The 55081-nt window shown below is 72.8% G+C and carries 53 protein-coding genes and 1 pseudogene (2 of these 54 running past the window's edge); 29 read left to right on the top strand and 25 right to left on the bottom strand.

Annotated elements, in window-relative coordinates; all coding sequences use genetic code 11:
- From ACFZAM_RS27835 to ACFZAM_RS27845, 3 genes are all read left to right on the top strand, one after another.
- A protein-coding gene (locus ACFZAM_RS27835) for an MFS transporter (protein WP_391050187.1) crosses the window boundary here: on the top strand, positions 1-389 show its end. Its footprint begins 958 nt before the window's first position; 389 of the gene's 1347 nt are visible here — the last part of the coding sequence; the start codon falls outside the window, past its left edge; it ends in the stop codon at positions 387-389.
- Between the two features lie 157 nt (positions 390-546).
- Entirely contained in the window at positions 547-960 is a 414-nt protein-coding gene (locus ACFZAM_RS27840; RefSeq protein WP_391050189.1) for an SCO4225 family membrane protein, read from the top strand.
- Positions 961-1022: 62 nt separating this feature from the next.
- Entirely contained in the window at positions 1023-1808 is a 786-nt protein-coding gene (locus ACFZAM_RS27845) for a maleylpyruvate isomerase family mycothiol-dependent enzyme (protein WP_391050191.1), read from the top strand.
- Positions 1809-1843: 35 nt separating this feature from the next.
- Here the strand turns inward: ACFZAM_RS27845 and ACFZAM_RS27850 are convergent, their stop codons facing one another.
- Complete coding sequence (locus ACFZAM_RS27850) at positions 1844-2239, bottom strand: MarR family transcriptional regulator (protein WP_355343865.1); 396 nt, start codon at positions 2237-2239, stop codon at positions 1844-1846.
- Positions 2240-2326: 87 nt separating this feature from the next.
- Here ACFZAM_RS27850 and ACFZAM_RS27855 point away from each other — a divergent pair, with 87 nt between their 5' ends.
- Together ACFZAM_RS27855 and ACFZAM_RS27860 are read left to right on the top strand one after the other, a co-directional pair.
- Positions 2327-3904: an MFS transporter gene (locus ACFZAM_RS27855; protein ID WP_391050193.1), complete on the top strand. Its 1578-nt coding sequence runs from the start codon at positions 2327-2329 to the stop codon at positions 3902-3904.
- A 184-nt stretch (positions 3905-4088) separates the two neighbouring features.
- Positions 4089-4535, top strand: coding sequence for a DUF6332 family protein (locus ACFZAM_RS27860; protein ID WP_391050195.1), 447 nt, complete (start codon positions 4089-4091; stop codon positions 4533-4535).
- On the opposite strand, the gene ACFZAM_RS27865 is transcribed toward ACFZAM_RS27860, so the two are convergent.
- Genes ACFZAM_RS27865 through ACFZAM_RS27875 form a run of 3 tightly spaced genes read right to left on the bottom strand, consistent with a single transcriptional unit; the run spans position 4496 to position 7411 of the window.
- Positions 4496-5161, bottom strand: a complete 666-nt coding sequence (locus tag ACFZAM_RS27865) for a response regulator (RefSeq protein WP_391050197.1) — start codon at positions 5159-5161, stop codon at positions 4496-4498. The genes ACFZAM_RS27860 and ACFZAM_RS27865 overlap by 40 nt on opposite strands.
- Positions 5158-6570, bottom strand: a complete 1413-nt coding sequence (locus tag ACFZAM_RS27870) for a histidine kinase (protein WP_391050199.1) — start codon at positions 6568-6570, stop codon at positions 5158-5160. Before ACFZAM_RS27870 ends, ACFZAM_RS27865 begins: the two co-directional genes overlap by 4 nt.
- A gap of 58 nt (positions 6571-6628) precedes the next feature.
- Positions 6629-7411, bottom strand: a complete 783-nt coding sequence (locus ACFZAM_RS27875; RefSeq protein WP_391050200.1) for a WHG domain-containing protein — start codon at positions 7409-7411, stop codon at positions 6629-6631.
- A gap of 150 nt (positions 7412-7561) precedes the next feature.
- Between ACFZAM_RS27875 and ACFZAM_RS27880 the strand changes: the two genes are divergently transcribed.
- On the top strand, positions 7562-8026 hold the full coding sequence (locus tag ACFZAM_RS27880; protein WP_391050202.1) for a nitroreductase family deazaflavin-dependent oxidoreductase: 465 nt from the start codon (positions 7562-7564) through the stop codon (positions 8024-8026).
- A gap of 46 nt (positions 8027-8072) precedes the next feature.
- Here ACFZAM_RS27880 and ACFZAM_RS27885 read toward each other — a convergent pair whose 3' ends face one another.
- Positions 8073-9326: a geranylgeranyl reductase family protein gene (locus ACFZAM_RS27885; protein WP_355343843.1), complete on the bottom strand. Its 1254-nt coding sequence runs from the start codon at positions 9324-9326 to the stop codon at positions 8073-8075.
- Positions 9327-9485: 159 nt separating this feature from the next.
- Here ACFZAM_RS27885 and ACFZAM_RS27890 point away from each other — a divergent pair, with 159 nt between their 5' ends.
- Complete coding sequence (locus ACFZAM_RS27890; RefSeq protein ID WP_391050204.1) at positions 9486-10859, top strand: M20/M25/M40 family metallo-hydrolase; 1374 nt, start codon at positions 9486-9488, stop codon at positions 10857-10859.
- 84 nt (positions 10860-10943) lie between these two features.
- On the opposite strand, the gene ACFZAM_RS27895 is transcribed toward ACFZAM_RS27890, so the two are convergent.
- The 4 genes from ACFZAM_RS27895 to ACFZAM_RS27910 all read right to left on the bottom strand — a co-directional run bounded on the left by ACFZAM_RS27895 (position 10944) and on the right by ACFZAM_RS27910 (position 14568).
- Positions 10944-11978, bottom strand: coding sequence for an NUDIX domain-containing protein (locus tag ACFZAM_RS27895; protein WP_355343837.1), 1035 nt, complete (start codon positions 11976-11978; stop codon positions 10944-10946).
- A gap of 305 nt (positions 11979-12283) precedes the next feature.
- A complete protein-coding gene (locus ACFZAM_RS27900; RefSeq protein WP_391050205.1) occupies positions 12284-12568 on the bottom strand; it encodes a hypothetical protein in 285 nt (94 codons plus the stop codon).
- 69 nt (positions 12569-12637) lie between these two features.
- The gene (locus tag ACFZAM_RS27905; protein ID WP_391050207.1) at positions 12638-12955 is read right to left on the bottom strand and encodes a hypothetical protein; all 318 of its coding nucleotides are present in this window, start codon (positions 12953-12955) and stop codon (positions 12638-12640) included.
- A gap of 641 nt (positions 12956-13596) precedes the next feature.
- Positions 13597-14568: an ROK family protein gene (locus ACFZAM_RS27910; RefSeq protein WP_391050209.1), complete on the bottom strand. Its 972-nt coding sequence runs from the start codon at positions 14566-14568 to the stop codon at positions 13597-13599.
- Between the two features lie 177 nt (positions 14569-14745).
- On the opposite strand from ACFZAM_RS27910, the gene ACFZAM_RS27915 reads away from it, so the two are divergent.
- Complete coding sequence (locus ACFZAM_RS27915; protein WP_355343831.1) at positions 14746-15735, top strand: LacI family DNA-binding transcriptional regulator; 990 nt, start codon at positions 14746-14748, stop codon at positions 15733-15735.
- A 91-nt stretch (positions 15736-15826) separates the two neighbouring features.
- Here the strand turns inward: ACFZAM_RS27915 and ACFZAM_RS27920 are convergent, their stop codons facing one another.
- From ACFZAM_RS27920 to ACFZAM_RS27940, 5 genes are all read right to left on the bottom strand, one after another.
- Positions 15827-17119 (bottom strand): DUF6986 family protein, encoded by a 1293-nt coding sequence (locus tag ACFZAM_RS27920; protein WP_391050211.1) that lies wholly within the window; start codon positions 17117-17119, stop codon positions 15827-15829.
- A gap of 145 nt (positions 17120-17264) precedes the next feature.
- Entirely contained in the window at positions 17265-18227 is a 963-nt protein-coding gene (locus ACFZAM_RS27925) for an electron transfer flavoprotein subunit alpha/FixB family protein (RefSeq protein WP_355343825.1), read from the bottom strand.
- A gap of 99 nt (positions 18228-18326) precedes the next feature.
- Positions 18327-19112, bottom strand: a complete 786-nt coding sequence (locus tag ACFZAM_RS27930) for an electron transfer flavoprotein subunit beta/FixA family protein (RefSeq protein WP_355343822.1) — start codon at positions 19110-19112, stop codon at positions 18327-18329.
- 206 nt (positions 19113-19318) lie between these two features.
- Positions 19319-19849: a flavin reductase gene (locus tag ACFZAM_RS27935; protein WP_391050279.1), complete on the bottom strand. Its 531-nt coding sequence runs from the start codon at positions 19847-19849 to the stop codon at positions 19319-19321.
- Between the two features lie 273 nt (positions 19850-20122).
- Entirely contained in the window at positions 20123-20536 is a 414-nt protein-coding gene (locus ACFZAM_RS27940) for a thioredoxin domain-containing protein (protein WP_391050214.1), read from the bottom strand.
- 183 nt (positions 20537-20719) lie between these two features.
- Here ACFZAM_RS27940 and ACFZAM_RS27945 point away from each other — a divergent pair, with 183 nt between their 5' ends.
- A complete protein-coding gene (locus tag ACFZAM_RS27945; protein WP_391050216.1) occupies positions 20720-21184 on the top strand; it encodes a DUF4395 family protein in 465 nt (154 codons plus the stop codon).
- A gap of 102 nt (positions 21185-21286) precedes the next feature.
- Entirely contained in the window at positions 21287-22033 is a 747-nt protein-coding gene (locus ACFZAM_RS27950; RefSeq protein WP_355343810.1) for a lysophospholipid acyltransferase family protein, read from the top strand.
- A 61-nt stretch (positions 22034-22094) separates the two neighbouring features.
- On the opposite strand, the gene ACFZAM_RS27955 is transcribed toward ACFZAM_RS27950, so the two are convergent.
- The 4 genes from ACFZAM_RS27955 to ACFZAM_RS27970 form a co-directional block, all read right to left on the bottom strand.
- Positions 22095-22697 carry a transglutaminase domain-containing protein gene (locus ACFZAM_RS27955; protein WP_391050219.1) on the bottom strand — a complete coding sequence of 201 codons (603 nt, stop codon included), beginning with the start codon at positions 22695-22697 and terminating at the stop codon, positions 22095-22097.
- 93 nt (positions 22698-22790) lie between these two features.
- A complete protein-coding gene (locus ACFZAM_RS27960; protein WP_391050222.1) occupies positions 22791-23882 on the bottom strand; it encodes a beta-eliminating lyase-related protein in 1092 nt (363 codons plus the stop codon).
- On the bottom strand, positions 23861-24619 hold the full coding sequence (locus ACFZAM_RS27965) for an SDR family oxidoreductase (RefSeq protein WP_355343801.1): 759 nt from the start codon (positions 24617-24619) through the stop codon (positions 23861-23863). The genes ACFZAM_RS27960 and ACFZAM_RS27965 overlap by 22 nt, the downstream gene beginning before the upstream one ends.
- Before the next feature lie 23 nt (positions 24620-24642).
- On the bottom strand, positions 24643-26040 hold the full coding sequence (locus ACFZAM_RS27970) for a DUF6421 family protein (protein ID WP_355343798.1): 1398 nt from the start codon (positions 26038-26040) through the stop codon (positions 24643-24645).
- A 234-nt stretch (positions 26041-26274) separates the two neighbouring features.
- On the opposite strand from ACFZAM_RS27970, the gene ACFZAM_RS27975 reads away from it, so the two are divergent.
- The 4 genes from ACFZAM_RS27975 (at position 26275) to ACFZAM_RS27990 (ending at position 29707) form a co-directional block, all read left to right on the top strand.
- Positions 26275-26946: a glycerophosphodiester phosphodiesterase family protein gene (locus ACFZAM_RS27975; RefSeq protein WP_391050225.1), complete on the top strand. Its 672-nt coding sequence runs from the start codon at positions 26275-26277 to the stop codon at positions 26944-26946.
- 141 nt (positions 26947-27087) lie between these two features.
- Positions 27088-28008, top strand: a complete 921-nt coding sequence (locus tag ACFZAM_RS27980) for a transporter substrate-binding domain-containing protein (protein WP_391050227.1) — start codon at positions 27088-27090, stop codon at positions 28006-28008.
- On the top strand, positions 28005-28883 hold the full coding sequence (locus tag ACFZAM_RS27985; protein WP_355343789.1) for an amino acid ABC transporter permease: 879 nt from the start codon (positions 28005-28007) through the stop codon (positions 28881-28883). Before ACFZAM_RS27980 ends, ACFZAM_RS27985 begins: the two co-directional genes overlap by 4 nt.
- Complete coding sequence (locus tag ACFZAM_RS27990; RefSeq protein ID WP_391050230.1) at positions 28880-29707, top strand: ATP-binding cassette domain-containing protein; 828 nt, start codon at positions 28880-28882, stop codon at positions 29705-29707. The genes ACFZAM_RS27985 and ACFZAM_RS27990 overlap by 4 nt, the downstream gene beginning before the upstream one ends.
- Before the next feature lie 69 nt (positions 29708-29776).
- On the opposite strand, the gene ACFZAM_RS27995 is transcribed toward ACFZAM_RS27990, so the two are convergent.
- Together ACFZAM_RS27995 and ACFZAM_RS28000 are read right to left on the bottom strand one after the other, a co-directional pair.
- Positions 29777-30310 carry a GNAT family N-acetyltransferase gene (locus ACFZAM_RS27995; RefSeq protein ID WP_355343786.1) on the bottom strand — a complete coding sequence of 178 codons (534 nt, stop codon included), beginning with the start codon at positions 30308-30310 and terminating at the stop codon, positions 29777-29779.
- Positions 30311-30531: 221 nt separating this feature from the next.
- Complete coding sequence (locus tag ACFZAM_RS28000) at positions 30532-31959, bottom strand: aminotransferase class I/II-fold pyridoxal phosphate-dependent enzyme (RefSeq protein ID WP_391050232.1); 1428 nt, start codon at positions 31957-31959, stop codon at positions 30532-30534.
- Here ACFZAM_RS28000 and ACFZAM_RS28005 point away from each other — a divergent pair.
- The 6 genes and pseudogenes from ACFZAM_RS28005 to ACFZAM_RS28030 all read left to right on the top strand — a co-directional run.
- Positions 31958-32842 (top strand): annotated as a pseudogene (locus ACFZAM_RS28005) (DMT family transporter); the annotation flags it as partial. The gene ACFZAM_RS28000 and the pseudogene ACFZAM_RS28005 sit on opposite strands and share 2 nt — an antisense overlap.
- A gap of 370 nt (positions 32843-33212) precedes the next feature.
- A complete protein-coding gene (locus tag ACFZAM_RS28010; protein ID WP_391050234.1) occupies positions 33213-33824 on the top strand; it encodes a DUF5134 domain-containing protein in 612 nt (203 codons plus the stop codon).
- Positions 33825-33905: 81 nt separating this feature from the next.
- The gene (locus tag ACFZAM_RS28015) at positions 33906-34844 is read left to right on the top strand and encodes a M56 family metallopeptidase (protein WP_355343774.1); all 939 of its coding nucleotides are present in this window, start codon (positions 33906-33908) and stop codon (positions 34842-34844) included.
- A gap of 23 nt (positions 34845-34867) precedes the next feature.
- Positions 34868-35572, top strand: coding sequence for an HAD family hydrolase (locus ACFZAM_RS28020; RefSeq protein ID WP_391050235.1), 705 nt, complete (start codon positions 34868-34870; stop codon positions 35570-35572).
- 227 nt (positions 35573-35799) lie between these two features.
- Complete coding sequence (locus tag ACFZAM_RS28025; RefSeq protein WP_391050237.1) at positions 35800-36486, top strand: TetR family transcriptional regulator; 687 nt, start codon at positions 35800-35802, stop codon at positions 36484-36486.
- Positions 36487-36582: 96 nt separating this feature from the next.
- Entirely contained in the window at positions 36583-37956 is a 1374-nt protein-coding gene (locus ACFZAM_RS28030; RefSeq protein WP_391050238.1) for an FAD-dependent oxidoreductase, read from the top strand.
- Between the two features lie 144 nt (positions 37957-38100).
- On the opposite strand, the gene ACFZAM_RS28035 is transcribed toward ACFZAM_RS28030, so the two are convergent.
- Positions 38101-38514, bottom strand: a complete 414-nt coding sequence (locus ACFZAM_RS28035) for an ArsR/SmtB family transcription factor (RefSeq protein ID WP_391050240.1) — start codon at positions 38512-38514, stop codon at positions 38101-38103.
- Positions 38515-38652: 138 nt separating this feature from the next.
- Here ACFZAM_RS28035 and ACFZAM_RS28040 point away from each other — a divergent pair, with 138 nt between their 5' ends.
- The 5 genes from ACFZAM_RS28040 (at position 38653) to ACFZAM_RS28060 (ending at position 43443) form a co-directional block, all read left to right on the top strand.
- A complete protein-coding gene (locus ACFZAM_RS28040) occupies positions 38653-39747 on the top strand; it encodes a tRNA-dihydrouridine synthase (protein ID WP_391050242.1) in 1095 nt (364 codons plus the stop codon).
- A 98-nt stretch (positions 39748-39845) separates the two neighbouring features.
- On the top strand, positions 39846-40523 hold the full coding sequence (locus ACFZAM_RS28045) for a uracil-DNA glycosylase (RefSeq protein WP_188280927.1): 678 nt from the start codon (positions 39846-39848) through the stop codon (positions 40521-40523).
- Between the two features lie 25 nt (positions 40524-40548).
- Positions 40549-41388: a phospholipid scramblase-related protein gene (locus ACFZAM_RS28050; RefSeq protein WP_355343755.1), complete on the top strand. Its 840-nt coding sequence runs from the start codon at positions 40549-40551 to the stop codon at positions 41386-41388.
- A gap of 3 nt (positions 41389-41391) precedes the next feature.
- Entirely contained in the window at positions 41392-42474 is a 1083-nt protein-coding gene (locus ACFZAM_RS28055) for a BadF/BadG/BcrA/BcrD ATPase family protein (protein WP_391050245.1), read from the top strand.
- A gap of 81 nt (positions 42475-42555) precedes the next feature.
- Positions 42556-43443 carry a hypothetical protein gene (locus ACFZAM_RS28060; protein WP_355343749.1) on the top strand — a complete coding sequence of 296 codons (888 nt, stop codon included), beginning with the start codon at positions 42556-42558 and terminating at the stop codon, positions 43441-43443.
- 116 nt (positions 43444-43559) lie between these two features.
- Here the strand turns inward: ACFZAM_RS28060 and ACFZAM_RS28065 are convergent, their stop codons facing one another.
- Entirely contained in the window at positions 43560-44606 is a 1047-nt protein-coding gene (locus ACFZAM_RS28065) for a beta-propeller fold lactonase family protein (protein WP_391050247.1), read from the bottom strand.
- 83 nt (positions 44607-44689) lie between these two features.
- Positions 44690-46255 carry an FUSC family protein gene (locus ACFZAM_RS28070; RefSeq protein ID WP_391050249.1) on the bottom strand — a complete coding sequence of 522 codons (1566 nt, stop codon included), beginning with the start codon at positions 46253-46255 and terminating at the stop codon, positions 44690-44692.
- A 145-nt stretch (positions 46256-46400) separates the two neighbouring features.
- Here ACFZAM_RS28070 and ACFZAM_RS28075 point away from each other — a divergent pair, with 145 nt between their 5' ends.
- The 4 genes from ACFZAM_RS28075 to ACFZAM_RS28090 all read left to right on the top strand — a co-directional run bounded on the left by ACFZAM_RS28075 (position 46401) and on the right by ACFZAM_RS28090 (position 49699).
- Positions 46401-46979 (top strand): Lrp/AsnC ligand binding domain-containing protein, encoded by a 579-nt coding sequence (locus ACFZAM_RS28075; RefSeq protein WP_391050250.1) that lies wholly within the window; start codon positions 46401-46403, stop codon positions 46977-46979.
- 745 nt (positions 46980-47724) lie between these two features.
- Positions 47725-48147, top strand: a complete 423-nt coding sequence (locus ACFZAM_RS28080; RefSeq protein ID WP_391050252.1) for a hypothetical protein — start codon at positions 47725-47727, stop codon at positions 48145-48147.
- Between the two features lie 11 nt (positions 48148-48158).
- Positions 48159-48788 carry a cell wall protein gene (locus tag ACFZAM_RS28085; RefSeq protein WP_355343736.1) on the top strand — a complete coding sequence of 210 codons (630 nt, stop codon included), beginning with the start codon at positions 48159-48161 and terminating at the stop codon, positions 48786-48788.
- An 11-nt stretch (positions 48789-48799) separates the two neighbouring features.
- On the top strand, positions 48800-49699 hold the full coding sequence (locus tag ACFZAM_RS28090; protein WP_391050254.1) for a MauE/DoxX family redox-associated membrane protein: 900 nt from the start codon (positions 48800-48802) through the stop codon (positions 49697-49699).
- 78 nt (positions 49700-49777) lie between these two features.
- Here the strand turns inward: ACFZAM_RS28090 and ACFZAM_RS28095 are convergent, their stop codons facing one another.
- Together ACFZAM_RS28095 and ACFZAM_RS28100 are read right to left on the bottom strand one after the other, a co-directional pair.
- Complete coding sequence (locus tag ACFZAM_RS28095) at positions 49778-54370, bottom strand: endo-alpha-N-acetylgalactosaminidase family protein (protein WP_391050256.1); 4593 nt, start codon at positions 54368-54370, stop codon at positions 49778-49780.
- Positions 54371-54613: 243 nt separating this feature from the next.
- Positions 54614-55081, bottom strand: partial view of a substrate-binding domain-containing protein gene (locus tag ACFZAM_RS28100; RefSeq protein WP_391050258.1) — the final stretch only. The gene runs 561 nt beyond the window's last position; only the last 468 of its 1029 coding nucleotides appear in the window; its start codon lies off the right edge, out of view; its stop codon occupies positions 54614-54616.

Raw genomic sequence — 55081 nt, forward strand, 5'->3', positions numbered from 1 at the left:
GCCGCCTTTCCGGTACCGCGCTGATCGAACGCCTCGGACAGACACGGGCGTTGGTGCTGGGCGGCCTCACCGCCTCCGCGGGGATGCTGATCGGCGCGCTGGCACCGTCCACCCCGGTCGTGGTGGCCGGTTTCGCCGTCACCGGGCTCGGCCTGGCCAACCTCTTCCCCACCGCCATGGCCAGGGCGGGCGAACTGACCGGCCCCGGCGGCGTCGCGGCGGCCTCCACCCTCGGCTACGGCGGCATGCTGCTCGGCCCGCCCTCGATCGGTTTCCTCACCGACGCCGTCGGCCTGCCCACCGCGCTGACCACCGTCTCCGCCCTGGCCGCGGTCGCGGCGGCCATCGCCTACGGCGTACGGAACAGCGCCGCGCGCGCCGAGAAGTGACCGACGGAACAGGCGCTCACCGCCACGTATCACGGCATGCTGGTCCCCGGCCGCGAGATCCACTGCCGGAAGCGTAGGGCCCGGAGACCGGGCGGGGCGAAGGCGTCGGAGCCTCACGGGCCGGAACCGTACGGGTTCGGAACCGCAAGGAGGAGCGATGCGCATACCGTCCTGGCTGACCACCGCCACCGGCCCGCTGCACCGGGAACGGATCTCCCGCGGCTATCTGTACGTCGTCGGCGCCGCGCTGGCGCTGATGCTGCTGGACACGGCGGCCTTCTCGCACCGCAACGCCTCGCTCACCGCCGTCCTGCTGGTGCTGCTGACCCTGCCGTGGACGCCGCTGATCTGGGCGCTCTTCGCCGCGGTCGGCGGCATGGACACCCGTGGCACCGCCTTCGGCTGGTCCGGCTGGACGCTGACCGTCGTGGCCGCGCTGGTCTCCGCGGCGCTCAACGCCGTACTGCTCGGCTTCGCGGCCCGGTACGCCCGCCGCCGCGCCGACACCAGGGGCGAGCGCTCCGCCGACGGCTCGACGGCCGCGGAGACGGGCGCCCGGCCCACCCGCTGAGCGGGCCGCCGGCCCCGTTTACTCCCTCGCCCGCACGGTGACCGTCCTGCGAGAATCCGCGCATGGAGAGCGATCAGCGGACGGGGAAGCGGACGGGGAGCATGGAGACAGCCGAGTTCATCGACACGCTGCGCGACGAGGGCACGCTGCTCGCCGACGCGGCGGGCGGCGCCGGTCTCGACGCGCCCGTGCCGCCGTGTCCCGGCTGGCGGGTGCGCGACCTGCTGGCGCACACCGGCGCGGTGCACCGCTGGGCCACCGGGTACGTCGCCGAAGGCCGCATGGAGCGCGAGCCGTTGGACCCGGCGGTGCCCGACGACCCGGAGCTGGTGGACTGGTACCGGGGTACGCATCGGCGGCTCACGGAAGCGCTGGTCGCCGCCCCGGCCGATCTGACGTGCTGGTTCTTCCTGGCGGCGCCCTCGCCGCTGGCCTTCTGGGCGCGGCGCCAGGCCCATGAGACGACGATCCACCGGATCGACGCGGAGGCGGCGCTCGGCCGCGACCCGTCCCCGGTGGCCACCGGCTTCGCGGCGGACGGCGTGGACGAACTGTTGACCGGCTTCCAGGCCAGGCGGCGGGCCAGGCTCCGCACCGACCGGCCGCGCACGCTGCGGGTCCGGGCGACCGATGTGCCGGGCGGCGCCCGCGAGTGGCTGCTGCGGCTCTCGTCCGAGGCCCCGACCGCGGAGCGCGACGCGCCCGGTGAGGCGGACTGCACCGTCACCGGCTCGGCGGCCGACCTCTATCTGGCGCTGTGGAACCGCGGGCCGTACGAGCGGCTGTCGGCGGTGACGGGTGACGACGCGCTGGTGGAGCTGTGGCGTCGGACAGCGAAGATCACCTGACGAACGGACCGGGGCCCGCGGATTGACGAACGGGGTCAGCTCTGGACGAGCATCCGTTCCAGCACGGCGCGGTGGCAGGGGCGGGCCTGTTCGTAACGGGCGCGGCCGGTCTCGGTGAGGCCGACGCGTACGCCCCGGCGGTCCTCACTACAGATGCCGCGGTCGACGAGACCGTCCTTCTCCAGCCGGGCGACGAGCCGGGACAGCGCGCTCTGGCTGAGGTGGACGCGGTCGGCCAGCTCCTGGACGCGGAAGGTGCAGCCGCCGTCCTGGGGGTCGCCGGAGGCGAGCAGGTCCAGCACCTCGAAGTCGCTGGCGCCGAGCCCGTACTGGTGCAGCGCACGGTCGAGTTCACATGCCGTGCGCGCGTGAACGGCAAGGATCTGCCGCCACTCGTCCACGAGCGCCCGCTCACCCTTGTCGCCGGTCATGTCTGCACGGTAGCAGAAAGCGAACCCTTCATGCACGGACATTAAATGCGCTTGCATTGAATGCGTGCGCATGTAAGTCTCGCCTCCATGACCTCTCCGTCTCCTACCGTCCCCCGCACCGAGGAGCGATGGAGTGCCCTGCAGTGGGGCACGCTCCTGGTGCTCTGCGCGGCGCTCTTCCTCGACGCACTCGATGTGTCGATGGTCGGCGTGGCGCTGCCTTCGATCGCCCACGACCTCGACCTCTCCACGTCCTCGCTCCAGTGGGTCGTCAGCGGTTACATCCTCGGCTACGGCGGCCTGCTGCTGCTCGGCGGCCGCGCGGCCGACCTGCTCGGCAGGCGCCGCGTCTTTCTCATCGCGCTCGGCGTCTTCGCCGTCGCCTCACTGCTCGGCGGCCTGGTCGACTCGGGTGAACTGCTGATCGCGACCCGCTTCATCAAGGGCCTCAGCGCCGCGTTCACCGCGCCCGCCGGACTGTCGATCATCACCACGACCTTCGCCGAGGGCCCGGTCCGCAACCGCGCCCTCACCATTTACTCGAGCTGCGGCGCCACCGGCTTCTCCATGGGCCTGGTGCTCTCCGGCTTCCTCACCGAGGCGGGCTGGCGCTGGACGATGCTGCTGCCCGCGCCGGTCGCGCTGATCGCCCTCGCCGCCGGTCTGAAGCTCATCCCGAAGAGCCCGCGCGAGAGCGGCAAGGGCCGCGGATACGACCTGCCGGGCGCCGTCACCGGCACGGCCTCGATGCTGTTGCTGGTGTTCACCGTGGTCTCGGCGTCCGAGGCGGGCTGGGCCTCGGCCCGCACGCTGGTCTCCTTCGCCGCCGTCGCCGTCCTGCTCGCGTCCTTCGTCGCCATCGAACACCGCTCCTCGTCCCCGCTGATCCGGCTCGGCGTCCTGCGCTCGTCCAGCCAGATCAGGGCCAACCTCGGCGGCGCCACCTTCTTCGGCTCGTACGTCGCCTTCCAGTTCCTCGTCACGCAGTACATGCAGAACGTGCTGGGCTGGAGCGCCCTGCACACCGCGCTCGCCTTCCTGCCCGCGGGCTCACTGGTGGCCGTCCTGTCCACCCGGATGGGCCCGATCGTGGACCGGTTCGGCACGCCACGGGTGATCGCCGTCGGCTTCACCTCGCTGGTCATCGGCTACATCCTCTTCCTCCGGATCAATCTGGACCCGAACTACGCGGCGGCCATCCTGCCGTCGATGCTGCTGCTCGGCGCCGCCTTCGCGCTGGCCTTCCCCTCCCTCAACATCCAGGCCACCAACGGCGTCAAGGACCATGAGCAGGGCATGGTCTCCGGGCTGCTCAACACCTCCTTTCAGGTCGGCGGCGCCATCTTCCTGGCCGTGGTCACCGCGGTGGTCACCGCAGCCGGCGGCGATCACCCGGCGAACAAGCAGGCCATTCTCGACAGTTACCGGCCCGGCCTGTGGGTCGTCACCGGCATCGGTCTGGTGGGCCTGCTGCTGACCCTGTCCGGGCTGTTCACCCGCAGGAAGGCGTCCTACGGCATCCTGGTCGCGTCCTCGGCCGACTTCGAGAACGGGGGCGCGGGACGGTCCGGCGCCGCCGGTTCCGCGGCTGCCACGGGGTCTGTCGGTTCCGCGGGCTCCGCCGAGGCGGCCGACGAATCGGAACAGGTCGCCGTGCGCGACTGATCACCCGGTCGGCCGGCCGCTCGGCCGACTGTGCGATTCCCATCCCGCGTCCCTTCCGGCGTCCTCCGACTCCCTTGGTGATCCGGGCACTTGACGACCGGCCCCGCGCGAAAAGGCATCGCGCGGGGCCGGTCGTGCCATGGCAGACTTGGCCGCATCGCGATTGCGACGGGAGGGGCGGGGGATGCGCGGAAGCCGTACGCAAGCGGAACGCGACGCCATCACAGTCGAAATGGTCTTCGCCATGGTGTCGGGCGCCGTGCTGGCGGCGGTCGGATTTCTGGCGGTGGTGAGCCCGGTCATGGCGGACGAGGCCCACGGCACGGCCCGCGAAGGGTGGTTCACCGCCGCGGTGATCGTCGCCGCGGCCGCCTTCTGCGGGCGCGTCGCCCTGACGCTCCGCCGCTTCGAGCAGCGGGGGCACGCGCTGCACGAGCGGATTCCGTTACCCGGGGCACCGGTCGGCGCGGACGCGGGCGCCGAGAGGGGCGCGGGCGCCGAGTCGGGCGCCGGAACCGGTCCTGATACGGGGGCGCAGTGGGGTACGGCGGCGGGCCGTTCGCCTTCGGGCGGTGGGTCGGTGACGTCGGGTCAGCCCAGCCAGCCGGGCCGGACGAGCCCGGACTCGTAGGCCATCACGACCAGTTGGGCCCGGTCGCGCGCCCCGAGTTTCACCATCGCGCGGCTTACGTGCGTCTTGGCGGTGAGCGGGCTCACGACGAGGCGGCGTGCGATCTCGTCGTTGGACAGCCCGATGCCGACCAGCGCCATCACTTCCCTTTCCCGCTCGGTGAGTTGGTCCAGGCCGACCGCCTGCGCGGGCTCCTTGGAACGAGCGGCGAATTCGGCGATCAGCCGTCGGGTCACACCGGGCGACAGCAGCGCGTCGCCCTCCACCACCGCCCTTACCGCGCGCAGCAGTTCCTCCGGCTCGGTGTCCTTCACCAGGAAGCCGGAGGCTCCGGCGCGGATCGCCTCGAAGACGTATTCGTCGAGTTCGAAGGTGGTGAGGATGACCACCTTGACCTCGGACAACGCCGGGTCGTCGGTGATCCGGCGGGTGGCGGCGAGACCGTCCGTCAGCGGCATGCGGATGTCCATCAGCACGGCGTCGGGGGTCATGTCGCGGACCAGCCGCAGCGCCTCCTCGCCGTCGGCCGCCTCCCCCACCACCTCGATGTCGCTCTGCGCGTCCAGCAGCGCGCGGAATCCGGCGCGTACCAGCACCTGGTCGTCGGCCAGCAGCACGCGGATCACGAACGCTCCTCGGTGGCCTCGGCGGCCTTGGTGAACTCGGTCGCCTCAGCGGCTCCGTCGGCGGGGGTGGGCCGGTCGGCGCGGTGGTCCCCCTCTAGCGGCTCGGCCGTGCCCGATCGTACGGCGCGTGGCGCCGGCGGGGCGGCCGGTGGGATCGGGCCCTCGGGGCGGTCGGCCGGGGCGGAGGGTCCGGGCGTCGGGCCGATTGGGGCCTCGGTGCCGCCGGCCGGTACGCCCGGCGCGACGATCGGCAGCAGCGCGCGGATCCGGAAGCCGCCGTCGGGGCGCGGGCCCGCCTCCAGCGTGCCGCCCAGCGCGACGCTCCGCTCGCGCATGCCGACCAGGCCGTTGCCCCCGCCGCTCTCGCCGCCCGCGACGGCGGGTCCGTCGTCGTCGACCGTCACTTCCACGCTGCCGGACCGGTAGCCGAGGCGGATACGGGCGGCGCGGGAGCCGGAGTGCCGCACGATGTTCGTCAGCGCCTCCTGCACGATACGGAAGGCGGCGAGGTCGACGCCGGGCGGCAGCGGGGCCGGTGCGCCGTCGACGGTGACCTCGGCCTTCAGGCCCGCGGAGCCCGCCTGTTCGACCAGTTCGGGGAGCCGGTCGAGGCCCGGTGCGGGCGAGCGCGGTGCCTCGCCGGGGGCGCGGAGCGTACTGAGCACCTGCCGTACCTCGCCCAGCGCTTCCTTGCTGGCGGCCTTGATGGTGACCAGCGCCGTCCGCGCCTGCTCCGGCCGCTCGTCCATCAACGCGAGGGCCACGCCCGCCTGCACATTGATCACCGAGATGCTGTGCGCGAGCACGTCGTGCAGTTCGCGGGCGATCCGCATGCGCTCCTCGTCGGCCCTGCGGTGCTCGGCCTCGGCCCGCTCACGGCGGTCCCTGGCGATCTGCTCGCGCCGTACCCGGTACAGCTCGGCGGCGGCCAGCACCGCGAGCAGCCAGGCACCGGCCGCGGAGGTCGCCGCCCAGGACGCGCGGCCGTCGCCGGAGGGCGGCAGGTAGCGGTAGAGCCACTGGCCGATCAGCGTGTGTCCGGCGAGGAACACCAGGGCGATGGCCGGCACGGCCCTTCTGTGGCCCGCGGCGACGGCGCTGAAGAAGGCGACGACGAGGCTGGCGAAGACCGGGCCGTAGGGATAGCCGAGCGTGATGTAGAGCAGCGTCGCGCCGCAGGTCGCGGCGGCCACGACGACCGGCGCGCGGCGGCGGAGGAGCAGGAGTGCCGGGCCCGCGAGCAGCAGCAGGTAGCCGAGCCAGTCCAGGCCGACCCGGCCGGTCTGGTGGCCCGATGCCACGCGGGTGCCGACGACCTGGACGAAGGCCAGCGCGAGTGCGGGGATCCAGACGGGCCGCGCGAACGGAATTCCGTGGCGCGGCGGCCCTGTCGGCTCCTCGTGGCTCATGCGTTCCACGCTAGACCGCGGTCCGGGAGGCGGCGTCCGCTGTACGGGGGCACCGCGACTACTTCGCGGGGAGTACGCCGTCCGTCGCCGACGCGTCCGCGGGTATGTCGTCAGGGGTGTCCGCCGAGGCGCTCGCGGGGGCGCCGAGGCCGACTTGGCGAGCCAGTCCCGCGGCTGCCAGTTCGAGGAATTCGCGGCGGGCCTCGACCACCCGGTTGAACTGGCCGAAGACCTCGAAGCTGATCAGCCCGAAGAGCTGCGCCCAGGCGGCGACGAGCGCGGCGACCGTCCGCACCGGCAGATCGGGGGCCAGTTCCGCGGCGAGCCGGGCGGCGTCGGCGCGGACGGGGGCGGCGAGCGGATTGCCGGGCGGCTGCGTGAGCAGGCCGTCGCGGTGGGCGTCGCGGACGACGGAGAACAGGGCCAGGGCGGCGCGGGAGGCGGGGCCGATGGTGTCGAGCGGCGCGGTGTAGCCGGGTACGGGTGAGCCGTAGATCAGCGCGTACTCGTGCGGATGGGCGACGGCCCACTCGCCGGCGGCGCGGCAGATCGCGACCCATCGGTCGGCCGGTGCCGCGCCCTGCTCCACCGCGCTCGCCAGGGCGTCCTCCGCCGCCGCGCCGATCGCGTCGTAGGCGTCGATGATGAGAGCGGTGAGCAGATCGTCCCTGCTCGGGAAGTAGCGGTAGAGGGCGGATGAGACCATGCCCAGTTCGCGTGCGACCGCGCGCAGCGAGAGCCGCGCCGCTCCTTCGGCGGCGAGCTGGCGTCTGGCCTCTTCCTTGATGGCCGCGGTGACTTCGATCCTCGCCCGTTCCCTGGCTCCTCTGATCACGCTCATGGCAGCCAGTGTGCCATCTTCAAGAGCATCAGCCAAGAAAGAGAGCAGTGCTCTTGCTTTTTCTCACGAGGCGCTGGCACACTGTTCTCAAGTGAGAGCACCGCTCACAACAGCGGTCACGACAGCAGTCGAGAAATCGGAGAGATCGCCATGTCTGAGCAGGTCGCACACGTCAAGAAGCCCGGCTGGTTCACCGTCAACGTCCTCAATCGCACGGTCGGCTGGCTGACCCGGCGCGGCTTGAGCGTCTGGGGTTCGCGGGTGCTGGCCGTCCGGGGCCGCAAGAGCGGTGAGTGGCGGCAGACCCCGGTGAATCTGCTGACCTTCGAGGACCGGCGGTATCTGGTGGCCCCGCGCGGCCACGTCCAGTGGACTTACAACATGCGGGTGGCCGGCGGCGGCGAACTGCACCTCGGCAAGACGGTCGAGGAGTTCACCGCCACCGAGGTGGCCGACGACGACAAGCCCGCCATCCTGCGCGCCTACCTCAAGCGCTGGAAGGCCGAGGTCGGAGCCTTCTTCGATGGCGTGGGCCCGGATTCGACCGACGAGGAGCTGCGCGCGATAGCGCCCAACCACCCGATCTTCCAGGTCCACGCCACCGACGGGAAGTGAGGCGCGGGAGTACGGCGCAGGGCCCGGAGCCGGGCCGGGGCCGACGTCAGGCCCGGTCGACGGCCTCCAGCGCCTTGCGGGCGAGCGGGTGGGTGCGGACGAGTTCGGCGAGCGAGCTCTTTCCGCGGGTGATGCCCGCGAAGGCGCGCCAGGCGGGCGGGAATGTGGTGAGCACGGCGTGCAGCATTCCGGGGCGCCGTTCGAAGAGAGTCAGCATGCGGCGGCCGACCCCCATCTCGACGCCGAGCCCGGCCTTTACCGCGAAGGTGTAGTTGAGGGCCTGACGCCTGGCGTCCACCGCGTCGTGGGACTCGGCGATGCGCACGGCCCACTCCCCCGCCAGACGCCCGGAGCGCAGCGCGTAGGAGATGCCCTCGCGCGTCCAGGGTTCGAGCAGGCCCGCGGCGTCGCCGCAGACCAGGACCCGGCCCCGGGAGAGCGGGGAGTCGTCGGCGCGGCAGCGGGTGAGGTGGCCGGAGGAGACGCTGGGTTCGAACCCGGCCAGGCCGAGGCGGGCGATGAAGTCGTCCAGGTAGCGCTTGGTGGCGCTGCCGTCGCCGCGGGCGGAGATCACGCCCACGGTGAGCGAGTCGCCCTTGGGGAAGACCCAGCCGTAACTGCCGGGCAGCGGGCCCCAGTCGATCAGCACCCGTCCCGCCCAGTCCTCCGCGACGGACGTGGGGACCGGGATCTCCGCCTCCAGGCCGAGGTCGACCTGGTCGAGCTTGACGCCGACATGAGCGCCTATCCGGCTCGCACTGCCGTCGGCGCCGACGACGGCGCGGGCGTAGACGGTCTCCTCGACGCCCTTGCCCGCCGGACCGCCGCTGCCGTTGAGCACGACGGCGACGGTGCGACGGTCGGGGACACCGGGACCGTGCTGCTCCACGCGGGAGACGGTCACTCCGGTGCGCAGCTCGGCGCCCGCCTCGCAGGCGGCCTCCACGAGGGCGTTGTCGAATTCGGGCCGGTTGATCAGCCCGAAGAGCATCTGCCGGGAGCGCTTGGTGCGCGTCAGCTTGCCGTTGAGGCTGAAGGTGACCGCGTGCACCCGGTCGCGCAGGGGCAGTTCGAATCCCGGCGGCAGGGCGTCCCGTGAGGACCCGATGATGCCGCCGCCGCAGGTCTTGTACCTCGGCAGTTCGGACTTCTCCAAGAGGAGGACCCGACGGCCCGTCACGGCCGCGGCGTGGGCCGCGGTGGCCCCCGCGGGGCCCGCGCCGATCACCACGACGTCCCAGACCGCGAGCGCCTCGCCGTCGTTCGCGCCGCTGTCCTGCGCCGCCTGCTCACCGCTCACGTCTGTTTCGCTCCCGCTCGGCCTGTCCGGCTGTGTTGCCCCTGTTCAGCCGCATCCTATTGCGCCCGTCCGGAACATCTCGCTGTGGCACCATCGGCAGCGACCCCGTTGTGTGCACCAACGACCGATGTTGCCACCTGATTCCTGCTAGGAGCACCTATGTCCAGCACCCCGCTCGCCGATACTGTCGCCGCCCTGCTTCCCCGTGCCCGGACGGAGCTGGCCGAGCTGGTGTCGTACGCGTCGGTGGCCGATGAACGACAGTTCCCGAAGAGCGAGTGCGAGAAGGCGGCCGTCTGGGTGGCCGACGCGCTGCGGGCGGAGGGCTTCCAGGAGGTGGCCCTGCTGGACACCCCCGACGGCACGCAGTCGGTGTACGGCTGGCTGCCTGGGCCCGAGGGCGCGCCGACGGTGCTGCTGTACGCGCACTACGACGTGCAGCCGCCGCTGGACGAATCAGCGTGGCTGTCCCCGCCCTTCGAGCTGACCGAGCGGGACGGCCGCTGGTACGGGCGTGGCGCGGCCGACTGCAAGGGCGGCGTGCTGATGCACCTCACCGCGCTGCGGGCGCTGCGCGAACACGGCGGCGCTCCGGTGAACGTCAAGGTGATCGTGGAGGGTTCCGAGGAGCAGGGCACCGGCGGTCTTGAGCGCTACGCCGAGGAGCACCCGGAGCTGCTGGCCGCCGACGCGATCGTGATCGGCGACGCGGGCAACTTCCGGGTGGGGCTGCCCACGGTGACCTCGACGCTGCGCGGCATGGTGCTGGCGGAGGTGCGGGTCTCGACGCTCGAAGGCAACCTGCACTCGGGGCAGTTCGGCGGGGCGGCGCCGGACGCGCTGGGGGCGCTGATCCAGATCCTGGCGTCGCTGCGGGACGCGGACGGTTCGACCACGATCGACGGTCTCGACGCCTCGGGCGAGTGGCCGGGGCTGCGCTACCCGGAGGAGGACTTCCGGCGCGACGCCAAGGTGCTGGACGGTGTGGAACTGGTCGGCAAGGGCAGTGTCGCGGACCGGATCTGGGCGCGTCCCTCGGTGACGGTGCTGGGCATCGACGCGCCGCCGGTCGTCGGCGCGACCCCGTCCGTACAGGCCACCGCGGGCGCGCTGGTGAGCGTCCGGGTCCCGCCGGGCACCGCGGCCGAGCAGGCGGCCGAGGCGCTGACCGCGCATCTGCGGGCGGCGGCTCCGTGGGGCGCGAAGGTGGAGGTGACGCAGCGCGGCAGCGGTCAGCCGTTCCGCGCGGACACCGGGAGCCCGGCGTACACGGCGATGGCGGACGCGATGCGGGAGGCGTACGGGGAGGAGTTGGCGGTGGCCGGGCAGGGCGGTTCGATCCCGCTGTGCAACACCCTGGCGACCCTGTATCCGCGAGCCGAGATCCTGCTGATCGGCCTCAGCGAGCCGGAGGCGCAGATCCACGCGGTCAACGAGAGCGTGTCGCCGCGGGAGCTGGAGCGGCTGTCGCTGGCGGAGGCGCTGTTCCTGGGCCACTACGCGGCCTCCAAGTCCGCGGGCGGCGCGGCCTGACCGACCCGCGGGACCCGGCCGCCGTCACCGCCGTCCACGCCGGGTGGGCGGCGGCGGGGGCAGCGGCGGCCGGGCGGGGCGGGGTCATTCGGCCGGGTGACCGGCCTCCAGGTTGAGCGGGCGGCCCTGTTCGCGGGCGCGCAGCGCCCAGCGCAGCCGGTCGAGGCGGGCCGGTGGGAGCAGTCCCGCGGCCTCGTCCTCGGTGACGAAGCGCCAGCCGCGCAGTTCGGCGCCGGGCAGCAGCAGGCGGCCGATGTCCGCTTCCGCGACCCGGCCGCCGTCGAAGATCAGGCGGAGCCCGCCGTAGCCGGGCGGGCGTGGCGGTTCCCAGTCGACCACGAGGAGTTCGAGGCCGCGGGCGAGTTCGAGCCCCAGTTCCTCGGCGACCTCGCGGTGTCCGGCGCGCGCGGGCGACTCGCCGCGTTCGACGACGCCACCGGGGAACTCCCAGCCGGGTTTGTAGGTCGGGTCGACCAGCAGGACGCGGTCCGCGTCGTCGAAGAGCAGGACGCCGGACGCCACGGTCTCCGCGGTCGGTTCGGGGGTCTGGACGATCCCGCAGGCCCCGGCGCCGCGCCCGACGGCCTCGGTGACCCGCAGCGCGGTCTGACGGGGGGTCAGGCCTGCGGTGGACAGGATGTGCGCGTCCAGGGCGAGCCACGGCAGGGCGTTCTCGTAGTCGGCGATGCGGTCCAGCGCCCAGCGGCGGGCCCGGTCGTTCGTTCCGGTGCGGTCGGGGTGGTCGTCCCTGGTGGCGATGCGTTCACGCAGGATCGTTTCTCCTGGTTCCAGCAGTACGTGCCGGACCTCGATGCCACGGGACGCGAGGCCACCGAAGATCTCGTCGCGGTAGTCCTGCCGCAGCAGGGTCATCGGGGCCACCAGAACGCCGCCCACCTCATTGAGGAGAGCGGCGGCGGTCTCGACCACCAATCGCCGCCATATGGCCAGGTCCTGATAGTCGGTCACTTCTTGGAGCCGTTTTTCCGGCAGCAGTTGGCGCAGACAGCCGCCGAGTACCTCGGGGTCGTACAGGGTGCTTTCCGGTATCAGCTCCAGCATCTCCAGTGCGGCGCTGGTCTTCCCCGCGCCGAACGCCCCGTTCACCCAGATGATCACGGTGCCCCCTTTTCCGTAGACCCCTACGAATTGCCCGGATCATCGTGGGCGGCAAACGCGCCGTGGCCCGCGGCGGCGCGTACCGGCCGCAACGGTCGGCGCGGGGAGGCCAGCGTGACGGACACCGGACCGTCGCGGTGCGGGCCGTCGGAGCGCGGCCCGAGCCGCGCCTCCGCCTCCGCGGGCGCCACCCTGTGCTCACCGCGGACCGGGCAGCGCCCGCCGCGTCGAGCCGGGCGCCGCACGCGATGCGGTGGAGGGTGCGGGTCGCTCCCGCCTCCCGGTCCACGGAAACGCCCCGCCCCTCAACGGGACTCCGCCACGGCGGCGGCACGGGCGGGCCTCGGCGCGGCGCCCATGTCCCGCTTCCGGACGCTGTTCTGGGCGATCGTCGTGGGCATCCGCGTCAGCAAGCCGAGCCCCGCACCGGCCACCACCATGGAGCAATGCGTCGCCGTGCGGGAGGTGTGCACGTCCATGGTGGCAAGGACCAGCATGCCCGCCGTCATCAGCGCGGCGCCCACGATCGGGAAGACCTTGTAACGGCCGGTCTTCGACATGGCCTTGCCCGCGACCTGCGAAAGAACCACGACCGGGATCATCATCGGCAGCAGCAACAGGCCGGAGCTGGTGGCCGACGCGCCCTGGACGCTCTGCCGTTACAGCGGCGGATCGAGCGTGGCACCGAACATCGCGGCGCCCACCGCGAAGATCATCATCGACGGGAGCCGGACGTTCCGGGTGTCGAACACCCGCAACGGCAGGACGGGTTCGGCCGCGCGGCGCTGCGAGGCGACAAAGGCGGCTAGGCCGAGCGCGGCGGCGACGGCCAGCGCGCCGATCCGCCAGGAGGCCCCGGCGTAACGGTTGCCCGCCCAGGTCCCGGCGAGCACGACCGAGGAGAGGGCGAAGGTCATGAGGACGATGCCGGGCCAGTCGGTCCTGGCCTTGCCGCGGGAGGCGGGCAGCCGCAGCATCACCTGGCACCACACCAGCGCGAGTAGGCCGAGCGGCAGATTGACGCAGAAGGCCCAGCGTCAGCCGAGGTGGCCGGTGACGAAACCGCCGAGAAGCGGGCCGCCGATGGTGCCGAGCGCCATGACCGTGGCGGTCATGCCCTGGTAGCGGCCCCGCTCGCCGCGGCGGCACCGGCGCGCCGATCAGCCAGAAGGCGCCCACGGCGAGACCGCCCGCGCCGAGCCCCTCAAAGGCCCTGAAGGCGATCAGCGCCGTCATCGGCTGCGCGGCACCGGAGTGCGCGCCCCCTGACGAGACACGGCACGCGGTGGCGTCCACGACGCGAAGCACACCGCGCGGAGGCCAAGGTCTCGGGGCCCGCCCCCAGACGCCCTCACCCCTCGGAAGAGAGCACACCGAGATCTCGGCGCGCACGGTGCGCCGCCCTCACCAATCGCCAGAGGGCACGCCAGGTCTTTTGAGGGGCGCGGGGAACTGCGCGCCCAGCCAGCGCGCAGCCGCGGACCGCAGCCGGCCCCCGCGAGGCGGTCACCTCTTCGGATTGTCGGGCCACCGGCCCGACAAAGGCCGAGCACGCCGCGGGCCCCCGCCCCCACAGGAACCGTCCTCGCGGACGCGAACCCGGCGGCGAGCCGCCCCGTCAGATCGTCGTCGTAAAAGCGTCCAACCGCAGCGCCTGCGCCGCAGCCGCCGCCGCCCCGACCAACCCGGCATCCGTCCCGAGCTTGGCGGGCACGACATCGACCCCGGCCGCGAAGGAGAGCGTGGCGTACCGCGCGAGGTGCTCCCGGAGAGGATCGAAGAGAATCGGCCCGGCCCCCGCGACACCCCCGCCGATGACGGCGACATGGATCTCGACGAGCGTCGCGGTGGCCGCGATCCCGGCCGCGAGCGCCTGCGCGGCCCGGTCGAAGGAGGCCAGCGCCACGGCGTCCCCGCCGCGCGCGGCCTCGGCGACGGCCGCCGCCGTGGGCGCGGCACCGGCGGGCGGCACCCAGCCCCCGTCCAGCGCGCGGCGCGCGATGTTCGGTCCGCTGGCGATCCGCTCGACGCAGCCGCGCGACCCGCACGGGCAGAGATCACCGTCGAGGTCGACGCTGATGTGACCGATGTGCCCGGCATTGCCGGTGGGCCCGGGAAGGAGGGCGCCGCCGAGGACCAGACCGCCGCCGACCCCGGTGGAGACGACCATGCACAGCGCGTTGTCGTAACCGCGGGCGGCTCCCTGCCAGTGCTCGGCCGCGGTCATGGCGACCCCGTCGCCGGTGAGGACGACGGGCAGGCCGCCGACCGCGTCGGACACCCGCGCGACGAGCGGGAATTCGCGCCAGCCGGGCACGTTGACCGGGCTGACGGTGCCGTGCGCGGCGTCGACGGGACCCGCGCTGCCGATGCCGACGGCGACGACGCGGGGCCACACGGCGGTGGCCCGCAGCTCGGCGATCACGTTGGTGACCGCCCGCACCACCGTCTCGCCGTCCTCCCCCGCGGGCGTCGCCCGCAGCGCCCGCGCCAGCAGTCGCCCCTCCGCGTCGATGAGCGCCCCGGCGATCTTCGTACCGCCGATGTCGATTGCGGCCACGAGTGGACCGGTAGCGCCTTGGGGGTGCATCGCTCGGGGATCTCCTCTTTCCTGACGTTCCTGACGAATATCCTGGCGAATCGCCCGGGGTTCCGCGGAAACGGCACCAGAGATAGTCTCGCCTAACTCTGACAACGTTGTCCAACTCTTCCCGCAGGGAATACTACGATCGTGACCCACAGTTCTGGACGAGTTCCCCGGCCCACCATGAAAGATGTCGCCGCCCGAGCGGGCGTCGGCCTCAAGACGGTGTCGCGGGTGGTGAACGAGGAGCCCGGCGTCACCCCGGACACGGTCGCCCGCGTCCAGGCGGCGATCGACGCGCTCGGCTTCCGGCGCAACGACAGCGCGCGACTGCTGCGCACCCGCCGCACCGCCAGTGTCGGCCTGGTGCTCGAAGACCTCGCCGACCCGTTCTACGCCCCGCTCAGCAGGGCGGTCGAGGACGTGGCGCGGGCCAACGGCGCGCTGCTGTTCACCGGGTCGAGCGCCGAGGACCCGCGGCGTGAGCAGGAGTTGGTGCTGGCGTTCTGCGCCCGCCGGGTGGACGGGCTGATCGTGGTGCCCGCGGGTGACGACCACCGGTATCTGGTCCCGGAGATCGAGGCCGGGGTGGCCACGGTCTTCGTCGACCGTCCCGCGGGCCGGATCGACGCGGACATGGTGCTGACCGACAACGCGGGCGGCACCCGTGACGGTGTCGCGCATCTGATCGCGCACGGACACCGCAGGATCGGCTTCATCGGTGACCAGCCGGGCATTCACACCGCCGCCGAGCGACTGCGCGGCTACCGCGAGGCGATGGCCGACGCGGGGCTGACCATCAGGCCCGAGTGGTACTCGATGGGCCCGACCAACCCCGAGCGGGTCCGCGCCGTCCTGGCGTCCCTGCTGTCCGGTCCCGAGCCGGTGACCGCGCTGTTCGCGGGCAACAACCGCGTCACCGTCACCGCGGTGCGCGTGCTGTCCCACCACCCGCGCCCGGTCGCCCTGGTCGGCTTCGACGACTTCGAACTCGCCGATCTGCTCGACCCGCCGGTCAGCGTCGTGGCCCAGGACTCGCCGGGGCTCGGACGCAGCGCGGCGCAGTTGCTCTTCCGCCGCCTGGAGGGCGGCGCGGACGCCGCCCCCGCCCGGCTGGAGCTCCCCGCCCGCCTGATCGCCCGCGGCTCCGGCGAGATCCCCCCGTCCGACTGAGCACCCGCCGGGCCCGTAACGGCATCGGTCCTTGTCCTGCGGGCATGCGCCCGCCGCGTCAGGGGGCGTCCGCGATCCGCGGGACAGGCCCCTAACGGCCCGCCAGCGTGTCCAGCTCCCCTCGGCCGAGCCCGGTGCGCTCGGTGACCTCCTCGGCGTCGATGGCGCCGCAGTCGAGGCCGCGCAGCAGGTAGCCGCTGAGAGCGCGGGCCGTGGCGGGCTCGTCCATGACGTCGCCGCCCGCCTTGGCGACGTAGGCGGCGAGGCGGGCGGCGGAGGCGTCCAGGCCCTCGCGGTAGAAGGCGTAGACGGCGGCGTAGCGGGTCGGCAGGTGGGCGGGGTGCATGTCCCAGCCCTGGTAGTACGCGCGGGCCAGTGAGCGGCGGACCAGGCCGTAGTGCAGGCGCCAGGCGTCGTGCACCTGCTCGGCCGGGCCGACGGGGAGCACGTTGGTGGAGCCGTCGGACAGCCGGACGCCGGTGCCCGCCGCGGCGACCTGCATGACCGCCTTGGCGTAGTCGGCGGCCGGGTGGTCCATCGACTGGTGGGCGGCGCTGACCCCGCACGCGGCGCTGTAGTCGAAGGTGCCGTAGTGCAGACCGGTGGCGCGGCCCTTGGCGGCGTCGATCAGCCGCGGCACGGTCGCCGTGCCGTCGGGGCCGAGGATGGACTGGGTGGTCTCGATCTGGATCTCGAAGCCGATCCGCCCCCGCGCCAGCCCGGCCGCCCGCTCGAACTCCTCGCACAGCCGCGCCATCGCCGCGACCTGCGCGGGGAAGGTCACCTTGGGCAGTGTCAGCAGCAGCCCGTCGGGCAGACCGCCCCCGTCCAGCAGGGCGGTCAGGAAGAGGTCGAGCGTACGGATGCCCCGGTCGCGGACCGCCGCCTCCATGCACTTCATCCGGATGCCGACGTACGGCGGCGCGCTGCCGTCCGCGACGGCCGCCGTCACGGTGCGGGCGGCGGCCACGGCCGCCGCGTCCTCCTCGGTGTCGGGGCGCGGCCCGTAGCCGTCCTCGAAGTCGATCCGCAGGTCCTCGACGGGCTCGCGCTCCAGCTTGGCCCGCACCCGGTCGTGGACCTCGGCGGCCAGCCCGGTGGACGGCCCCGCGGGCAGGCCGAGTACGGCGGCGAGCGCGGCGGCGTCCGGGGCGTGGGCGTCGAGTGCGGCCAGCGCCTGGTCGCCCCAGTCGCGTACGGTCCGGGGGCCGAAGGCGTCGGCGGGTACGTAGACGGTGTGCACGGGCTGCCGGGTGCCGGGGTCGCCGGGGTAACGGCGGGCCAGTTCGGCGTCGGTGCCGGCCAGACCGGCGCCGATGTCCGCCCGTACCGCGTCCGCCAGTGTCGTACCGGCCGCCGCCGCGCCCGCTGAGCCCTGCGCCATGTGCCACCCTCCCGGAAATTCAACAAATCGTTGAAGTGAAGCTAGCCGTGCCGTAGGCCGAGGTCAACACCCCACCAGCGGGGCGCCGGACGGACGACGGCCCCCGCACGCGGCTGGCGTGCGGGGGCCGTCGGGGAGGGGTCGGTCAGCCCTTGCGGGCCTTGATCTCCTCGGTGAGCTGGGGGACGACCTGGAAGAGGTCGCCGACGACGCCGTAGTCGACGAGGTCGAAGATCGGCGCCTCCGCGTCCTTGTTCACCGCGACGATCGTCTTGGACGTCTGCATGCCCGCGCGGTGCTGGATCGCGCCCGAGATGCCGTTGGCGATGTAGAGCTGCGGCGACACCGACTTGCCGGTCTGGCCGACCTGGTTGGTGTGCGGGTACCAGCCCGCGTCCACCGCCGCGCGCGACGCGCCCACGGCCGCGCCCAGGGAGTCCGCCAGCGCCTCGATGACCGAGAAGTTCTCGGCGCCGTTGACACCGCGACCGCCGGAGACCACGATCGCGGCCTCGGTCAGCTCAGGACGCCCGGTCGACTCCCGCGGGGTCCGCGAGACGACCTTGGTGCCGGTGGCCAGTTCACCGAAGGCCACCTCCAGCGCCTCGACCGTCCCGGCCGCCGAAGCCGCCTCGACCGGCGCGGAGTTCGGCTTCACCGTGATGACGGGGACGCCCGTGCTGACCCGGGAGCGGGTCGTGAAGGCGGCGGCGAACGCCGACTGCGTGGCCACCGGGCCGTCGGCGCCGGCCTCCACGTCGATCGCGTCGGTGATCAGGCCCGAGCCCAGGCGCAGCGCGAGCCGCGCGGCGATCTCCTTGCCCTCGGCGGAGGACGGCACCAGGACCGCGACCGGGCTCACCGCCTTGGCGGCGGCCTCCAGCGCGTCGACCTTCGGTACGACGAGGTAGTCGGCGAACTCGGGCGCGTCGGCGGCCAGTACCCGCACGGCGCCGTGCTCGCCCAGCACGGAGGCGGCGGCGTCGGCGCCGGGGCCGAGGTGGACCGCGACCGGCTCACCGATCCGGCGGGCCAGCGTCAGCAGTTCGAGAGTCGGCTTGCGGACGGCACCGTCCACGTGGTCGACATAGACGAGGACTTCACCCATGGAAATGCACTCCTACGAAAAAGTTTGACGGGGCGGATACGGACCGGAACGGCCGGAAGCGGGCCCGGGACAGCGTCCGGGAGGGCGCCCGGCATCCGGTCAGATGAACTTCTGGCTCGCCAGGTACTCCGCGAGCTGCTTGCCGCCCTCGCCCTCGTCCTTCACGATCGTGCCCGCCGTCCGCGCCGGACGCTGCGTGGCGTCCTCGACGGCCGTCCACGCACCCGCCAGGCCCACCTCGGCCGCGTCCAGACCCAGATCCGACAGGTCCAGGGCCTCCACCGGCTTCTTCTTCGCCGCCATGATCCCCTTGAACGAGGGGTAACGGGCCTCGCCCGACTGGTCGGTCACCGAGACCAGCGCCGGAAGCGACGCCTCCAGCCGCTCGCTGGCCGCGTCGCCGTCGCGGCGGCCGGTCACCTTGCCGTCCTCGACCGACACCTCGGACAGGAACGTCACCTGCGGCACGCCCAGCCGCTCGGCCAGCAGCGCGGGCACCACGCCCGCGGTGCCGTCGGTCGAGGCCATGCCGGTCACGACGAGGTCGAAGCCCGCGCGCTCGATGGCCTTGGCGAGCACCAGCGACGTGCCGAGGATGTCCGTGCCGTGCAGGCCGTCGTCCTCGACGTGGATCGCCTTGTCCGCGCCCATCGACAGCGCCTTGCGCAACGCGTCCTTCGCGTCCTCGGGACCCACGGTCAGCACCGTGATCTCCGCGTCGTCCGCCGCGTCGGCGATCTGCAGCGCCTGCTCGACCGCGTACTCGTCCAGCTCGGAGAGCAGGCCGTCCACCGCGTCGCGGTCAGTGGTCAGGTCCTCGGCGAAGTGACGGTCGCCCGTGGCATCGGGCACGTACTTCACTGCGACTACGATCCTCAAACTCACGCCAGCTCTCCTACCTACTGCATCGTTGCAACGTCTTCGTCCAACTGCCCCGGAATCCGCCCCGGAATGGCAGCATAGGCGTCCGCGGCGGCGGCTCCCCGCCGGGACGCAGCAACTGCCCCGACAGAAATATTACTCGCCAGTACACAGAGCTGGTTCCCCGTTAGCAAGGACCTTGAACTGTGATGTGGCCGACGCCGCCGCCGTCAGTGGCCGAGTGAGTTGAAGCCGCCCTGGTGGTAGAGGAGCGGGCGGCCGGGACCCTGGGGGTCACCGGCGAGGGCCTGGGCGATGACGATCCGGTGGTCGCCCGCCGGGATGCGCGCCACCACGCGGCACACCAGCCAGGCCGGTACCTCGTCGAGCAGCGGGACGCCGTGCGGGCCGGACGCCCAGGCGGTGGCGGGGCCGAAGCGGTCGGCGCCGCTGCGGGCGAACGTGCCGGCCAGCACTTCCTGGTGCTCGCCGAGTATGTGGACGCCGACGAACGACGCCTCGGCGACGGTCGGCCAGCTCGACGACCCCAGGCTGATGCCGAAGGAGAGCAGCGGCGGCTCGGCGGACACCGAGGTCAGGGAGGTGGCGGTGAAGCCGACGGGGTCGGGGCCCGCGGCGGTGATCACGGCGACTCCGGCCGCGTGGCGGCGGAAGACCGAACGGAAGACGGCGGGGTCGAGAGCGGGGCCGGGCGCGGGGTCGAAGGCCGAGGAGTCAAAGGCGGCGGGGTGATCGCTGATGGCAGTCACGGTCAGATCCTTCTGAAGCGGTCGAGCGGCGGAGTGCGGGTCGTGGGCGCTCAGCAGCTCGGACAACGCGCGCTGGAGTGCCGACCGAAGTCGACATCGGCGCGCGCGTACAGATACGCGTACAGAAAGTGGTCGTGCGACATAACGTCAGAGTGACGATTCGGACGGGGTCACGTCAAGACCCGCCCGGAATATGGAATTTCCGTCACACCGCGCTCCGCCGGAGGCTGACAGCCCCTCAGATCGGCCGGCCCGCCCGGCTCGTCAGACAGCCGCGCCCAGCGCGGCGATCACGTCCGCCTTGCGCGGCTGACCGGCGGCCCTGCGCACGATCGCGCCGTCCGCGTCGAGGACGAACACGGTCGGGGTCTTGAGGACGCTCAGCCGCCTGACCAGCTCCAGGTGCGCCTCGGCGTCGATCTCGACGTGCCGGACGCCGTCCACCATGCCCGCCACCTCGTCGAGCACGCGCCGGGTGGCCCGGCAGGGCGCGCAGAAGGCGCTGGAGAACTGCACCAGGGTGGCGCGCTCCCCCAGCGGCCCGCCGAGGTCAGCGGCCGTCAGCCGCTCGTCGCCGTCCTTCGTCCGCACCCGGATTCTCCCGTCCCTGCGCCGGTGCACCAGCCCGTAGGCGCTCGCGGCCAGCAGTACGGCCAGGCAGACCACCAGTCCCGTCAACGCCGTGCTCCTCGTCCGCTCACACATCTCGTACGTCTCATACGCCCGGTCATACGTCCGGTCACATACACGGTCGTACGTCCGGCGGCTTCCCGCCCGCGTCATTCCGATCCGTGCAGCGTTCATGCGAACGCAATGATTCCCGCGGTCGCGTTCCGTCGCTGGTCGGCCATTATTTCAGTCATGGAGATCGATGTACGAGGGCCCCGCTTCGGTGCGTCCCTGACCACGGTGGTGCTGGCGGTCGTGCTGATCACCGGCAGCGGCTGGCTGCTGGCCGTTCAGGCCGCGGTCTTCGCCGTGGGAGCGGTGGCCGGAGTGCAGAATTCGCCGTACGGCTGGGTTTTCCGCACCCTGGTGCGGCCCAGGCTGGGGCCGCCGCCCGGCACCGAGGACGCGGCCCCGCCGCGGTTCGCGCAGGCGGTGGGTTTCGGCTTCTCCGTGATCGGTGTCATCGGCTATCTGGTGGGCCCGCAGTGGCTGGGTCTGGCGGCCACCGCGTGCGCGCTCGCCGCCGCCTTCCTCAACGCCGCTTTCGCCTACTGCCTGGGGTGCGAGGTGTATCTGCTGCTGAAACGGGCAGCAGCCCGATGGGTTCCGCCGCAGGTCGTGAGAAGAATCTCGCCTTGGCACCGGTCCCCGGGATGACAGGGGGCCCGCCGGCGGGGCACCATCGCTCAGCGGCCGAACAACTTACGGGCGCGTAACTTCCGCCGGGAGCGCCGCCCCGGAGAGAGCAGGTGCCCCGACATGGCCGAACTCGTCTATCCACCGGTGATCGCTTGTGCCCGCACCATGTTCAAGGTGCAGGGGCTCAAATTCGACATCCGGGGCACCGAGAACGTCCCCCGCCAAGGCGGCGCCCTGCTCGTCAGCAACCACATCGGCTATCTGGACTTCGTCTTCTGCGGTCTGACGACGCTGCCCGCCAAGCGCCTGGTGCGCTTCATGGCGAAGGAATCGGTTTTCCGGCACAAGGTGTCGGGTCCGCTGATGCGCGCCATGAAGCACATTCCGGTGGACCGCTCCGAGGGCATGCACGCGTACGCGCACGCCTTGGACGCGCTGCGCGGCGGTGAGATCATCGGGGTCTTCCCCGAGGCGACCATCTCGCAGTCGTTCACGTTGAAGTCGTTCAAGTCGGGTGCGGCCCGGCTGGCGATGGAGGCCGGTGTGCCGCTGCTGCCGATGGCGCTGTGGGGCACTCAGCGGCTGTGGACGAAGGGGCACCCGCGCAATCTGGGCCGCAGCAAGTTCCCGATCACGCTGCGGATCGGCGAGCAGATGCGCCCGCAGGAGAACGAGAAGGCGGGCGCGCTCACCCGGCGGCTGCGGCTGCGGGTGCAGGAGCTGCTGGACGACGCGCAGCGTACGTATCCGGGCAGGCCCTCGGGCCCCGCCGACCGCTGGTGGCTGCCCGCGCATCTGGGCGGCACGGCCCCGACGCCTGAGGAAGCGGCGGCCAGGGACCGCGAGCAGCAGCCCCAGCCGAGCTGAGGCGGGACCCTCCGGACGCGGGACCCCAACCGGAGGCGGGACGCGGGACGCGACGGCGCCCTCACGGCAGTTCGGTGGGCAGCGTCCTGGCCAGTTCCGACCGGTCGCGCGCGCCGCGCAGGGCCTCCAGTACGGCCGTGGGCGGCGCCGCGTGCACGAGCGGATAGTCGGCCTCTCCGATCTCCGGGCGCGCCGCCCACGCGAGCCGTTCCTCGTCCAGCGAGAAGCGCGCGTCGACGCCGGGTTTGTTGCCGCGCGCGTCCAGCCGTGACCAGTGGCCGCGCCCCGGCAGCAGCAGGGCGATCAGGCCGTGGACCACCGGGTCCGTACCGTCGTCGTCGGTGAGCCGCTGGTAGCAGAGCCCGGCGGGGATGGACGCGGCGCGCAGCAGCGCCGTCAACGCGTGCGACTTGGCGTAGCAGATGCCGGTGCGCTGCTCCAGCACGTCGGAGGCCCGCCAGGTGACGCGGTCGTCGCCGGAGTCGAAGGAGTGCGGGATCGTGTCGCGGACGAATACGAAGGCGGCCCGCGCATAGTCATGCGGTCCGGTGGTACGGGCCAGCAGCGCGGCCACGGTGTCGCGCACTCGCGGGTGGCCGTGGTCGATGACGTCGTCGGCGGCCGTATACGCCGAGAGGTCGGCGGTCTCCAGGGTCAGCTCCATGTGCGGGAGCCTAGGAAACCGCCGACCACTCGATCAATCGAATTACCGCCAACCGCATACTCATGCGGCCGACTCCGGGCCGTCGGACAGGCCCTAGGCCCGCATCTCCTCCTCGAGCGCGGCGGCGAAGCCGTCCACGTCCGACTCGGTCGTGTCGAAGGAGCACATCCAGCGGACCTCGCCCGTCGACTCGTCCCAGAAGTAGAAGCGGTAACGCTTCTGCAGCCGCTCGCTGACCTCGCGCGGCAGCAGGGCGAAGACGGCGTTGGACTGCACGGGCCGCAGCACGGTGACCCCGTCCACGCCCTGTACGGCCTGCTCCAGGCGGCGGGCCATCGCGTTGGCGTGGGCGGCGCTGCGCAGCCACAGGTCGCCCGAGAGCAGCGCCTCGAACTGCACGGAGACGAACCGCATCTTGGAGGCGAGCTGCATCGACAGCTTGCGCAGGTAGTCGATGGCGCGCACCCGCTCGGGGCTGAGGACGACCACGCACTCGCCGAGCAGCAGGCCGTTCTTGGTGCCGCCGAAGGAGAGGATGTCCACGCCCGCCTCGGTGGTGAAGCGGGCCAGCGGCACGTCGAGGCCGGCCGCCGCGTTGGCGATCCGCGCGCCGTCCAGGTGCACGGCCATGCCGAGCTGGTGCGCGTGGTCGCAGATCGCCTTGATCTCCTCGGGCGTGTAGCAGGTGCCCAGTTCGGTGGTCTGGGTGATCGAGACGACCTGCGGCTGGGCCCGGTGCTCGTCGGAGAAGCCGTACGCCTGCCGGTCGATCAGCTCGGGGGTGAGCTTGCCGTCCGGGGTCGGGACGGTGAGCAGCTTGAGGCCGCCGACCCGCTCGGGGGCGCCGCACTCGTCCACGTGGATGTGCGCGGACTCGGCGCAGATCACCGCGCCCCAGCGCTCGGTGACGGCCTGGAGCGCCGTCACGTTGGCGCCGGTGCCGTTGAAGACCGGGAAGACCTCCGCGCGCGGGCCGAAGTGGCCGCGGAAGACCTCCTGGAGGTGGCCGGTGTACTCGTCCCCGCCGTAGGCGGGCTGATGGCCCCCGTTGGCGAGGGCGAGCGCGGTGAGGATCTCCGGGTGCACCCCGGCGTAGTTGTCACTGGCGAAGCCGCGCACCTGCGGGTCGTGGCGGCGCACGGCGGCGCTGGCGAGCTGTTCTGTCACGGTCGGGGCGTCAGCCACTGTCGGGTCCCGTTCACTTCCGTAGGGCTCTGGTCCCAGACGTCCGCGATGGCCTCGGCGAGGTCGCGTACGTCGGTGAAGCCGGCGAATTTGGCGTTCGGGCGCGTGGCCCGCATCTCATCGTGCACCAACGCCTTGATCACCAGCACAGTGGCCGCGGCCGTGGGTCCGTCGGCGCCGCCGAGCTTGCGGAAGGAGTCGCCCAGCGCGAGCGTCCACGCCTCGGCCGCGGCCTTGGCCGCGGAGTAGGCGGCGTTGCCCGCGGTCGGCGTGGTGGCGCCGGACGCGCTGATCAGCACGTACCGGCCGCCGTGGCTGCGCATGAGGCCGTCGTGGAAGGCGAGCGAGGTGTTCTGCACGGTACGGATCAGCAGCTTGTGCAGCACGTCCCAGTCGCCGAGGTCGGTCTCGGGGAAGGACGCGGAGCCGCGCCAGCCGCCCACGAGGTGGACCAGGCCGTCGACCCTGCCGTGGTCCTTCTCGATCCGGCCGGCCCAGTCCTGGGTCGCCTCCAGGTCGAGCAGGTCGACGATCTCGCCGGTGATGTCGGCGCCGCCCGCGTCGTAGCGCGCCGCGTCGACGGCCTCGGCCAGCCGCTCGGGGTCGGCGTCGGCGGCGATCACGTGGCCGCCCTCGCGCGCGAGCCGTTGCAGTACCGCCCGCCCCGCGGGGCCGCCCGCGCCCGCCACGGCGATCACCGCTCCGTCGAGACCACCCGTGTACGTGTCGGTCGTCATGTCCGCCTCCTCGGCCGCACCGGTCACGCGGCGCCCCGAAGTGAGCTCTCGCCGGTGATTCCCTTGGTCGAGGTGATCACCGTCCGCAGCTTCTTCGCAAGGGCCTCGTAGAACATGCTGAGCGGAAACTCGTCCGCCAGCACGTCGTCCACGAGTTTGCGCGGGGGCTGGGACAGGTCGAGGGCGTCGGGGCCCTTCGCCCAGACCGAGCCGGGATGCGGGGAGAGGTAGCTGGCGACCAGGTCGTAGGCGGCGAACCAGTGCACGAGCTTGGGCCGGTCGATGCCGTCCCGGTAGAGCGTCTCGATCTCGGCGCAGAGCTGGTTGGTGACCTGCGGTGCGCGCTCCCAGTCGATGTGCAGGGTGTTGTCTGTCCAGCGTACGGCGTCGTGCTTGTGCAGGTACGCGAAGAGGAGCTGTCCGCCGAGTCCGTCGTAGTTGCGGACGCGTTCACCGGTGACCGGGAAGCGGAAGAGCCGGTCGAAGAGGATCGCGTACTGCACGCCCAGGCCCATCGGGTGGCCCTCGGCCTGGAGCTTCACGGCCTCCCTGAACGTGGTCAGGTCGCAGCGCAGCTCCTCCAGCCCGTACATCCAGAACGGCGCGCGCTGCTTGATCATGAACGGGTCGAACGGCAGGTCGCCGTGGCTGTGCGTGCGGTCGTGGATCATGTCCCACAGGACGTACGTCTGCTGCGCCAGGTCCTGGTCGGCGATCAGCCGGGCCGCCTCCTCGGGCAGTTCCAGGCCGAGGGTGTCGACGGCGGCGGCGGTCACCGCGCGGAAGCGGGCGGCCTCGCGGTCGCAGAAGATCGCGCCCCAGGTCCAGCGCTCGGGGGCCTCGCGGACGGCGACGGTCTCCGGGAAGAGCACCGCGGAGTTGGTGTCGTAGCCGGGGGTGAAGTCCTCGAAGGTGATCGGTACGAACAGCGGGTTGTCGTACCGATTGCGCTCCAGCTCGGCCAGCCAGTCGGGCCAGACGACGCGCAGGGCGACGGCCTCCAGATTGCGGTCCGGGTTGCCGTTCTGCGTGTACATCGGGAAGACGACCAGGTGCGGCAGGCCGTCGCGGCGGTCGGCCGCGGGCTGGAAGGCGAGCAGCGAGTCGAGGAAGTCCGGGACGCCGAAGCCGTCGTCGGACCAGCGGCGCAGGTCGGCGACCAGGGCGCGGTGGTACTCGGCGTCGTGCGGGAGGAGCGGGGAGAGCTGTTCGACCGACTCGGTCACCCGGCGCACGGTCCGCTCGGCGTCGTCCTTGCTGGGCGCGCCCTCGGCCTCGAAGTCGATGGAGCCGTCCTTGCGCTGCCAGGGCCTGATGGCTTCGACGGCCTGCTTCAGCACCGCCCACGCGGGGTGGCCGACGATGCCCACGCCGGACGTACCGCCGCCGTCCGCCACCTTCGCCGAAAGAACTTCGCCCATGACCCCTCCTCCACAAAAGAAACTGTCGTCCGGACACCGTATCCGTGACCTTGTTGATCCATCAAGGGGAGCCGGTGGAGATTGTCCTGCCTGGTGGTCGACAGGCCGCTGTTCTTCCTGTCGTCTGCCGGGATGGGTCACTAAAACTTGCGCATAGGGGCCGCTTGAGCACGCGGTCCCGAGTCGTCACGGCGTGTTCGGCCCGCCGTCGCCCGGTCTCGCTAGGGTGCCGGTATGAGCTTCCTCACCGTCGGCCACCGCGGGGTCATGGGCGTCGAGCCGGAGAACACCCTGCGCTCCTTCCGCCGAGCCGAAAAGGCGGGCCTGGACCAGATCGAGCTGGATCTGCACCTCAGCAAGGACGGCGCGCTGATCGTCATGCACGACGCTGACGTCGACCGCACCACCGACGGCGCCGGGCTGGTCCGCGACCTCACGCTGGACGAGATCCGCGGCCTGGACGCCGGGCTCGGCGAGCGCGTACCGGTCTTCGAGGAGGTCCTCGAAGCGGTCGGCCGGCCGATCCAGGCCGAGATCAAGGACGTGGCGGCGGCCCGCGCGCTGGCCGACACCCTGAGCGCGCACGGCGCGACCGACCGGGTCAGTGTGCTGTCCTTCCACGACGAGGCGCTGGCCGAGATCCGTACGCTGCTGCCCGACGTGCGCACGGTGCTGGTCGCCTGCGACCTCGGCCCGGAGATCGTCACCCGCGCCCAGGCGGTGGGCGCCCGCCTGGTCAGCCTGGAACTGCGGCAGGTGAACCTGGACGTCGTCGAGCGCTGCCAGGCCGCGGGCATCGCCGTCATGGCCTGGACCGTCAACACCGCGCAGGAGTGGGCCCTGGCCCGCGCGCTGCGGCTGGACGGCGCCGCCACCGACCTCCCCGAGGAGCCGGCCATCGCGTAGCCCCGCGGTCCCGTACCGGCGTCATCCCGTCGCGCCGCGGTCCCGCGGCCCCGCGCAATGTGCCGGACACAAAGGTCCGGCATCCGGACAACTGGCCGAATCGCGTGGACAGACGCGCCCGCGCGGTGCCAAGGTCCCGCCATGCGTCCCGCGATCTCGCTGTCCCCGCGCCGTGCCGCGCTCGCCGCGGCTGCCCTGCTCACCCTCGCACTGGCCGGCTGCTCGCCCCAGGACGACACGACCGACGCCGGTCCCTCGTCCTCCGCGGCGTCGGCCGGTGCGACCGGCACTACCACCGCCACCACGGCGTCGTGCGCGCCCGGCACGCTCGCCACCCGTACCCCCGGCAAGCTCACCGTCGGCACCGACAATCCGGCGTACGACCCCTGGTTCTCGGACAACAAGCCGTCCAACGGCAAGGGGTACGAGTCGGCGGTCGCGTACGCGGTGGCCAAGCAGCTCGGTTACGCGCCGGACCAGGTCGTCTGGCAGACCGTGGCCTTCAACAAGGCGTTCGCGCCCGGTGCCAAGAACTTCGATTTCGACATCAACCAGGTTTCGATCAACGACGAGCGCAAGAAGGCCGTCGACTTCTCGCCCGGCTACTACGACGTACGGCAGACCGTCGTCGCGCTGAAGACCTCGAAGATCGCGAACGCGCACAGCGTCGCGGACCTGAAGAACGCCAAGCTCGGCGCCCAGGTGGGCACCACCAGCCTGGACGTCATCGACAACCTGGTGAAGCCCGCCAAGCAGCCCGCCGTCTACCAGCGCAACGACCTCGCCGTGGCCGCGCTCAAGAACGGCCAGGTCGACGGGATCGTGGTCGACCTGCCGACCGCCTTCTACATCACCGGGGCCGAGGTCACCGACGCCAAGGTGGTCGGGCAGTTCGCGGCGGCGGGCTCCTCGCCCGAGCAGTTCGGGCTGGTCCTCGACAAGGGCAGCAAGCTGACCGCGTGCGTCTCGCGGGCCGTCACCGCCCTGCACGGCGACGGGACGCTGGCCGCCCTGGAGAAGCAGTGGCTGTCGGACGCCGTCGGCGCCCCGGTGCTCGGATGACCGTGCGGGACGACCCCGCGCAGGTCGACACGTACCAGCCGTCCGCGCGGCGGATCGAGCGCGAGCTGTACCGACGCGCCCGCGGCCGCCGCGCCCTGGTAGTGGCGAGCGTCAGCACCCTGGCGACCGCCGGGGTTCTGATCGGGCTGATCGTCAGTTCGCCCGGCTGGCAGCGCACCCGTGAGACGTTCCTCAACGGGCACTACGCGCGGCTCGCGCTGCCGGACGTGCTCCAGGGCCTCTGGCTCAATCTGCGGCTGATGGTGGTGTGCGGCGCCGTCGTCTTGGTCGCGGGGCTGCTGCTGGCGGTCGTGCGCACCCTGCGCGGCCCGGTGTTCTTCCCGCTGCGCGCCCTGGCGACGGCGTACGTGGACTTCTTCCGCGGGCTGCCGCTGATCATCTGCCTGCTCGCGGTGGTCTTCGGCGTGCCCGCGCTGCGGCTGAGCGGCGTCACCAACGACCCCGTGCTCCTGGGCGGCCTGGCGCTCTGCCTGACGTACACCGCCTATGTCGCCGAGGTGTTCAGGGCCGGGATCGAGACCGTCCACCCGAGCCAGCGCGCCGCGGCCCGCTCGCTCGGCCTCAGCAGCGCGCAGACGATGCGGTACGTGGTGCTGCCGCAGGCCGTGCGCCGCGTGGTGCCGCCGCTGCTCAACGACCTGGTGTCGCTCCAGAAGGACACCGGCCTGGTGTCGATCGCGGGCGCCGTGGACGCCGTCTACGCGGCGCAGATCATCGCCAGCCGCGACTTCAACTACACGCCGTACGTGGTCGCGGGGCTGATCTTCGTCGCGCTGACCATCCCGATGACGCGGTTCACCGACTGGGTGACGGCCAGGATGAACCGGCGGCAGTCGCAGGGAGGCGTCGTATGAGCGGCACGGGCGGGGACCGGCTCGCCAAAGACGTACCGCCCCAGGCGCGGGACCTGGCCGATCCGGACCGGAGCCGGGACACGCCCGTGCTGCGGCTGGAGTCGGTCCGCAAGACGTACGGCTCCTCCGTCGTTCTGCGGGACATCGCGCTCGACGTGCCCGCGCACACGGTCACGGCGCTGATCGGCGCGTCCGGCTCAGGGAAGTCCACGCTGCTGCGCTGCGCGAATCTGCTGGAGGAGATCGACGACGGCGCGATCTTCCTGGACGGCGAGGACATCACCGACCCGCGGGCCGACCAGGACGCGGTACGGCGCAGGATCGGCGTCGTCTTCCAGGCGTACAACCTGTTCCCGCACATGACGGTGCTGGACAACATCACGCTGGCGCCGCGCCGGGTGCACGGGGTGCCGCGGGGCGAGGCGGAGGAGCGGGCGCGGGAGCTGCTGGCCCGGCTGGGGCTCGCCGACCGGGCCGCGGAGTATCCGGACCGGCTCAGCGGCGGCCAGCAGCAGCGGGTGGCGATCCTGCGGGCGGTCGCGACCAGGCCGCGGCTGCTGCTTCTCGACGAGGTGACCGCCGCGCTCGACCCGGAGCTCGTCGGCGAGGTGCTGTCGGTGGTCCGCGACCTGAAGGAGCAGGGCATGACGATGGCGATCGCCACCCATGAGATGGCGTTCGCCCGCGATGTCGCCGATCAGGTCTGCTTCCTGGACGCGGGCGTGATCCTGGAGCGCGGCACTCCCGCCGAGGTGTTCGGCGCCCCGGCCGAGCAGCGCACGCGGGACTTCCTGCGCCGGATCACGGAGGCGGGACGGCTGTGACGGCCGGCGCCGGGCGACCGGGTTCGGGGCGCCGGGTACCGGGTGGGGCGGGTGGCGGGCGTCCGGGTCTCAGACCAGCTTCTTCGTGAGCAGCTCGAACTCCAGGTCGTCTCTGGTCGGCAGCCCGAAGCGCTCCTCGCCGTACGGGAAGGGGCTGGTCTGCCCGGTGCGCTGGTAGCCGCGGCGGACGTACCAGGCGATCAGGTCCTCGCGGACCGAGATCACCGTCATGTGCAGCTCGGCGACGTCCCACTCCTCGCGGGCGAACCGTTCGGCCTCGGCGAGGATCACCTTGCCGAGCCCGGCGCCCTGGAGCGCGGGCCGTACGGCGAACATCCCGAAGTACGCGTGGTCGCCGCGGTGTTCGAGCTGGCAGCAGGCCACCACCTCGTCGCCGGACTCCACCACCGTCAGCCTGCTGTCCGCGCCTTCGATGACGGCCAGCACGCCCTCGGGGTCGGTCCGCTGCCCCTGAAGGATGTCCGCCTCCGTCGTCCACCCCGCGCGACTCGCGTCGCCGCGATAGGCGGACTCGATGAGCCCGACCAGGACGGGGACGTCGTCGGGGGTGGCGGCGCGGAAGCGGGGAGCGGCGATATCCATGCGGGAAAGGCTATCCCCAGGTCCGGGCCGCGCTCACGGGTCCTGCCGAGCTCTTCGCGGGCGGGCGGCGTCGGCGCGCGACGGGGCGAGTCTTCGACGTGTGGCAGGGCGCGGGTTCGGCGCGCGACAGGACGCGTGTGCGGCGCGCGGAAGGGCGCGTGCTCGGCGCGCGGAAGGACACACGTGCGGCGCACGGCAGGGCTTCGTGACAGAGCTGGTGTTCACAGCGCGGGGGCGGTCTCGCGCAGCGCCAGCTCGAAGCGCCGGACGCCTTCGGTGATCTCGGCGGCGCCCGTGGTGTAGGCGAAGGTGATCCGTATGTACGGGGCGGGCGACTCGGCGGGGAAATAGGGACGGCCGGGGGCGACGGCCACGCCCGCGCGGAGCGCGGCGCCGGTCAGCGCGGTCTCGTCGGTGCCGTCGGGCAGCCGCAGCCACAGGTGGTAGCCGCCGGTGGGCACCGGGTCGGGGACCAGTTCCGGCAGGCGGTGCCGGAGCGCGGCGAGCATGGCGTCGCGCCGCTCGCGCAGTGCGGCGGTGACAGCGCGCAGATGGCGCGGCCAGGAGGGCGCGCCGACGAGTTCCAGGGTCGCCTCCTGGAGGGGCCTGGGCACGAAGAAGCTGTCGACCACCTGGATGGCGCGCAGCCGTTCCATCACCGGGCCGCGGGCGATCAGCGCGCCGACGCGCAGATTGGGCGACGTCGGCTTGGTGAGCGACGCGAAGTGGACGACGGTGCCGTACGGGTCCTCGGCGACCAGGGGCGGCGGCAGCGGGTCGCCGTGGCCGAGCCGCCGGGCGAAGTCGTCCTCGACCACGAAGGCGCCCGCCGCCCGCGCGATGTCGAGCACCTGGCGGCGGCGCCCGGCGGCGAGCACCGCGCCGGTCGGATTCTGGAAGAGCGGCTGGCAGAAGAAGACCCGCGCGCCGCTGGCCTCGAAGGCGTCGGCGAGCAGATCGGGCCGGACGCCGTCCGCGTCGAGCGGGACCGGCACCGGCCGCAGCCCCGCGGCGCGGGCGGCGGAGAGCGCGCCGGGGTAGGTGGGCGATTCGACGAGTACGGCGGAGCCCGGCGCGGCCAGCGCGCGCAGGGCCGTGGTGAGGGCGGCCTGCCCGCCGGAGGTGATCAGCACCTGGGCGGGCGGGACTCCCGCCTCGCGGCCGAACCAGTTCCGCAGCGCGGTGAGCCCTTCCAGCGGCGGCCGTTCCCAGGCGCCGGGCCTGCGGGCGGCGCGGGCCAGCGCGGCGCCGAGCGCCCGCTCGGGCTGGAGGCCGGGGTGCAGATAGCCGCCGTTGAGGGGGATGACGCCCTGCGGCGGGCCGACCAGGCAGCCCAGCACTCCGGAGGCGTCGACCACGCGCGGTGCCACGTCCGGGTCCTCCGCGGTGAGCGCGACCTGCTGCCAGGAGGTGTCGACGGCGGTGGCGGTCGCCGTGCCCCCGGCGGCCCGGTAGGTGCCCGCGCCGGGCCGGGTGACGACCAGTCCCTGCGCGGCGAGCGTCGCCAGCGCCCGCGAGACCGTCACCGGGCTGACCCCGAACCGCTCGACCAGGGCCCGGCTCGACGGCAGTTTCGCTCCCGGTGAGAAGCGGTCCAGCTCTCCTCGGAGGGATTCTGCCAGCGCACTGGCACTGCTATCGTCATTCATGAAGGATAAGAATAGCGCTACTCCCCGCACCTCAGTAGCGGTCGCTGGCACCGCGCTCGCCTGTCTCGGTGTGGCCGCCTTTTCGCTCACCTTCCCTTCCACCCACTGGGCGCTGAGCGGATTCGGCGCCTGGTCGGCGGTGACGGTCCGGGCGGTCCTGGCCACCGCGGTCGCCGGGGCCTTCCTCGCGGCGGGCCGGGCGAAGGTGCCGGACCGGGAGCACTGGGCGGGCCTGGCCGTGGTCGCCTGCGGTGTCGTCATCGGCTTCCCGCTGCTGACCACCCTCGCGCTGCGCACCACCGACACCTCGCACGCCGCCGTCGTCGTCGGCGCGCTCCCGCTGTGCACCGCGGTGCTCGCGGCCGTGCGCACCGGCGCGCGGCCGTCCCGTACGTTCTGGATCGCGGCCGTCGCGGGCGCGGCGGTGGTCACCGCCTTCTCGCTCGGCGAGAGCGGCGGCGCGCCGACCGCCGGGGACGGCTTCCTCTTCGCCTCGCTGCTGGTCTGCGCCGCCGGTTACGTGGAGGGCGGGCGGCTGGCGTCGGTGCTGCCGGGCTGGCAGGTGGTCGGCTGGGCGCTGGTCGGTACGCTGCCGCTCACGCTGCCCGCCGCGGTCGTGTCGCTGTCGCTGGAGCCGGTACGGCTGACCGGCGAGTCGGTCGGCGGGCTGGTGTGGGTCTCGGTGGTGTCGCAGTTCCTCGGCCTGATGGTCTGGTACCGCGGCATGGCGGCGATCGGGGTGACCAGGGCCAGCCAGCTCCAACTCGCCCAGCCCGTACTGACGTTGGTGTGGTCCGCCGCGCTGCTCGGTGAGCACCTGGGCCGCGCCACACTGCCCGCGGCGCTCGCCGTACTGGTCTGCGTGGCCGTCACCCAGCGCTCCGGCGCCCGGCAGGCGCGGGAAGTACGCAGGTCGCGGGCCGCGGCGCGGGCGCGCGGGGCCGAGGCGCCGGACGCCGGCCCGGAGGCGTTGCGGTCGGGCGACGCGCACGAGATCGTGGCACACGGCGATCCGCGACGGCGCGCGCCGCGGTGACACGCTCCCCCGACTACCCCGATGCGCTCGGGTGTGCGCCCTCGGACCTGGGCAGTTCTCCTGGGACCGCCGAACAACCGTCCGGCGGTCCGGTCGTCACGGACTGGACCGGGCCGGACGTCACGGACCGGACCGGACGGACCGGACCGGACCGGACGAGGGTCACCGCACGGACCGGGGCGCGCCGAAGAGGCGTGGGGATGAGGGGGAGGACGGCATGCACGGACCACCGCTGGTGGCCTGGCTGCTCGTGGCGCTCAGCACCGTCGCCGCGGTCGCGTGCCTGCTGCGCCGCGAAGCGCGCGACGAGGCGGTGATGGCGGCGGGCATGGCGGTGATGGCCGTCCCGATGTCCGTCCTCGACCCGCGGCCGTGGGGGACGCCGCTGTTCGCCGTCGTCCTCGGCGTGGTCTTCGCGCTGGCCGGGGTACGGGCGCTGCTGCTGGTCCGGCGGCCCGGCCACCATCTGCACCACTCCGTGTGCTCGGCCGCGATGGTGTACATGGCCGTGGCGATGGGCGGGGCGACGTCGGCGCACGGCGGCCACGCCGAGCACATGGCGGCCACCGGCGCGGGCACCCCGCTGCTCACCGGCCTGCTGCTGCTCTACTTCGCGGGCTACGTCCTGCGCAGCGGCACCAGCCTGGTCGCGCTCCCGGCGCAGGCGCACGGCGCGCCGGGCGGCGGCCCGCTGATATCCACCGGCCAGGCGGAAGGAGGCGCGGGCGGCGACCGGGACCGTGTCCCGCTGCGGCACGCGCCGGAGGTCGCGGCGGCCTGCCGGGTGGCGATGGCGCTGGGGATGTTCGCGATGCTGCTGACCCTGTGACGGACTCGCTGCCGTGAGTCATGCGTCACATCGGGTCGTGGTCCGTCCCCCGTGCACCGCGCGCCTCCTAGGCTGATCACCATGACGGTCCCGTTCGTGCTGCTGATTCTCGGCGCACTTGCGGCGGCGATGGCGCCGCGTCTGCTGTCCCGTGCCAAGTGGCCGGAACGCGAACCGGTGCTGGCCCTGTGGGTCTGGCAGTGTGTGGTCGCCGCCGTACTGCTGTGCTGCGTGCTGGCCATGGCGCTCTCCGCCTCGGCCGCCTGGGCCGCGGTCCGCGGCAATCTCTTCGCGTTCGCCCCGAGCGGTGTGGTCGACGCCTACGCGCTGTCCGAGTACGGCCGCTGGGCCGGGACCATCGCCGTCCTGCTCGCGCTCGGCGGGGTGTGGACCGCGGCGATGCTCACCCGCGAGGTGCGCGGCACACGGTCGCGGCGCAAGCAGCGCCGCGCGGAACTCCGCGTGCGCGCGCCCCGGCTGCCCGGCGAGACCGTCACGCCCGGCGAGCGCCTGGTGGTCCTGGAGGACGCCCGCTCCGACGCCTGGTGGCTGTCCGGCGCCGAGCCCCAACTGGTCATCACCACGGCCGCGCTGCGCCGCCTGAAGGGCCGCCAACTGGACGCCGTGCTGGCCCACGAGCAGGGACATGTACGCGCCAGGCACGACGTGCTGCTGCACTGCTCGGGCGCGCTCGCGGGCGGCTTCCCGCAGGTGCCGGTCTTCGCCGCCTTCCGTGACCAGGTGCACCACCTGGTGGAACTGGCGGCCGACGACACCGCCTCGCGCCGCTTCGGCCGCCTCACCACCGCCCTCGCGCTGGTCGAACTCAACGCGGAACGCGGTGTCTTCGGCCCCTGCCCCACGCCGCTCGCCGCGCTGCCCGGCCGCGTGCACCGACTGCTCGATCCCGCGCCCCGGCTGCCGCTCGGCCAACGGGTGCGGATGACGGCCTTCGCGCTGCTGGTCCCGGCGGTTCCGCTGCTGATCGCTTTTGGCCCCGGCCTCGGCGCGCTGACCTGAGCGGCGGCGGGAGAGGCGGGGCCATGGCCGTCAAAGGCGTGATGTTCGACTTCTCCGGCACCCTGATGCGGGTCGAAGCGGCCGAGTCCTGGCTGCGGTCGGCGCTCACCGCCGAGGGCGTCACGGCCACCGACGACGAGGTCGCGGCGTACGCCGGAACGCTGGAGCGGGCGGGCGCGCTGCCCGGCGGCGGACCGCCCGAGCGGATTCCGCCGCGATTGGCGGCGGCCTGGGCCCGGCGCGACACCAGCGCGGCCGAGCACCGAGCGGCGTACGGCGGCCTGTCCCGTACCGTCGCGCTCCCCTGGGATGTGCACGACGCGCTCTACGACCGGCACATGGCGCCCGCCGCGTGGAATCCGTACCCCGACACCGAGCGCGCGCTGCGGGCCCTGCGGGACCGGGGCGTGCCGGTGGCGGTGGTGAGCAACATCGGATGGGATCTGCGGCCGGTCTTCGGGGAGCACGGGCTGGACGAGTTGGTGGACGTCTTCGCGCTGAGCTTCGAGCACGGCGTCCAGAAGCCGGACGAGCGGCTGTTCCGGATCGCCTGCGACGGGCTCGGACTGGAGCCCGCGGACGTCGCGATGGTGGGCGACAGCCGTGCGGCGGACGGCGGCGCCGCCGCGCTGGGCTGCCCGGTGTTCCTGGTGGACCATCTGCCGGTGACGGCACGTCCCGACGCGCTGCTCGGCGTCCTGGACCGACTGGGCTACCGACTGGGCTGATGCGGCGCCGCGCACCGTACGCGCCGAGCGTTCATGAACCGGCCGCTGAAGGGGCAAGCGCTTTCAGGACACGAGCCTCGATGACAAGCGCTTTCGGGATCGGCGCCGGTCCCGGCGATCCCCCGCGCCGCCGGGCCCGGCACCATCCCCCGTTTCCCGGACAGGGCGAAGCCCGCCGGGTTGCGCTGAGTATATTGGCTCGCAGCCAGTCAACGCAGGAGTAAATAATGTCCCCTCGGAGCGCATCGGTCAATGAAGCTATGCGTCAGCGTTCCCGGGAACGGTTGCTCCAGGCAACCGTGGAGCTGGTCGAGGAACGCGGCTACGCGGCCACCACGCTGGCGGACATCACCCAGCGGGCCGGGTCGGCACGCGGCCTGGTCTCGTACTACTTCGCGGGAAAGCGCGAACTGTTGCAGTCCGCCGTGCACCGGCTGATGCACATGGAACTGGCCGCCGCGCTGGACCGCGAGCCGCGGTCGGAGGACGGCCAGGAACGGATGGCGCGGGCCATCGACGCGGTCCTCGGCCTCACCCAGACGCACACCACCTTGATGCGTACGCACATGGCGTCGATCCTCCAGGCGGAGGGTTTCATCCAGTGCCCGGAGCAGCAGAAGCTCGCGGCGCTGCTGAGCCAGGCGGTGGACGGCGCGGGAATCGTGTCGGGACCCGAGGGTCCCGAGGCGGAGTACCGGCTGCTGCGCGCGCTGCTGATGGGCGCGACCGTGGCGCTGCTGCTGCCGGGCGCTCCGATGCCGCTGTCGCGGCTGCGGGCCGAACTCTTCGAGCGGTACGGGCTGGAGTGGACGCTGGGGGTGCCGCCGAAGGACTGCGCGGTGGCCCCCGCGAAGGCCGGCGCGGGCGGGGACGGGGGCGGCGGGGACGGCGGGGACCGGCGACCGGTGGACTGAAATCGTGCGCCTCGACCGGGCCGCCGGGTGCGGCGCTCTGCCGCGACGCGTCCGGAGGGCGCATGCTGGTGACATCCCGCCGAAGGGAGCACCGTCGTGTTACGCGTCGCAGTCGTCGGTTCGGGTCCGAGCGGGGTGTACACCGCGGACGCGCTCACCCGTCAGGAGTCGGTGCCGGATGTCGCGGTTGACGTGCTCGACCGGTTGCCGTGCCCGTACGGCCTGGTCAGATACGGTGTCGCGCCCGACCACGAGAAGATCAAGTCCCTCCAGGGCAGCCTGCGCAAGGTGCTGGAGGACCCGCGGGTCCGCTTCCTCGGCAACGTCGGCGTGGGGCCCGCGCCGCTGACGCCGGAGCGGCTGCTCGGCCTGTACCACGCGGTGGTCTACTGCGTGGGCGCCGCGACCGACCGCAGACTGGGCGTGCCCGGCGAGGAGTTGCTTGGCAGCTACTCGGCGACCCGCTTCGTGTCCTGGTACAGCGCGCACCCCGACGAGCCGCCGGACGGTTTCGCGCTGCGGGCCCGCTCGGCCGTCGTCATCGGCGTGGGGAACGTCGCGGTCGACGTGGCGCGCGTGCTGGCCCGGCGCGCGGACGAACTGCGGCGCACCGACGTACCGGAGGCGGCGCTGCGGGCGCTCGCCGACAGCCGCGTCACCGACATCCACATGGTGGGGCGGCGCGGGCCCTCGCAGGCGAAGTTCACCACCAAGGAGCTGCGTGAGCTGGGCGCGCTGGCCGACACCGATGTGATCGTGCGCGAGGACGAGTTGGCGCTCGACCCGGCGTACGCCGCCCCCTCCGGTCTGCCAACGGCGGCCCGGCGCAATGTGGAGGTGCTGCGCTCGTGGGCCGCGCAGCCGCAGCGGGGACGGCCGCGCCGACTCCATGTGCGGTTCTTCCTGCGCCCCACCGCGTTCCTCGCCGACGAGGCCGGGCGGGTGCGCGCGGTCCGTTTCACCCGAACGGGTCCTGACGGGCGCGGCGGTGTGTCCGATACAGGCGGCGGCGAGGAGATCGACGCGGGACTCGTCCTGCGCTCGGTCGGCTATCAGGGGGTGCCCCTGCCCGGCCTGCCCTTCGACCCTCGGGGCGCGGTGGTGCCGAACGACGCGGGCCGCGTGCTGCGCGACGGCACGCCCTCCCCCGGCGAGTACGTGGCGGGCTGGATCAAGCGCGGGCCGACCGGTGTGATCGGCACCAACCGGCCGTGCGCCAAGGAGACCGCGGCGGCCCTGATCGCCGACGCGCCGGGTCTGCTGACGCGAGAGCTGTCGGCCGATCCGCTGGCCGGGCTGCGGGCCGCGGGCGTACGGCCGGTCGCCTGGCCGGGCTGGCTGGCGATCGAGGCGGCGGAGGCGGAGTGGGGCCGTTCCCTGGACCGGGGGACGGTCAAGATCCCCGACTGGGAAGGGCTGTTGACGGCGGCGGGCCACTCGTCGTCGCCGCCCGCCGAGGGACCGGCCTGAGGCCCGTCACGGACGGGACGGATCGAGGCGCGTCGAATCCAGCCACTCGAAATCCGGGCACTCGAATCCGGGCACTCGAATCCAGGGACTCGGATACAGGCACTCGGATACAGACCCTGGATCCGGGCGCCCCACGCCCCACGGTCAGCCGTCGAGCCGGGCCGCCTGGCGGGCCGCCGCGTCGAGGACGCGGTCGAGCAGACCGGGGAAGAGCGCTTCGAGGTCGTCCGTGCGCAGCGCGTTCATCTTGGAGGTGCCGCGGTAGATCTGGCTGATGACGCCCGCCTCGCGCAGCACCCGGAAGTGGTGCGTGGTCGTGGACTTGCTGACCGGCAACGGCACGTCGGAGCAGGCCACTTCACCGTGGGCCGCGGCCAGATTGCGGACCACGATCAGCCGCATCGGGTCGGACAGTGCGTGCAGCACCTCTTCGAGCCGGATCTCCCCGGTGCCGGGGTGCTCCAGCGCGCGCCCGGCGGCGGCCGGGGCGTCGGCACCTGCGGCTGGCGCCGACGGTGCCGGTGCCGGTGGCGCGTGGGACGGAATCGGGAGTGTCATGAACGTCATATTACGATACCCGTCGTAGTTTGACGTCTGCCGTACTACGGCGTCTATCGTAGAAGCCGTCACCAGTGCGCGGCGACAGGCCCCGACCGGTGGAGCCCCGCGACGGAGTCCGACGACGAGGAGAGTGCCGTGAGCGCGCTGTTCGAGCCCTTCACCCTGCGGTCCGTGACCATTCCCAACCGGGCCTGGATGGCGCCGATGTGCCAGTACTCGGCGGCGACCGAGGGGCCCGACGAGGGAGCGCCCGGCGACTGGCACTTCGCGCACTACGCGTCGCGGGCGGTCGGCGGCGCCGGACTGATCCTGGTCGAGGCGACCGCGGTCAGCCCCGAGGGCCGGATCAGCCCCGCCGACCTCGGGATCTGGAACGACCACCAGGTGGCGGCCTTCAGCCGGATCACCCGCTTCCTCAAGGACCACGGCACCGTGCCCGGCATCCAGATCGGCCACGCCGGACGCAAGGCGTCCACGGACCGGCCGTGGGCGGGTGGCGGCCCGCTGGGCGCGGACGAGCGCGGCTGGCAGCCGGTGGCGCCGAGCCCGGTGGCGTTCTCCGCCGAGTCCAAGGTGCCGACCGAGCTGTCGGAGGCGGACATCAGGGACGTCGTCGGGCAGTTCGTGGCCGGGGCCCGGCGCGCGCTCGCGGCGGGCTTCGAGGTGCTCGAACTGCACGGCGCGCACGGCTATCTGATCGGCGAATTCCTCTCTCCGCACAGCAACCACCGCACCGACGGCTACGGCGGCGCCTTCGAGAACCGGATCAGGTTCGCGCTGGAGACGGTCGACGCCGTGCGCGAGGTCTGGCCGGAGGAACTGCCGCTGTTCTTCCGCATCTCGGCCACCGACTGGCTGGAGGACGGCGGCTGGACGGCGGACGAGACGGTCCGCTTCGCCAAGGAACTGCTCGTGCGCGGGGTCGACCTGCTCGACGTGTCCACGGGCGGGAACGCCGCGGGCGTACGCATTCCGCTCGGCCCCGGCTACCAGGTGCCCTTCGCGGCCCGCGTGAAGGCCGAGACCGGTCTGCCGGTGGCGGCCGTCGGCGAGATCACCCACCCCCGGCAGGCCGAGACGATCCTGTCCACCGGCCAGGCCGACGCCGTCCTGCTCGGCCGCGAACTGCTGCGTACGCCGAACTGGCCGCTGCACGCCGCCCGTGAGCTGGGCTCCGAGGTGGCGGTGCCGCAGCAGTACGGGCGGGCCTTCCGCCGGGCCGGTATCTGACCGGTCCTGCCCGGCGGTCCGCCGCCGGAGCCGTCGTTGCGCGGGCGGGTCCGATCCCCGTCCGCGGCACGGCCGTTGAGCCAGTAGAGTGACGGACCGTGACAGCGCGACCATTGAACGAGATCGTCGAAGCGGGCTGGGCGAAGGCGCTCGAACCGGTGGCGGACCGGATCGCGGCGATGGGGGACTTCCTCCGCGCCGAGATCGCCGCGGGGCGTACGTACCTTCCCTCCGGTGCGAACGTACTGCGCGCGTTCCAGCAGCCCTTCGACGACGTGCGGGTGCTGATCGTCGGGCAGGACCCGTATCCGACCCCGGGTCACGCGGTGGGACTCAGTTTCTCCGTCGCGCCGGACGTACGGCCGCTGCCGGGCAGTCTGGAGAACATCTACCGCGAACTGGGCTCCGACCTGGGGCTGCCGCGGCCGTCCAACGGGGATCTCACGCCGTGGACCCGGCAGGGTGTGCTGCTGCTCAACAGGGCGCTGACCACCGCGCCCCGGCGGCCCGCCGCGCACCGCGGCAAGGGCTGGGAAGAGGTCACCGAGCAGGCGATCAGGGCGCTCGCCGCCCGGGGCCGTCCGCTGGTCTCCGTGCTGTGGGGCCGGGACGCCCGCAATCTGCGGCCGCTGCTCGGGCAGTTGCCCGCCATCGAGTCCTCGCACCCCTCCCCCATGTCGGCCGACCGCGGCTTCTTCGGCTCACGGCCCTTCAGCCGCGCCAATGATCTGCTGGTCCGGCAGGGTGCGCAGCCGGTCGACTGGCTCCTTCCCTGACATGTCTTGACGGTACTCTGCCCGGGTGACGACGCATCCCAATACTCCGGCGGGCTGGTACGCCGACCCGCAAGGCACTCCGAATCTGCTCCGCTACTGGGACGGCAAACAGTGGACGGAGCACACGAACCCCGGCCAGATTCCGCAGCAGCAGCAAGGCGGCGGCAACGCGTGGGAGGTGAATGTCAGCGGCGCCCCCGACCCGTCCAAGGTCCAGCGCCAGGTGCAGCAGCAGGCCGGGATAGCGCCGACCTCGTTCGGCGGCGGCACCCTGTTCACCGAGCCGATCCTGGTGGTGAACCAGAAGGCCAAGCTGATCGAGCTGGTCAACGAGTACAGCGTCTTCGACCAGCAGGGCCGTACCCTCGGCTCGGTCGTCGAGATCGGGCAGAGCACGGCGAAGAAGGTGCTGCGCTTCGTCTCCAGTGTGGACCAGTTCCTGACCCACAAGCTGGAGGTCAGGGACGCGCACGGGCAGCCGCAGTTGGTGCTCACCCGGCCCGCGAAGTTCATCAAGTCCAAGGTGCTGGTGCACCGCTCGAACGGTGAGCCGCTCGGCGAGATCGTGCAGCAGAACGCCTTCGGCAAGATCAAGTTCGCGTTCATGTACAACGGCCAGCAGATCGGTGCCATCAAGGCAGAGAACTGGCGGGCGTGGAACTTCGCCATCGTGGACCACACGGAGACGGAGATCGGCCGGATCACCAAGACGTGGGAGGGCCTGGCCAAGACCATGTTCACCACGGCGGACAACTACGTCCTCCAGATCCACCGGCCGCTGGCCGACCCGCTGCTGAGCATGGTCGTCGCCTCGGCGCTGACCGTGGACACCGCGCTCAAGCAGGACTCGCGCGGGCTCGGCTGATCCGTGCCCGCTTCCGCTGACTGGGTGCTCGGGATCGACTCCGGCGGTTCCGGTGTGCGGGTGGCCGTCGCCCGCGCCGACGGCACCGAGGTGTCCGCGCCCGCCGTCTCGGCCCGCCCGGCCGTGACCGGCGAGCGCGGGATCGACGCCGCGAGCCTGCTCGACCAGGTCGTGCCCCTGGTGAACGGCCTGCTGGACAAGGCCGGGGCCGGCACGCTGGCCGCCGCGTGCGTCGGCGCGGCCGGTATGGCCACACTCGGCGCCGACCTGCGCGCCGTGCTGCCCGACGCCCTGGCCGCCGCTTTCGGGGTGGAGTCGCTGGCGCTGGCCGGTGACGCGGTGACCGCGTACGCGGGCGCGCTCGGTCTGCGGCCGGGCGTCGTCGTCGCCGCGGGGACCGGCATGATCGCGCTCGGCACCGCGGCCGACGGCCGCGGCTGGCTGCGCGCGGACGGCTGGGGCCATCTGCTGGGCGACGCGGGCGGCGGGTCCTGGATCGGCCGCGCGGGCCTGGACGCGGCGATGCGCGCGCACGACGGCAGGGCGGGCGGCTCCACGGCGCTGCTGGCCCGCGCGGAGGACCGTTTCGGGCCGCTCGACGGGATGCCCGCACAGCTCTACCCGCGACCCGACCGCCCCGCCGTACTGGCCTCGTTCGCGCCCGACGTGGCCGCCTGTGCCACGGGGGGCGATCCGGTGGCCTCCGGAATCCTGCGGGCCGCCGCGACGCACATCCTGGAGTCGGCGGCTGCCGTACGGCCGGACGCCGCCGCGGTGGACGTGGCGCTGACCGGTGGCCTGTTCAAGATGGGTGAGCCGCTGCTCGGGCCGCTGCGTGAGCGGGCCGGGCGGATGCTGCCGGAAGCCAGGCTCGTACCGGCGGCCGGTGATCCGCTGGACGGCGCGCTGCTGATCGCGGGGGCCCTGCACCGGGACGCGCTGCCGCTTCCGGCCGACCCCGCGCTGCTGCGGCTCGTCTCCCGTGCCGCACCGGCACGTTCGCGTACCGCACCAGTTCGTTCCGGTGCCGACGCGGCGCGTTCCGGCACAGCTCAGACTCGTTCAATGACCGAACGTGAGCGGTGAAACGGACAGATCAGGACAGGTCTGCCGCGGCTCCGACCCGGCCGAACATCCAGGCGCCCCAAGGCGTTAGCATGCGTCGCCATGAGCACTGCCACAGGGCCCGCCTCCGGCCTTCCCGTTCGAATGCCGCGCCCGCGCCAGCCGGGACGTCACCGCCGACCGGAGGCGCTGGCCGCGCCCGAGGGCGCGCCGGTGCTGGTTCTGGCCGTCCCCGGCACTCCCACCGCCGCCGCGCTCAGTCTGGCGGAGGAGGTCGTGAGCATCGCCCGCTCCGAGCTGTCGGGACTCGATCCGCGGATCGGCTTCGTCGACGGTGAGGACGGCGCGGAGACCGAATTCCCTGCGCTGCGCGGCGTCCTGGCCGCCATCGCGGACGAGCGGTCGGGGGAGGACACCGCGGCCGTCGTCGTCCCGCTGCTCGCGGGACCCGAGGCTTCGGTGCTGCGCAGGATCCGGCAGGCCATCGCCGACACCAAGGCGCAGGTGGAGCTGACCGACGTCCTCGGTCCGCACCCGCTGCTCGCCGAGGCGCTGCACGTCCGGCTCGCCGAGGCGGGTCTGGCCCGCGCCGACCGCGCCCGGCTGTTCACCGTGGCGACCGCGGCCGACGGGATCATCCTGGCGACCGTCGGCGGCGAGGAGGCGGCGCAGGCCGCGGGTGTGACCGGGCTGCTGCTGGCCGCGCGGCTCGCCGTGCCGGTGCTGGCCGCCGCGCTCGACGAGGACGGCTCCATCGCACGGGCGGCGGAGCAGCTGCGCTCCTCCGGCTCCGGCCGGCTCGCGCTCGCCCCGTGCCTGATCGGCCCGGAGATCGCGCCGCAGCTCCTGCACACCGCCGCGGCGGAGGCGGGCTGCTCGGGCGCCGACGCGCTCGGCCCGTACCCGGCGGTCGGCAAGCTGGTGGTCACGCACTACGCGGGCGCGCTGGGCATCGCGATGCAGCAGCAGGAGAGCGCGCCCTCGCACTGAACGAGGCGGCGCGTCGACACGGCGACGACAACGGCGCGGGCGGGCGGTCCTTCGACAGGACCGCCCGCCCGCGCCGTTTCCCGTCGTGCGGGCCGCGCGAGCCCGCCGCCGCGGTGTCAGGGCCGGGCGAAGAGCACGCAGGACACGGCGGGCAGCGCGAGCGAACCGGCCTGCTTGGGGATGCCGGTGCCCGGGTCGACGTCGAACCAGGTGACGTCGCCGGAGCGCTCGTTGGCCGCGTACAGCCGGGTGCCCGACGGGTCGAGGGTGAGGTGGCGCGGCCAGTCGCCGCCGCAGCTCACGGTGTCGAGCAGTTCCAGCCGCTCCCCCGTCTCGTCCAGGGCGAGCACCGCGATGCTGTTGTGGCCGCGGTTGGCGGCCCAGGCGAAGCGGCCGTCGGGCGAGACGACCAGCTCCGAGGGGTAGTTCTCGCCCTCGGTGCCGTCGGGGAGCACGCGGACCTCGGCGAGCGGGCGCAGGCTGCCGATGGAGGGGTCCCAGCGGCAGACGGTGACGACGGAGTCGAGTTCGTTCATCACATAGGCGTGGTGGCCGGCCGGGTGGAAGGTGAGGTGGCGCGGGCCGATCCCGGAGCGCAGTCCCAGCTCGCGCTCGATCTCCAGCTCGCCGCTGTCGGTGTCCAGTTCGCAGACCCGCACCGAGTCGGTGCCGAGGTCGACGCTGACCGCCCAGCGTCCGCTGGGGTCGGTCAGCACGGCGTGGGCGTGCGGCCCGGTCTGGCGCTCGGGGTGGGGGCCGTCGCCCTCGTGCTCCAGCAGTGAGCGCAGTCCGCCGAGCGCGCCGTCCTCGCCGATGGACAGGACGCTGACGCTGCCGGGCTCCGCGTAGTTGGCCGTGAGCAGGTGGCCGCGGTGGACGGCGAGGTGGGTGGGCCAGCCGCCGTGCACCTGCACGGGCGCGCCGAGCAGCCGGGGCGCGGCCGGGTCCGCGAGCGAGAACGCGGCGGCGGTGCCCTCCGGCTCGGTCTCGCCGACCGTGTAGAGCGTCCGCCCGTCGTCGGACAGGGCGAGGAAGGACGGATTCTGCACCTCGGCGTTGTCGCCGAGCGCGGTGAGCGCTCCCGTGTCCGGGTCGACGGCGGCCGTGGTGAGCCCTCGCCCGCCCGCCGAAGTGAACGACCCGATGTAAACGTGCCCGGCCACTGCCGTACCTCTTCCGCCTGATGTCTGTACGGCGGCTGAGATTAGTACCTGACGGCGGCCGCGTCGCCCCCGGGTCCCACTGGTCAGGCGGCGAGCGGCGCCCGGGGGTCGGCGTGCAGGGGAGCGGCGAGGTCGGTGAGCGCCGTTTCCAGGACCCGCAGGTGGCCGAGCGCGCGTTCGGCGTGCGGATGTCCCACGCCGTCCCAGGGCGTTTCCGGCCGGGGTTCCGGTGCCTCGACCCCGCGTACGACCAGGCGGCGCACGGCGTCCTCGACCCGTCGGCAGGCGGCCGACAGCCGCTCGTCGTGGCCCGCTTCGGGGTGGGCGACGACCTCGGCGAGGCCGCGCACCTGGTGGGCGCAGGCGTCGAGGAGGCGCAGTACGTGACCGGCCCGCGCTCTGCGGGCCCGCAGGGGGCTCAGCGGGTGCACCAGCGGCGCCAGGCAGGCGCGTACCCGGCCGAGTACCAGGTCCAGTTCGGCGGCGCGTCCTGCCAGGTCGGCGCCGGGTTCACCGGCGAGGTGCCGGGCGGCCTGCGCGGTGAAGTCGCGTACGGATTCCAGGGCGCGCTGGATCCAGGCGTCGGTGGCGGCGTGCGTGGTGACCGGCAGCACCAGCAGCACGGCGAGGGCCGCCCAGAGCGCGCCCGCCCCGGTCTCCTCGAGGCGCAGCAGGAGCAGCGCCGGGTGCAGGACGCCGAGCAGCCCGTAGAGGGAGCCGGCCATGACGGTGACGAAGAAGGTCATCCAGGAGTAGGAGACGGCCGCGCTGTAGAAGATGCCGAAGACGCACACCGCGACGAGGACGGCGGACGGTACGGGGGCGCCGTGCAGGGGAAGGGCGAGGGCGAATCCGGCCACGATGCCGAGCGCGGTGCCGAGCACGCGGCGGAAGCCGCGCACCAGGGTCTCGCCGCGCGACGCCGTGTTGACGAAGATCCACCAGGAGGTGGCGACCGCCCAGTACCAGCGGTCCTCCGACAGTGCCTGGCCGAACGCGAGGGCTCCGGCCGCGGCGGTCGCGGCCTGGACGGCCTGCCGGGTGGTCGGCCTGCGCAGACCGGGCGGTTGGACAAGAGATACGGCCGGTACGGGAGCGGCGCCGCGTTCGTAGCACCACAGGCCGAAGCGGACGGTGGCGGCGACGGCGAGGCTGAGGCCGATCGCCGCGTACAGCTCGGGGAGTTCGGCCGGGACGGCGTGCAGAAACTGCGCGATGAAGAACATCATGAAGCCGAAGACGCCGAGCGCGTGGCCGCGGGCACCCCAGCGGCGGACGTAGACCCCGGCGAGGACGACGGCGACGAAGGCGGCATCGCGGGCGAGCGGGTACGGGTGCAGCCAGGCCGCGGCGGTGAGCACCGGCAGTCCGGTCAGGGGCATCAGGGCGATGGTGACCGCCTGCTGGCCGACGCGGGCGTCGGCGACGACGAAGAAGGCGAGCAGCGCGGCGAGACCACCGCCGCACATCGCGGGCAGCGGAAATCCGGCCAGGCCCGCCGCGGTGACGGCGAGCGCGATGCCGAGGACGGCGCGGGAGGCGTGGCGCAGCCGCGCGCGGCCCGGATCCGGTGCGACGAACAACTTCTTCACGTGTGCGGTTCCACCCCTGTCCGGTACGGGTGCCCGGCGGCGGTCGGCGCCGGACATGGCAAAGGCGTTGCGGAGGACCGCAACGCCATCGTCACCACCAGGAAAGCACCCGAGCGGGCAGTGGCTCAAACTGGTCGCTCAGTGCTGTGCCATTGGTACGGTGAAGGTGTCCTGTCATCGACCATGAGGAGACCAGTGGCCCATGGCCGTCGACGCACTGGACACCCGCATCCTGCGGCTGCTGCTGGAGCAGCCGCGCACCAGCGTCCGTGAGTACGCCCGCATACTCGGCGTGGCCCGCGGCACCCTCCAGGCCCGGCTCGACCGGCTGGAGCGGGACGGGGTGATCACCACGGCGGGACCACGCGTGTCGCCTGCCGCGCTGGGCCACCCGGTGCTGGCCTTCGTGCGGATCGAGGTGACGCAGGGGCGCCTGGACGACGTGGGCGAAGCGCTCGCGGCCGTGCCGGAGATCATCGAGGCGCTCTCGATCACCGGCGGCGGGGATCTGCTCACCCGGGTTGCGGCACGCGACAACGCCCATCTGGAGGACATCATCCAGCGGCTGATCCAACTGCCGGGCGTGGTCCGGACCCGTACGGAGATCGCCCTGCGCGAGCGGGTCCCGTACCGCGTGCTGCCGCTGGTGGAGGCCGTGGGCCGCAGCGCGGCGACCCGACGCCAGGGCGGCGGACCGGGCGGCAGGGCGGCCGGGGTCCCGGGGCCCGGCGCCGGATCGGGCGACGGATCAGGCGGTGGCGCTCAGCGGGCGACCCGGTAGCCCTTCAGCGCCGGGCGACACCCCCAGCGACCGCGCCCGATACCCGGGCGGCAGGCGGCGGGCGGCGGGCGGCAGGCGGCAGGCGGCAGGCGGCAGGCGGCAGGCGGCAGGCGGCAGGCGGCAGGCGGCAGGCGGCAGATCGTAGGCGTACGCGAGCCGCCGTGGCCGCGGCTGGCTGGATCACGACATCCCGGGCACCCCGCAAAAGACGGCCCACGCGTCCGCGCGCCGCGCGGCGGCCGTGATGCCCGAGGCCAACGCCCGGTACCCCGCACCGTACGGCTCGTGCCGCCCGCCCCAAGGGCCTCTCGTGTCTCCCGCCCTCTGGCGGACGCGCGTAGAAGCGCGCATCATGGCCGTGTTCCACCATCACTGCCGACCCATCCGACGCACACCTTGTCATGGGCATGCAATTCTCCCGGCGTCCCCACATGCCCCGGAATCCCCACAGGACCCGCGCCACCCTCAGCACTCGCAGTACCCGAACCCCCCACTGTCCCCGCACGCATCGAGCGCACCACGCACCTCGCACATCCGCGCGATTCACGCCACACCGCCCCACCGCCTCGCGGTCCCGCCCGTCGCCCCACCTCCCCCGCGAGCGCGCGCATCCCGGACGCCGAACACCCAGCACCGCCGCCGTCCCCACCGGCGGCCCCGTGTCACGTGTCACGCATGGCGCGGCATGCACCTTGTGTTGTCATGCGCAGGTCACAACACCTGCGCGCGAGCGAAGGGAATCGACATGGCTTGCGGATCGACCAGTCTCTGGGCAGGTGAGACCACCTGGTTCTGCTGCGGCAGCGCCTGGGGCCCCTGCGGCAGCACCGGCACCGGTGCCTGCGGCACCTGCCAGTCCAACGCCCACCAAGCGGCGTGGCCGAACGCCTCCCAGGCGTGCTTCGACATCACCCGGCCCGACCTGTGCGGTGAGACGATCGCGCGCCGCGGCTGCGGCTCGGTGATGAACGTCAAGCACCAGTGCTCCGGCGCGACGGTCTGCGTCACGGTCTCCGACTGCGGACCGCGCACCAAGAGCTTCTGCGGCGAGTCCGCGTGCTGCAACGGCGCCTGCCGCACCAACCGGGTCATCGACCTGACCCCGGCCGCGTTCTCCGCGATCGGCAATCTCAGCTCCGGCAAGCTCCCCGTCTACATCTACGAGTGAGGAGGACCGACATGAGCCACGACCAGAATCCCGCGGGCCGCGGCCGGATGGACCGCCGGCGCTTCCTCACCACCGCCGCGCTCGGCGGTGCGACCATCGTCGGCGCCACCGCGCTCGGCGGCATCGACGCGGACGCCGCCTTCGCCGCGCCGATGCCGTCGCTCGACCCGGCGATCTCCAAGTCGGCGTTCGCCGAGGGCCGGATCACCGCGATCAACGGCACCGTGCTGGAGGTCGCCGGTTCCTACGGCGACCAGCACCTCATCCAGCTCACCAACGCCACCAGCGTCTGGAAGCTGCGCCCCACCACCGCGGCGGAGATCAAGGTCGGCGACGGCCTGTACGCGCGCGGTGTCGACATGCCCGACGGCACCATCGCGGCGGACGCGGTGTGGGTCAACATCGTGAATCTCTTCTGCGAGATCCAGGGCATCGCCAAGGACCGGCTGCACCTCACGCACGGCAACAACCACGCCGTCGTGGGCCGGATCGTCACCGAGACGACCACCGCCTCGTACCTGGGCGGCGCGCTCACCTCGGACCTGTCGCGGGTGCGGATCGGGCAGTCGGCGCAGATCCTCGGCGCCTGGCGTCCCGAGGACGACACCGTCGACATCGCCCGCGTGACCGTCGGCCACTAGGAGGGAGCGCGATGATCTCCGTCATCCCGAGTCTGGCGCCGCTGCTGTGCGGGGTCCTGCTCGCCGTGACCGGCGCGCCGAAGCTCTTCGGCCGCCGTACGGCCCATCTGGCCGCGAACACCGTCCTGGTGCGGGTCCTGGGCAACGGCCACCGCGCCACCCGGGCACTGCGCGCGGTGGGCGCGGTCGAGCTGCTGATCGCGGCGGCGCTGCTCGCCGTTCCCGAGGCCGTGGCGCCCGCCGTGGCAACGGCGGTGCTGGGCGCGGGCTTCACCGCGTATCTGGGGTACGCGCGGGCGACGGCGCCCGAGTCGTCCTGCGGGTGCAGCGCCCGTGACGAGGGGCCGGTCGGCTGGCGGTCCTTCACCCGTGCCGGTCTGGTCGTCGTGGGCGGTCTGGCCGCCGTGGCCGCCGACCGTACGTGGTGGTCGCGGATCGGCGGGGATCCGGTGCCGTCGGCCGTCGTCCTGGTGGTGGCCGCGGCGGTGCTGCTCGGTCTGTCCACCGACCTCGACCAGCGGTGGCTGCGGCCGTTGCGCAAGCTGCGGCTGCGGGTCCTCGGGCATCCGCTGAGCGGTTCCGGCGAACGGGTGCCGGTCGCGGCGTCCGTGGAGCTGCTGGAGAACTCCCTGGCCTGGCAGGCGACGGCTCCCGTCGTCCGCTCCGCCCTGCTCGACCACTGGGACGACGAGGGCTGGCGCATCCTGCGGTTCGCGGGCGTCCACGAGGACTCGCGCGGGGCGCGGCCGGTGAACGTGCTGTTCGCGCTCGACCTGGCGGCGACCATCGACACGGCGCCCGTGCCCGCGGTGCGGGTGTCCGTCATCGACGACGTCACGGAGGAGCCGGTCGACGTGGACCCGCTCATCTCGGCGGCCGAGCGCCTTCAGCTCCTCCCGCTGGTCAACTGACCCGAGAACGACGGGGCGCGCCCCCCTCCCCGGTCAGGGAGGGGGGCGCGCCCCGCGTGGTGCCCGTTCGGGCCGTGGTCAGGCGCCCGGTGCGGGATCCGGCGGATAGCCGACGGGCGTGTCGGCGTAACTGCCGTAGGCCCGCATCTCGGCTGCCGCCGCGAACGGCAGTCCGTTGAGCGCGCTGAGCGCGGTGAAGCGGACATAGCTCGCGCGGACCCGGTCGAAGGCGATGACCTGGGTCGACGGGGAGTCCACGAGGGTGCCGCGGGCGACGGTCGTCCAGGTAGTGCCGTTGTCGGAGACGGCGACCTCGTAGCCGGCCACCCGGCCGTTCTGCCCGCCGGTCTGGCGGTCGAGGTAGCCGAAGCCGTCGAGGTCGGCGGGGCCGCCCAGCTTGAGGGTCACCCAGTGGGGGTACGGCGCCTCGGAGTTGGTGTAGTCGGTGTGCCAGATGGTGCCGGGGTCACCGTCGAGCACGTTGGAGACCGGTCCTTCCGCCGCTCCCGAGGAGAGGTTCTCGGAGTCCGCGGTCGCCGTCATCGAACTGGGCGAGAGCAGCGCGCGGGTCGCGACGGTCGCCTTGGCGTCCGCCGACACCGACTTGGTGGCGCCGTCGTCGGTGTAGCCCGCCACGACCTTCCAGGAGGCGGCGGTCCCCGCCGCTCCCGCGGGCGGGGTCAGCAGCCAGGTGGTGCTCACCGACGCGCCGGGCTTCACGGTGGCGAAGCTGTTGCCGTGCTCGGTCTTCACCGCCGCGGTCCACCCGGCGGGCAGACCGTCGAGCCGCTGGACGACGCCGGTGGCGTCGGTCAGCTCGCTGTTGGTGAAGGTGGTCACGTACTCGCTCGGCACGCCGGGGCTCAGCTCGGCGGTCGGCGGCGTCGTCACACTCGCGCACGCCGGACCCGCCGGGGCGGGGCCCAGGTCGGTCACCGAGAAGTCGTCCAGCACGAAGTCCGTGCCGTTGGCGCCGCCGAGCTTGCGCAGCCCCACCCAGGTGTCGCCGCAGCCCGCGACGATCTCCTTGGAGTACGTGGCCGTGTCGAGCGCGGGCGCGAGCACGTCGCGCGTCACATCCTTGGACGCGACCTTTCCGCCGCCGACGACGTCCGCGCCGGTCACCCAGGCCCACTGGCCGTCGAGGTTGGTCTGGTAGCGGAAGGAGACCGCGTACGTGTGGCCCGCCACGAAGGGCACGGTCGCGGGCACCGTCCGGTAGACCAGACCGCTGTTCTCCTCGTGGGCCTTGAGCGAGTGGTTCCCGCCGATGACGTCGTCCACCGCCTGGCCCTTGAGGGTCCCGGAGTTGTACGGCGAGTAGGTGTTCTTCCAGGTCTTCTGGCTGTACGGGGCGTGCAGGTCGCTGATGCTGGTGCGCGGGTCGGTGGCGCCGCCCGCGTCGCCCTTGACGAAGGGGCCCCAGCCGGGCTGGTTGCCCTCGAAGTCGTCCCGCGCGAGGACGGTCCCGCCAGAACCGGCCGCCTTCTTGGGCAGCGGCAGCGTGGTGTCGGCCATCAGGCGTATGTCGTCCAGCGTGACGGCCGCGCCCCCCGCCACCGCGCTGACGGCGACGGTGACCTTGCCGTTGGACGGCGCGGTGAAGGTCACCGACGCGCGCTGCGAGTACGTGCCCTGCTTGGCGTCCGCGGCCATCTGGTTGGCGGCGGGCGTGGTGTCGAAGGTGTTCGCGGCGGGCTGCTTGCCGCCGGTGACGGCGAGGGTGGTGGCCCTGCGCTGCCCCTTGGCGATCTCGACGTTGGCGCTGAGGGTGTAGGTCTTGCCGGACGTCAGGCCCTTGACCTGCTGCGAGATACCGGAGGCCGCGGCGCCGAGCCGGGCGACGTTGTCACCGTTGGCGGTGCGTACGGCGGTCGCGCCGCCGCGGGCGTTCCAGGCCGTGAGGTCGCCGGCGTTGAAGCCGGGGTCGTTCAGACCGGTGCCCTGCCCGAAGTCGACGTGGGTGTGCGGCGCCTTGCCGGACTGCGGGGCGAGCACGTACGGCTGGTTCTTGTCGCCGCTGATCGTGACCTTGCCGCCGGTCGGGGTGATGTCACCGGCCTTCACCCGGCCCTGGTCGGTGAGCTTGTAGAGGGTGAAGCGCTTGGTGCCCGCGAACTGCCGTGTCACGTCGAAGGTGTGGGCGCCGCCGGACGCGCTGAAGTAGTACATCTTGTCGGCGTCGCTCGGCGAGGACGTGCCGTTGCCGCGCTTGGCCTCGCCCCACGGCAGCAGGTAGCTGTCGCCGTCGAGGACGAGCGCGCCGCCCATGGTCACCTGGCGCTTGCCGCCCGCCATCGCGACGTGGACACCGCCGGTGAGGTCGGCGGAGACGCCGAAGTCCCAGGTGGTGACCTGGTAGTGCTGGAGGAATTTGGTCGGCAGGTTGTCGGTCCAGATGTTCCGGTAGAAGGCGTCGTAGTCGTCCTGGCCGGTCCAGCCCTCGAACTCCTTGATGTCGGAGCCGCCGAGCAGCGGGTCGACGTTCCACACGTCGCGGTCGGAGTTGGCGATGAAGCGGACGATGTTGGAGTTGATGCCCTTGTTGGTGGCGCCGCCGTAGTTCTTGTCGCTCGCCCAGTGCGACCAGATCGAGTCGCCCTCGAATTTGTAGGCCCACTCGCTGGCGACCTCGAAGCCCATCGCGTGGAGCTGGCGGGCCAGTTCGTCGGCGAGCCAGCCGCTGGAGTAGTAGGCGTCGATGTAGACGGTCTTGATGCCGGGCGCCTGCTTGCGCAGTTCCTTGAAGCGGTCGAGGACGGCGCCGCTGCCGAGGTCGGTGCGCTGGTCGATGTGGTACGACTGGTTGAGCCAGTCCCAGCCGTTGACCTGGCCCTGGATGAGTCCCGAGCTGAAGTTCTTGGCCTGCGGGTACGCCTCGGTCACATTGACGTGGACGGCGATGTCGGAGTTGTAGTCGGCGCCCACGGAAGCCAGCTTGTTGAGGTCGGTGAGGCCGCCGGCCCTGACGTTGTAGTCGCCGCCGTAGTCCGGGTGCGCGGAGTCGTGGCCCTCGTTGGCGTAGCCCTTCTCCAGCACCCACTGGCCGAGGTCGTCGGTGGCCAGCGAGATCCGCTTGACGTTGTCGAGCGTCTTGAGGAACGGGTTGGTGGCCTGGCTCGCGAAGTTGAACGGGATGTGCTGCACGACGCGTTCGGGCACCCGGTCGGCGCCGAGCGGGCGCGTCATCGCGGCGCGGTAGGCGAGCGCGCCGTCCTCCCAGGTCACCTTGTTGTCGCCGTTGGCGTCACCGGAGAGCACGACCGTGGTCCGCGGCAGCGCGTACGTCGCCACCCGCCGGTCCGTGGCGCCCTTGGGCGCGTAGGTGTAGTTGCCGACGGACAGCTCCGCGCGGCGCGCGCCGCCGCCCGCGTCCACGATCCGCGACTGGAGCCGGGTGTTGCCGTTGTCGTTGTTGTCCTGCGCGGCGTCGTCGGTCGCGTCGGTGATCAGCCCGCCCGCGAGCGTGGAGTTGCTGACAAAGCCGTACGGGGTGCCGACGGACGCCTTGTCGGGCTTGGCCGCCGCGCTGATCGTGAGGAACTGGTCGGCCGTCGTCGTGGAGTCCGTGGAGATCTTCGTACGGGCCAGGCTCGCGTGCGGGTCGGAGGAGTCGACCGACAGCAGCGACTGGCCGGGGATCGAGAACTGGTTGACGGTACGGGCGGCGCTGCCGGTGATCTTCCGGACGGCGAAGACGACGGTCTTCTTCGCCGTCGCGGTGATCGTCGAGGTGATGGTGACGTTCGGCAGGTCGGCGAAGGTCGAGGTGTACGTCGCGGTGTCGCCGTGCGCGGACATCTTCGTGGTCGCGGTGTGCGCGGCGCCGTTGATGTCGAAGGTGTGCAGGACGGACGCCTGGCCCGCGAGGGTGCCGCCGTTCAGCGCGTACGAGATGACCTGCGGGAATTCCTTGGCGACCGTGACCTTGAGCGCGCCGTGCCTGATCTCGACGGGGGTCGCGGGGTCGGCCGGGGGCGGCGGGTCGACGGGGGCGGGCGTGGTGTCGCCGACGGCGCGGACCCTGATCTCGGAGGCGGAGGCGTTGTCGGACCCGTTGACGGCGCTCTCGGCCTCGACCTTCACATAGCGGCCGGTGACGGGCTTGTCGAAGACGACGGTCTGCACCTCGGTGTTGCTCGTCGGCTGGTGGAAGGAGCCGGTCGCGGCGGGCGCTCCCCAGTTCCCCTTCGGGTCCTTGGCGACGGCCGCGTCGTCGGTGACGAAGATCCGGTAGCCCTTGACCGGGCCGTTGGCCTGGTTCTTCACCGAGTAGTCGACACCGGTGAGGGTGAAGGAGCCGCCGACGTCGAGGGTGATCCAGTGCGGCATCGGGGTCTTGGCGACGCCGACGCCGCCGACCACGTCGTAGGCGACCGTCCACTGCGTCGACGGGTCGTTGTCGAACGCGGCGAGCGCCGTGCCGTCCAGGGCCGGGGGCGCGGGGTAGGCGGGCGACTCGGAGTCTGCCTGGACCAGTGTGTACTGGGCGGGGTCGATCGGGGTGCCCGCGGCGGCGGCCGGGTCGGCCGACGTCTGCGGCGGGGCGGCGAGCGCCGGAGTGACGCCGACCGACAGCAGGGCGAGCGAGGCGAGCAGGGCGGCGGCGGTCGCGGACCGCTGCCGCCGCCGCCTTCCGCGGTGGGGTGATCGGGGCGAGCGCGAGGTCATTCCTGTACCACCTAGGGCCGTGAAGAGCCGGGAGCGAGTCGGGAGTGGTGGAGACTGTAGCGGCGATGGCATCGATAACACCAGAGCCCGACAGAGCTTCTTGCACAGGTGATAGCGGCCGACATCGGGCGGTCGTGCGGCCGGTGTGGTCCGGGAACGCGGACAGGCGGCGGCACGGACGGCAGGGGTACGTACTCCCCCGCGCGTGGTGACGCCCTCAGGCCGTTGGCCGGCGCCTGACCGTCAGCGGCGGGCGGGCGCCGTGCTGGCGCGGACGACCAGCGTCGGCTCCACGGAGGCCGGTTCCAAGGTGGCGTCCGGGTCCGCGATGTACCGCATGAGGTGGGAGACCGCGAGCGCCCCCATCTCGGCGAAGGGCTGGGCCACCGTGGTCAGCGAGGGCGAGCAGTACTCGGCGAGCGCGATGTCGTCCACGCCCACGACGGAGATGTCCTCCGGCACCCTGCGGCCCAGTTCGTGCAGGGCGCGGATCACGCCGAACGCCATCTCGTCACTGGCCACGAAGACCGCGGTGACGTCGGGGATCCGGCCGAGGATGAGGCCGTTGCGGTAGCCGGAGGCGGGCGACCAGTCGCCCGTCAGCTCCGGCGGCACCGTCCTGCCCTCCGCTTCGAGCACCGCGCGCCAGCCCTGCGACCGGCTCGCCGCGTCCAGCCACTCGCCGGGTCCCGCGACGTGCCAGACCGTCTC

Source organism: Streptomyces sp. NPDC008079 (assembly GCF_042957385.1).
In the GTDB taxonomy this organism is placed as follows: Bacteria; Actinomycetota; Actinomycetes; order Streptomycetales; family Streptomycetaceae; genus Actinacidiphila.

Excerpts from the sequence above, each read along its gene's own strand:
- ACFZAM_RS28095 (WP_391050256.1), bottom strand. The coding sequence starts at position 54,370 with ATGACCTCGCGCTCGCCCCGATCACCCCACCGCGGAAGGCGGCGGCGG.
- ACFZAM_RS27905 (WP_391050207.1), bottom strand. The coding sequence starts at position 12,955 with ATGCTGCGGCTGCCCGCCTCCCGCGGCAAGGCCAGGACCGACTGGCCC.
- ACFZAM_RS27915 (WP_355343831.1), top strand. The coding sequence starts at position 14,746 with ATGAAAGATGTCGCCGCCCGAGCGGGCGTCGGCCTCAAGACGGTGTCG.
- ACFZAM_RS27890 (WP_391050204.1), top strand. The coding sequence starts at position 9,486 with ATGTCCAGCACCCCGCTCGCCGATACTGTCGCCGCCCTGCTTCCCCGT.
- ACFZAM_RS27870 (WP_391050199.1), bottom strand. The coding sequence starts at position 6,570 with ATGAGCCACGAGGAGCCGACAGGGCCGCCGCGCCACGGAATTCCGTTC.
- ACFZAM_RS28015 (WP_355343774.1), top strand. The coding sequence starts at position 33,906 with ATGACGGTCCCGTTCGTGCTGCTGATTCTCGGCGCACTTGCGGCGGCG.
- ACFZAM_RS28025 (WP_391050237.1), top strand. The coding sequence starts at position 35,800 with ATGTCCCCTCGGAGCGCATCGGTCAATGAAGCTATGCGTCAGCGTTCC.
- ACFZAM_RS27855 (WP_391050193.1), top strand. The coding sequence starts at position 2,327 with ATGACCTCTCCGTCTCCTACCGTCCCCCGCACCGAGGAGCGATGGAGT.
- ACFZAM_RS27910 (WP_391050209.1), bottom strand. The coding sequence starts at position 14,568 with ATGCACCCCCAAGGCGCTACCGGTCCACTCGTGGCCGCAATCGACATC.
- ACFZAM_RS27875 (WP_391050200.1), bottom strand. The coding sequence starts at position 7,411 with ATGAGCGTGATCAGAGGAGCCAGGGAACGGGCGAGGATCGAAGTCACC.
- ACFZAM_RS27845 (WP_391050191.1), top strand. The coding sequence starts at position 1,023 with ATGGAGAGCGATCAGCGGACGGGGAAGCGGACGGGGAGCATGGAGACA.
- ACFZAM_RS27840 (WP_391050189.1), top strand. The coding sequence starts at position 547 with ATGCGCATACCGTCCTGGCTGACCACCGCCACCGGCCCGCTGCACCGG.
- ACFZAM_RS27955 (WP_391050219.1), bottom strand. The coding sequence starts at position 22,697 with ATGGAGCTGACCCTGGAGACCGCCGACCTCTCGGCGTATACGGCCGCC.
- ACFZAM_RS28060 (WP_355343749.1), top strand. The coding sequence starts at position 42,556 with ATGAGCACTGCCACAGGGCCCGCCTCCGGCCTTCCCGTTCGAATGCCG.
- ACFZAM_RS28035 (WP_391050240.1), bottom strand. The coding sequence starts at position 38,514 with ATGACACTCCCGATTCCGTCCCACGCGCCACCGGCACCGGCACCGTCG.
- ACFZAM_RS27965 (WP_355343801.1), bottom strand. The coding sequence starts at position 24,619 with ATGACGACCGACACGTACACGGGTGGTCTCGACGGAGCGGTGATCGCC.
- ACFZAM_RS27990 (WP_391050230.1), top strand. The coding sequence starts at position 28,880 with ATGAGCGGCACGGGCGGGGACCGGCTCGCCAAAGACGTACCGCCCCAG.
- ACFZAM_RS27975 (WP_391050225.1), top strand. The coding sequence starts at position 26,275 with ATGAGCTTCCTCACCGTCGGCCACCGCGGGGTCATGGGCGTCGAGCCG.
- ACFZAM_RS27945 (WP_391050216.1), top strand. The coding sequence starts at position 20,720 with ATGGAGATCGATGTACGAGGGCCCCGCTTCGGTGCGTCCCTGACCACG.
- ACFZAM_RS27920 (WP_391050211.1), bottom strand. The coding sequence starts at position 17,119 with ATGGCGCAGGGCTCAGCGGGCGCGGCGGCGGCCGGTACGACACTGGCG.
- ACFZAM_RS27880 (WP_391050202.1), top strand. The coding sequence starts at position 7,562 with ATGTCTGAGCAGGTCGCACACGTCAAGAAGCCCGGCTGGTTCACCGTC.
- ACFZAM_RS28080 (WP_391050252.1), top strand. The coding sequence starts at position 47,725 with ATGGCTTGCGGATCGACCAGTCTCTGGGCAGGTGAGACCACCTGGTTC.
- ACFZAM_RS27985 (WP_355343789.1), top strand. The coding sequence starts at position 28,005 with ATGACCGTGCGGGACGACCCCGCGCAGGTCGACACGTACCAGCCGTCC.
- ACFZAM_RS28090 (WP_391050254.1), top strand. The coding sequence starts at position 48,800 with ATGATCTCCGTCATCCCGAGTCTGGCGCCGCTGCTGTGCGGGGTCCTG.
- ACFZAM_RS28010 (WP_391050234.1), top strand. The coding sequence starts at position 33,213 with ATGCACGGACCACCGCTGGTGGCCTGGCTGCTCGTGGCGCTCAGCACC.
- ACFZAM_RS28020 (WP_391050235.1), top strand. The coding sequence starts at position 34,868 with ATGGCCGTCAAAGGCGTGATGTTCGACTTCTCCGGCACCCTGATGCGG.
- ACFZAM_RS28075 (WP_391050250.1), top strand. The coding sequence starts at position 46,401 with ATGGCCGTCGACGCACTGGACACCCGCATCCTGCGGCTGCTGCTGGAG.
- ACFZAM_RS27970 (WP_355343798.1), bottom strand. The coding sequence starts at position 26,040 with ATGGGCGAAGTTCTTTCGGCGAAGGTGGCGGACGGCGGCGGTACGTCC.
- ACFZAM_RS28085 (WP_355343736.1), top strand. The coding sequence starts at position 48,159 with ATGAGCCACGACCAGAATCCCGCGGGCCGCGGCCGGATGGACCGCCGG.
- ACFZAM_RS27980 (WP_391050227.1), top strand. The coding sequence starts at position 27,088 with ATGCGTCCCGCGATCTCGCTGTCCCCGCGCCGTGCCGCGCTCGCCGCG.
- ACFZAM_RS28070 (WP_391050249.1), bottom strand. The coding sequence starts at position 46,255 with ATGTCCGGCGCCGACCGCCGCCGGGCACCCGTACCGGACAGGGGTGGA.
- ACFZAM_RS27850 (WP_355343865.1), bottom strand. The coding sequence starts at position 2,239 with ATGACCGGCGACAAGGGTGAGCGGGCGCTCGTGGACGAGTGGCGGCAG.
- ACFZAM_RS27860 (WP_391050195.1), top strand. The coding sequence starts at position 4,089 with ATGCGCGGAAGCCGTACGCAAGCGGAACGCGACGCCATCACAGTCGAA.
- ACFZAM_RS27950 (WP_355343810.1), top strand. The coding sequence starts at position 21,287 with ATGGCCGAACTCGTCTATCCACCGGTGATCGCTTGTGCCCGCACCATG.
- ACFZAM_RS27925 (WP_355343825.1), bottom strand. The coding sequence starts at position 18,227 with ATGGGTGAAGTCCTCGTCTATGTCGACCACGTGGACGGTGCCGTCCGC.
- ACFZAM_RS27995 (WP_355343786.1), bottom strand. The coding sequence starts at position 30,310 with ATGGATATCGCCGCTCCCCGCTTCCGCGCCGCCACCCCCGACGACGTC.
- ACFZAM_RS28000 (WP_391050232.1), bottom strand. The coding sequence starts at position 31,959 with ATGAATGACGATAGCAGTGCCAGTGCGCTGGCAGAATCCCTCCGAGGA.